General features: G+C 66.0%; 53 protein-coding genes (2 of these 53 running past the window's edge). 32 read left to right on the top strand and 21 right to left on the bottom strand.

Annotated features, from left to right (window positions below; genetic code table 11):
* On the top strand, nt 1-684 hold the 3' portion of the coding sequence (locus ACLB1G_RS24335) for an amino acid ABC transporter ATP-binding protein (protein WP_491629837.1). 42 nt of this gene lie to the left of the window's left edge; 684 of the gene's 726 nt are visible here — the last part of the coding sequence; its start codon lies off the left edge, out of view; the stop codon is at nt 682-684.
* On the opposite strand, the gene ACLB1G_RS24330 is transcribed toward ACLB1G_RS24335, so the two are convergent.
* Genes ACLB1G_RS24330 through ACLB1G_RS24320 form a run of 3 tightly spaced genes read right to left on the bottom strand, consistent with a single transcriptional unit; the run spans nt 681 to nt 1,196 of the window.
* Nucleotides 681-857 (bottom strand): Txe/YoeB family addiction module toxin, encoded by a 177-nt coding sequence (locus ACLB1G_RS24330; RefSeq protein WP_491629852.1) that lies wholly within the window; start codon nt 855-857, stop codon nt 681-683. The genes ACLB1G_RS24335 and ACLB1G_RS24330 overlap by 4 nt on opposite strands.
* Nucleotides 820-957 (bottom strand): hypothetical protein, encoded by a 138-nt coding sequence (locus ACLB1G_RS24325; RefSeq protein WP_491629836.1) that lies wholly within the window; start codon nt 955-957, stop codon nt 820-822. Before ACLB1G_RS24325 ends, ACLB1G_RS24330 begins: the two co-directional genes overlap by 38 nt.
* Nucleotides 954-1,196 carry a type II toxin-antitoxin system Phd/YefM family antitoxin gene (locus ACLB1G_RS24320; RefSeq protein ID WP_491629835.1) on the bottom strand — a complete coding sequence of 81 codons (243 nt, stop codon included), beginning with the start codon at nt 1,194-1,196 and terminating at the stop codon, nt 954-956. The genes ACLB1G_RS24325 and ACLB1G_RS24320 overlap by 4 nt, the downstream gene beginning before the upstream one ends.
* A 133-nt stretch (nt 1,197-1,329) precedes the next feature.
* On the opposite strand from ACLB1G_RS24320, the gene pyrC reads away from it, so the two are divergent.
* Both pyrC and ACLB1G_RS24310 read left to right on the top strand, forming a co-directional pair.
* The gene (pyrC, locus tag ACLB1G_RS24315) at nt 1,330-2,385 is read left to right on the top strand and encodes a dihydroorotase (RefSeq protein ID WP_491629834.1); all 1,056 of its coding nucleotides are present in this window, start codon (nt 1,330-1,332) and stop codon (nt 2,383-2,385) included.
* A 3-nt stretch (nt 2,386-2,388) separates the two neighbouring features.
* Complete coding sequence (locus ACLB1G_RS24310) at nt 2,389-3,192, top strand: DUF3025 domain-containing protein (protein ID WP_491629833.1); 804 nt, start codon at nt 2,389-2,391, stop codon at nt 3,190-3,192.
* On the opposite strand, the gene ACLB1G_RS24305 is transcribed toward ACLB1G_RS24310, so the two are convergent.
* A complete protein-coding gene (locus ACLB1G_RS24305) occupies nt 3,179-4,036 on the bottom strand; it encodes a PEP-CTERM sorting domain-containing protein (protein WP_491629832.1) in 858 nt (285 codons plus the stop codon). The genes ACLB1G_RS24310 and ACLB1G_RS24305 overlap by 14 nt on opposite strands.
* Nucleotides 4,037-4,186: 150 nt before the next feature.
* On the opposite strand from ACLB1G_RS24305, the gene ACLB1G_RS24300 reads away from it, so the two are divergent.
* Both ACLB1G_RS24300 and ACLB1G_RS24295 read left to right on the top strand, forming a co-directional pair.
* Nucleotides 4,187-5,188 (top strand): Gfo/Idh/MocA family protein, encoded by a 1,002-nt coding sequence (locus ACLB1G_RS24300; protein WP_491629831.1) that lies wholly within the window; start codon nt 4,187-4,189, stop codon nt 5,186-5,188.
* A 40-nt stretch (nt 5,189-5,228) separates the two neighbouring features.
* Nucleotides 5,229-6,437: an MFS transporter gene (locus tag ACLB1G_RS24295; protein ID WP_491629830.1), complete on the top strand. Its 1,209-nt coding sequence runs from the start codon at nt 5,229-5,231 to the stop codon at nt 6,435-6,437.
* A gap of 226 nt (nt 6,438-6,663) precedes the next feature.
* On the opposite strand, the gene recG is transcribed toward ACLB1G_RS24295, so the two are convergent.
* A complete protein-coding gene (gene recG / locus ACLB1G_RS24290) occupies nt 6,664-8,742 on the bottom strand; it encodes an ATP-dependent DNA helicase RecG (RefSeq protein WP_491629829.1) in 2,079 nt (692 codons plus the stop codon).
* Between the two features lie 119 nt (nt 8,743-8,861).
* Between recG and queA the strand changes: the two genes are divergently transcribed.
* The 5 genes from queA to secF all read left to right on the top strand — a co-directional run bounded on the left by queA (nt 8,862) and on the right by secF (nt 14,493).
* Nucleotides 8,862-9,884: a tRNA preQ1(34) S-adenosylmethionine ribosyltransferase-isomerase QueA gene (gene queA, locus ACLB1G_RS24285; RefSeq protein WP_491629828.1), complete on the top strand. Its 1,023-nt coding sequence runs from the start codon at nt 8,862-8,864 to the stop codon at nt 9,882-9,884.
* Between the two features lie 27 nt (nt 9,885-9,911).
* Entirely contained in the window at nt 9,912-11,051 is a 1,140-nt protein-coding gene (gene tgt / locus ACLB1G_RS24280) for a tRNA guanosine(34) transglycosylase Tgt (protein ID WP_491629827.1), read from the top strand.
* 126 nt (nt 11,052-11,177) lie between these two features.
* The gene (gene yajC / locus ACLB1G_RS24275) at nt 11,178-11,504 is read left to right on the top strand and encodes a preprotein translocase subunit YajC (protein WP_491629826.1); all 327 of its coding nucleotides are present in this window, start codon (nt 11,178-11,180) and stop codon (nt 11,502-11,504) included.
* A 79-nt stretch (nt 11,505-11,583) separates the two neighbouring features.
* The gene (gene secD / locus ACLB1G_RS24270; protein WP_491629825.1) at nt 11,584-13,455 is read left to right on the top strand and encodes a protein translocase subunit SecD; all 1,872 of its coding nucleotides are present in this window, start codon (nt 11,584-11,586) and stop codon (nt 13,453-13,455) included.
* Between the two features lie 15 nt (nt 13,456-13,470).
* Nucleotides 13,471-14,493: a protein translocase subunit SecF gene (gene secF, locus ACLB1G_RS24265; RefSeq protein ID WP_491629824.1), complete on the top strand. Its 1,023-nt coding sequence runs from the start codon at nt 13,471-13,473 to the stop codon at nt 14,491-14,493.
* Nucleotides 14,494-14,538: 45 nt separating this feature from the next.
* Here secF and ACLB1G_RS24260 read toward each other — a convergent pair whose 3' ends face one another.
* A complete protein-coding gene (locus ACLB1G_RS24260; RefSeq protein ID WP_491629823.1) occupies nt 14,539-15,162 on the bottom strand; it encodes a TetR/AcrR family transcriptional regulator in 624 nt (207 codons plus the stop codon).
* Between the two features lie 88 nt (nt 15,163-15,250).
* On the opposite strand from ACLB1G_RS24260, the gene ACLB1G_RS24255 reads away from it, so the two are divergent.
* Entirely contained in the window at nt 15,251-15,631 is a 381-nt protein-coding gene (locus ACLB1G_RS24255) for a DUF2306 domain-containing protein (RefSeq protein ID WP_491629822.1), read from the top strand.
* Nucleotides 15,632-15,652: 21 nt separating this feature from the next.
* Here ACLB1G_RS24255 and ACLB1G_RS24250 read toward each other — a convergent pair whose 3' ends face one another.
* The gene (locus ACLB1G_RS24250) at nt 15,653-16,633 is read right to left on the bottom strand and encodes a helix-turn-helix domain-containing protein (protein WP_491629821.1); all 981 of its coding nucleotides are present in this window, start codon (nt 16,631-16,633) and stop codon (nt 15,653-15,655) included.
* Nucleotides 16,634-16,736: 103 nt separating this feature from the next.
* Between ACLB1G_RS24250 and eat the strand changes: the two genes are divergently transcribed.
* The 5 genes from eat (at nt 16,737) to ACLB1G_RS24225 (ending at nt 21,946) form a co-directional block, all read left to right on the top strand.
* The gene (eat, locus tag ACLB1G_RS24245) at nt 16,737-18,119 is read left to right on the top strand and encodes an ethanolamine permease (protein WP_491629820.1); all 1,383 of its coding nucleotides are present in this window, start codon (nt 16,737-16,739) and stop codon (nt 18,117-18,119) included.
* Between the two features lie 21 nt (nt 18,120-18,140).
* Nucleotides 18,141-18,941 (top strand): TorF family putative porin, encoded by an 801-nt coding sequence (locus tag ACLB1G_RS24240; protein WP_491629819.1) that lies wholly within the window; start codon nt 18,141-18,143, stop codon nt 18,939-18,941.
* A 21-nt stretch (nt 18,942-18,962) separates the two neighbouring features.
* The gene (locus ACLB1G_RS24235; protein ID WP_491629818.1) at nt 18,963-20,354 is read left to right on the top strand and encodes an ethanolamine ammonia-lyase subunit EutB; all 1,392 of its coding nucleotides are present in this window, start codon (nt 18,963-18,965) and stop codon (nt 20,352-20,354) included.
* 11 nt (nt 20,355-20,365) lie between these two features.
* Nucleotides 20,366-21,163, top strand: a complete 798-nt coding sequence (eutC, locus tag ACLB1G_RS24230; protein WP_491629817.1) for an ethanolamine ammonia-lyase subunit EutC — start codon at nt 20,366-20,368, stop codon at nt 21,161-21,163.
* Nucleotides 21,164-21,250: 87 nt separating this feature from the next.
* The gene (locus ACLB1G_RS24225) at nt 21,251-21,946 is read left to right on the top strand and encodes a helix-turn-helix transcriptional regulator (protein ID WP_491629816.1); all 696 of its coding nucleotides are present in this window, start codon (nt 21,251-21,253) and stop codon (nt 21,944-21,946) included.
* Nucleotides 21,947-22,281: 335 nt separating this feature from the next.
* On the opposite strand, the gene ACLB1G_RS24220 is transcribed toward ACLB1G_RS24225, so the two are convergent.
* Entirely contained in the window at nt 22,282-22,569 is a 288-nt protein-coding gene (locus ACLB1G_RS24220; protein WP_491629815.1) for a hypothetical protein, read from the bottom strand.
* Nucleotides 22,566-23,039: a MarR family winged helix-turn-helix transcriptional regulator gene (locus ACLB1G_RS24215; RefSeq protein ID WP_491629814.1), complete on the bottom strand. Its 474-nt coding sequence runs from the start codon at nt 23,037-23,039 to the stop codon at nt 22,566-22,568. The genes ACLB1G_RS24220 and ACLB1G_RS24215 overlap by 4 nt, the downstream gene beginning before the upstream one ends.
* Before the next feature lie 122 nt (nt 23,040-23,161).
* Here ACLB1G_RS24215 and ACLB1G_RS24210 point away from each other — a divergent pair, with 122 nt between their 5' ends.
* The 11 genes from ACLB1G_RS24210 (at nt 23,162) to ACLB1G_RS24160 (ending at nt 37,759) form a co-directional block, all read left to right on the top strand.
* The gene (locus ACLB1G_RS24210) at nt 23,162-24,106 is read left to right on the top strand and encodes a GlxA family transcriptional regulator (protein ID WP_491629813.1); all 945 of its coding nucleotides are present in this window, start codon (nt 23,162-23,164) and stop codon (nt 24,104-24,106) included.
* A gap of 136 nt (nt 24,107-24,242) precedes the next feature.
* Nucleotides 24,243-25,487 (top strand): acetylornithine/succinyldiaminopimelate transaminase, encoded by a 1,245-nt coding sequence (locus tag ACLB1G_RS24205; protein WP_491629812.1) that lies wholly within the window; start codon nt 24,243-24,245, stop codon nt 25,485-25,487.
* Nucleotides 25,488-25,624: 137 nt separating this feature from the next.
* Nucleotides 25,625-26,662, top strand: a complete 1,038-nt coding sequence (locus tag ACLB1G_RS24200) for an arginine N-succinyltransferase (protein ID WP_491629811.1) — start codon at nt 25,625-25,627, stop codon at nt 26,660-26,662.
* A 14-nt stretch (nt 26,663-26,676) separates the two neighbouring features.
* Nucleotides 26,677-27,735, top strand: coding sequence for an arginine N-succinyltransferase (gene astA / locus ACLB1G_RS24195; protein WP_491629810.1), 1,059 nt, complete (start codon nt 26,677-26,679; stop codon nt 27,733-27,735).
* Nucleotides 27,728-29,203, top strand: coding sequence for a succinylglutamate-semialdehyde dehydrogenase (gene astD / locus ACLB1G_RS24190; RefSeq protein WP_491629809.1), 1,476 nt, complete (start codon nt 27,728-27,730; stop codon nt 29,201-29,203). Before astA ends, astD begins: the two co-directional genes overlap by 8 nt.
* 8 nt (nt 29,204-29,211) lie before the next feature.
* Nucleotides 29,212-30,549 (top strand): N-succinylarginine dihydrolase, encoded by a 1,338-nt coding sequence (gene astB / locus ACLB1G_RS24185; RefSeq protein ID WP_491629808.1) that lies wholly within the window; start codon nt 29,212-29,214, stop codon nt 30,547-30,549.
* Between the two features lie 159 nt (nt 30,550-30,708).
* Nucleotides 30,709-35,430 carry an NAD-glutamate dehydrogenase domain-containing protein gene (locus ACLB1G_RS24180; protein WP_491629807.1) on the top strand — a complete coding sequence of 1,574 codons (4,722 nt, stop codon included), beginning with the start codon at nt 30,709-30,711 and terminating at the stop codon, nt 35,428-35,430.
* Nucleotides 35,431-35,505: 75 nt separating this feature from the next.
* On the top strand, nt 35,506-36,486 hold the full coding sequence (locus ACLB1G_RS24175) for a succinylglutamate desuccinylase (RefSeq protein ID WP_491629851.1): 981 nt from the start codon (nt 35,506-35,508) through the stop codon (nt 36,484-36,486).
* A gap of 75 nt (nt 36,487-36,561) precedes the next feature.
* A complete protein-coding gene (locus ACLB1G_RS24170; protein WP_491629806.1) occupies nt 36,562-36,807 on the top strand; it encodes an AbrB/MazE/SpoVT family DNA-binding domain-containing protein in 246 nt (81 codons plus the stop codon).
* Nucleotides 36,804-37,205 carry a type II toxin-antitoxin system VapC family toxin gene (locus tag ACLB1G_RS24165; protein WP_491629805.1) on the top strand — a complete coding sequence of 134 codons (402 nt, stop codon included), beginning with the start codon at nt 36,804-36,806 and terminating at the stop codon, nt 37,203-37,205. Before ACLB1G_RS24170 ends, ACLB1G_RS24165 begins: the two co-directional genes overlap by 4 nt.
* Before the next feature lie 44 nt (nt 37,206-37,249).
* Nucleotides 37,250-37,759 carry a DUF1993 domain-containing protein gene (locus ACLB1G_RS24160; RefSeq protein ID WP_491629804.1) on the top strand — a complete coding sequence of 170 codons (510 nt, stop codon included), beginning with the start codon at nt 37,250-37,252 and terminating at the stop codon, nt 37,757-37,759.
* A 3-nt stretch (nt 37,760-37,762) separates the two neighbouring features.
* On the opposite strand, the gene ACLB1G_RS24155 is transcribed toward ACLB1G_RS24160, so the two are convergent.
* Together ACLB1G_RS24155 and hmpA are read right to left on the bottom strand one after the other, a co-directional pair.
* Nucleotides 37,763-37,885, bottom strand: coding sequence for a hypothetical protein (locus tag ACLB1G_RS24155; RefSeq protein WP_491629803.1), 123 nt, complete (start codon nt 37,883-37,885; stop codon nt 37,763-37,765).
* A 234-nt stretch (nt 37,886-38,119) separates the two neighbouring features.
* Entirely contained in the window at nt 38,120-39,286 is a 1,167-nt protein-coding gene (hmpA, locus tag ACLB1G_RS24150; protein ID WP_491629802.1) for an NO-inducible flavohemoprotein, read from the bottom strand.
* Nucleotides 39,287-39,511: 225 nt separating this feature from the next.
* Here hmpA and ACLB1G_RS24145 point away from each other — a divergent pair, with 225 nt between their 5' ends.
* Nucleotides 39,512-40,981, top strand: coding sequence for an APC family permease (locus ACLB1G_RS24145; protein ID WP_491629801.1), 1,470 nt, complete (start codon nt 39,512-39,514; stop codon nt 40,979-40,981).
* Between the two features lie 230 nt (nt 40,982-41,211).
* Here ACLB1G_RS24145 and ACLB1G_RS24140 read toward each other — a convergent pair whose 3' ends face one another.
* Entirely contained in the window at nt 41,212-41,448 is a 237-nt protein-coding gene (locus tag ACLB1G_RS24140) for a hypothetical protein (RefSeq protein WP_491629800.1), read from the bottom strand.
* Between the two features lie 176 nt (nt 41,449-41,624).
* Here ACLB1G_RS24140 and ACLB1G_RS24135 point away from each other — a divergent pair, with 176 nt between their 5' ends.
* Nucleotides 41,625-43,037, top strand: a complete 1,413-nt coding sequence (locus ACLB1G_RS24135) for a sensor domain-containing diguanylate cyclase (RefSeq protein ID WP_491629799.1) — start codon at nt 41,625-41,627, stop codon at nt 43,035-43,037.
* Here the strand turns inward: ACLB1G_RS24135 and ACLB1G_RS24130 are convergent, their stop codons facing one another.
* From ACLB1G_RS24130 to ACLB1G_RS24120, 3 genes are all read right to left on the bottom strand, one after another.
* On the bottom strand, nt 43,038-43,970 hold the full coding sequence (locus tag ACLB1G_RS24130; protein WP_491629798.1) for an EamA family transporter: 933 nt from the start codon (nt 43,968-43,970) through the stop codon (nt 43,038-43,040). It abuts the gene before it with no gap.
* 27 nt (nt 43,971-43,997) lie between these two features.
* On the bottom strand, nt 43,998-46,139 hold the full coding sequence (locus ACLB1G_RS24125; protein WP_491629797.1) for an FUSC family protein: 2,142 nt from the start codon (nt 46,137-46,139) through the stop codon (nt 43,998-44,000).
* A gap of 117 nt (nt 46,140-46,256) precedes the next feature.
* Complete coding sequence (locus ACLB1G_RS24120) at nt 46,257-47,945, bottom strand: M14 family zinc carboxypeptidase (protein WP_491629796.1); 1,689 nt, start codon at nt 47,943-47,945, stop codon at nt 46,257-46,259.
* 183 nt (nt 47,946-48,128) lie between these two features.
* On the opposite strand from ACLB1G_RS24120, the gene ACLB1G_RS24115 reads away from it, so the two are divergent.
* On the top strand, nt 48,129-48,878 hold the full coding sequence (locus ACLB1G_RS24115; protein WP_491629795.1) for an MBL fold metallo-hydrolase: 750 nt from the start codon (nt 48,129-48,131) through the stop codon (nt 48,876-48,878).
* 3 nt (nt 48,879-48,881) lie between these two features.
* On the opposite strand, the gene ACLB1G_RS24110 is transcribed toward ACLB1G_RS24115, so the two are convergent.
* Nucleotides 48,882-49,451: an NADPH-dependent FMN reductase gene (locus ACLB1G_RS24110; protein WP_491629794.1), complete on the bottom strand. Its 570-nt coding sequence runs from the start codon at nt 49,449-49,451 to the stop codon at nt 48,882-48,884.
* Between the two features lie 213 nt (nt 49,452-49,664).
* Nucleotides 49,665-51,818 (bottom strand): S46 family peptidase, encoded by a 2,154-nt coding sequence (locus ACLB1G_RS24105; protein ID WP_491629793.1) that lies wholly within the window; start codon nt 51,816-51,818, stop codon nt 49,665-49,667.
* A gap of 188 nt (nt 51,819-52,006) precedes the next feature.
* On the opposite strand from ACLB1G_RS24105, the gene ACLB1G_RS24100 reads away from it, so the two are divergent.
* Together ACLB1G_RS24100 and ACLB1G_RS24095 are read left to right on the top strand one after the other, a co-directional pair.
* Entirely contained in the window at nt 52,007-52,393 is a 387-nt protein-coding gene (locus ACLB1G_RS24100) for a BPSL0067 family protein (RefSeq protein ID WP_491629792.1), read from the top strand.
* Nucleotides 52,394-52,417: 24 nt separating this feature from the next.
* Nucleotides 52,418-52,837, top strand: coding sequence for an STY0301 family protein (locus ACLB1G_RS24095; protein WP_491629791.1), 420 nt, complete (start codon nt 52,418-52,420; stop codon nt 52,835-52,837).
* A gap of 39 nt (nt 52,838-52,876) precedes the next feature.
* On the opposite strand, the gene ACLB1G_RS24090 is transcribed toward ACLB1G_RS24095, so the two are convergent.
* From ACLB1G_RS24090 to purB, 4 genes are all read right to left on the bottom strand, one after another.
* A complete protein-coding gene (locus ACLB1G_RS24090) occupies nt 52,877-53,443 on the bottom strand; it encodes a YceI family protein (protein ID WP_491629790.1) in 567 nt (188 codons plus the stop codon).
* Nucleotides 53,444-53,472: 29 nt separating this feature from the next.
* Nucleotides 53,473-54,024, bottom strand: coding sequence for a YceI family protein (locus tag ACLB1G_RS24085; RefSeq protein WP_491629789.1), 552 nt, complete (start codon nt 54,022-54,024; stop codon nt 53,473-53,475).
* Nucleotides 54,025-54,049: 25 nt separating this feature from the next.
* Nucleotides 54,050-54,574, bottom strand: coding sequence for a cytochrome b (locus ACLB1G_RS24080; protein WP_491629788.1), 525 nt, complete (start codon nt 54,572-54,574; stop codon nt 54,050-54,052).
* A 133-nt stretch (nt 54,575-54,707) separates the two neighbouring features.
* Nucleotides 54,708-55,575, bottom strand: partial view of an adenylosuccinate lyase gene (gene purB / locus ACLB1G_RS24075; protein WP_491629787.1) — the 3' portion only. It continues 509 nt past the right edge of the window; 868 of the gene's 1,377 nt are visible here — the last part of the coding sequence; the start codon falls outside the window, past its right edge; it ends in the stop codon at nt 54,708-54,710.

Raw genomic sequence — 55,575 nt, 5'->3', positions numbered from 1 at the left:
CAGGTACTGGCCGACTGCAGCACCCGGGTCGCGCAGGGCGACGTGATGGTCATATGCGGGCCGTCCGGTTCGGGCAAGTCGACCCTGCTCAAGACCGTCAACGGCCTGGAGCCGTTCCAGCAGGGCGAGGTGGTGGTGGACGAGGTGTCGGTGGGGGCGCGCGGCACCGACCTGGCGCGGCTGCGGTCGCGCATTGGCATGGTGTTCCAGAATTTCGAGCTGTTTCCGCATTTGTCGGTGCGGCAGAATTTGAACCTGGGCCAGCTCAAGGTGCTGGGCCGCAGCGAGGAAGAGGCGACGGCGCGCGGCTTGCAGTACCTGGAGCGGGTCGGCCTGCTGGGCCAGCAGGACAAGTATCCGCACCAGCTGTCCGGCGGCCAGCAGCAGCGCGTGGCAATCGCCCGTGCGCTGGCCATGGACCCTATCGCCATGCTGTTCGATGAACCGACTTCCGCCCTGGACCCGGAGATGATCAACGAGGTGCTGGACGTGATGACGGGGCTGGCGCAGGAAGGCATGACCATGATGGTGGTGACCCACGAAATGGGCTTTGCGCGCCGGGTGGCCAACCGCGTGCTGTTCATGGATGGCGGCCGCATCGTCGAGGACAGTCCCAAGGACGCATTCTTCGCCGCCCCGCGCAGTGTACGGGCGCGCGACTTTTTGGCGCGCATCGTTCACTAGGGTATGCTGTGACTGTAGTGCGTCCACATGCGCAGTATGCGGACGATCTTTTGATCCGGATAAAGCTCGTAGACCAGCCGATGGTGGATGTTGATGCGGCGCGAATAAGCCCCCGCCAAGTCGCCCACCAGTTTTTCAAAAGGCGGCGGCGATGTGTACGGGTTGTTTGCCAGGATGTCCAGCAGGGCTTGCGCCTGTTTCTTTCAGGCCGGCGGCCGCGAGTTTGCTTGCGTCTTTCTGCGCCTGGCGGGTGTAGCGCAGTTGCCAGCTCACCAGTGCAACTCCTTGCTGCTTTCGCCTAGAGGCTCGGCGCGCGCCGCCAGGATGGCGTCCCGCATGCCGGGAATCGAAAGCAAATACAAGGTTTCCTGAATATTATTCCATTCCTCCTGCGAGACCAGGACGGCGGCGTGCCGGCTGCCGGAAATGGTAACGGGGAGCTTTTGCTCGGCAGTTCGATCGATGAGAGCCTCCAGGGAGGCAAGGGCTGCTGTAGCGGAAATGATATCCATGGCTCCTCCGATAGAAGAATAGACCGTAAGCTCAGGGGCTCATTTTGTCAAATCGTATGATCAAGCGGGATGCAGCGGGCGTCAGCAGGTAAAATGGCGGGATACGCCCGACCAGCCTGAGAGTATTTCCGCCATGCCTACCGATTACGAACACCTCCCCTCCAGCATCACCATCACCCGTCCCGACGACTGGCATTTGCACCTGCGCGACGGCGCCACGCTGGCCAGCGTGCTGCCGCACAGCGCGCGCCAGTTCGCGCGCGCCATCGTGATGCCCAACCTGAAGCCGCCGGTGACCACCACCGCCGCCGCCGAAGCCTATCGCGGCCGCATCCTGGCCGCGCTGCCCGAGGGGATGAGCTTCGAGCCGCTGATGACGCTGTACCTGACCAACAACACCAGCCCGGATGAGATCCGCCGCGCCAGCGACAGCGGCTTCGTGCACGCGGTCAAGCTGTACCCGGCCGGCGCCACCACCAATTCCGACGCCGGCGTGACCGACATCGCCAACGTCTACAAGGTGCTGGAAGTGATGCAGGAAGTGGGCATGCCCTTCCTGGTGCACGGCGAGGTGACCGACCAGGATATCGACCTGTTCGACCGCGAAGCCGTCTTCATCGAGCGCATCATGCGCCCGCTGCGGCGCGATTTCCCGGCCCTGAACATCGTGTTCGAGCACATCACCACCAAGGACGCGGCCCAGTACGTGGCCGAGGCCGATGGCCCGATCGCGGCCACCATCACAGCCCACCACCTGCTGTACAACCGCAACGAGATCTTCAAGGGCGGCATCCGCCCTCACTACTACTGCCTGCCGGTGTTGAAGCGCGAGGAACACCGGCTGGCGCTGGTGACGGCCGCCACCAGCGGCGATGAGCGCTTCTTCCTCGGCACCGACTCGGCCCCGCACGCCCAGGGCGCCAAGGAAGCGGCCTGCGGCTGCGCCGGCTGCTACACGGCGCTGCACGCCATGGAGCTGTACACCGAGGCCTTCGCCCGCGCCGGCGCGCTGGACAAGCTGGAAGCTTTCGCCAGCCTGAACGGCCCGGCCTTCTACGGCCTGGAGCCGAATAGCGGCTCCATCACCTTGAAGCGCGAATCGTGGGAGCTGCCGGCCGCGCTGCCGCTGGCCGACCAGCAGGTGATCCCGCTGAACGCGGGCGAAACCATCCCCTGGAAAATGGTTTGACGCGTGTTTAACGAGATAGCCTGGTCGCAGCCCTGGTACGCGTCGGTGGCGGAGGCGGCCGGTCTGCTGGCGCAGGAGGGGGCGGACTTCCGCGCCTCGTTCAGCCGGCGCGCGGCGGCCCTGGGCATCCACAACCACCAGGGCCTGCCGCTATCCTTCATCCCGCAGGACGATTTGCCGCCGGGCGTGGCCTACGAGGCCCATATCGCCGCCACCGGCGGCGTGCCCACCCGCGACAACCTGCATGATTTCTTCAACGGCCTGGTGTGGCTCAGCTTCCCTCGCATCAAGGTGCGCCTGAACGCCCTGCAGGCGGCGCAGATCGCGCGGGACGGCATCGGCAAGTCGCGCGGTCCGGCGCGCGATGCCGCCACCATCTTCGACGAGAACGCGGCCCTGCTGGTGGTGCGCGATGGCGCCGCAGGGCGCGCGCTGGTGGAGGCACTACGCGGCCACCGCTGGCACGAGGCCTTCATCGAGCGCCGCGCCAGCTTTGGGCGTGACGCGGAGGTATGGCTGTTCGGCCACGCGCTGATGGAAAAGCTGGTGGCGCCGCGCAAGGCCATCACGGCGCATACGCGGGTGCTGTGGGTGGACGACGCTTACTGGGAACTGGAACACGCCGCCCGCCGCGCCCATATCGACGCGTCGGTAGCGCAGCAACTGGAGCAGCAGGGCCTGATCACCGCCGATTTCACGCCCATGCAGGCGCTGGGCGTGCCCGGCTGGTGGCCGGGGCAGGACGCGGCCTTTTACGCCGACACCTCGGTGTTCCGGCCGCCGCGCCAGCCGCTTACGACCGCTTGAATGCGTCGTCGCGGCGCGAACGGCGCAGCGCCAGCACGCCCAGGCCGGCCGCCAGCATGGCATAGGTCCCTGGTTCCGGAACCGCCAGCGCAGGGATGGCGCGGGCCGAAAGCAGGGTCGTGACCGTGTCGCTATGGTATTGCACGGTATCCACCACGTCATATCGGCTGCTTCGGAAGTTCAGCGAGAACGCTGACAGGGACACATCATTGCCTGCATATACGGCGCCCTTGAAGTGGATGGTCTCGCCTGCGGCGACGCTGAAGGAATACGCGCTGGTGCCGCTGCTGTAGAAGTCGCCGCTGGTGGAGGTGTTGCCATAAGTGGCCACGGCCAAGGGGTCGGTGCCGGTTGCCATGTAGAAGGTCGGCAGGGCCGGAATGACGACGCCAAAGAAGCCACTGGTCGTCTCGAAGTTCCCGGTTGCGCTCAGCGAGAGCGTGAACACGGTGGCGCTGGCGGAGGTGATAGCGGCCTCCAGCACTATGCCTTTGCCACCGGTGTATTGGCTGCTGTCGGCCATGACGCTGGCGGTCAGGGTTTGAACTTTCCAGGTTTCCTTGTAGTCGTTGTAGCTGGTGGTGACATCCTTGTAGTTGTACTCCAGTCCGGGTGCGCTGGTGGTGGGTGCGGTGATCAGTTGGGTGTACAACGTGGTGACGGGTTGATTATCGACGCGCCAGGTAGTTTGGTAGTCATATATCTCCGGCGTCTTGGATGTGGGCCCGACGGTCACATTGGTGGGCGTGGCGGTGACCGTCGACAGCGACAGCGGCGGCGCCGTGACGGCGTTAGCCTGGGCGCCAGCCACTGCCAGGATAATGCCGGATAGCTTCTTTAACATGGAAATCCCCTTTTTTGCTTGTTGAAAAGACATTTGTATTGTCACGATACCTCCGTATGCTGCGCCGCCGCATCGCCCGTTTGAGTGATCGCTGTTAAAATTATGCTCACATCCAACACTTGGCCGCATGGCGGCAGAAAGCAGGCATTCATGAGCTCAACCATCCGCTGGGGCATCCTGGGCACCGGCAAGATCGCCAAGGCCTTCGCCACCGCACTGCAGGGCACCGAGGGCGCAGAACTGGCCGCGATTGCTTCGCGCACTCAAGATAGCGCTAACATATTTGGCGAGGAGTTTGGCGTGCCGCGCCGCTATGGCAGCTACCAGGCGCTGGCCGACGACCGCGAGGTGGACGCCATCTATATCGCCACCCCGCACCCCATGCACCACGAGAATGCCCTGATGTGCCTGCACGGCGGCAAGGCCATCCTGGTGGAGAAATCGTTCACCATGAACCGCCGCCAGGCCGAGGACATCTTCGCCCTGGCGCGCGAAAAGCAGCTGTTCGTGATGGAGGCGCTGTGGACGCGCTTCATGCCCTCCGTGGTGGAGGCTAAACGCATCGTCGCCAGCGGCGAGATCGGCAAACCGGCCCACATCAGCGCCGACTTTGGCTTCAACGCCGAATTCGGGCCCGAGCACCGGCTGTTCAACCCGGAGCTGGGCGGCGGCGCGCTGCTGGACCTGGGCATCTACCTGGTGTCCATGGCGTCCTTCTTCCTGGGACCGGTCACCGGCGTCAAGGCCCAGGCCGAGATGGGGCCGACCGGAGTCGACCTGCAGACCGCCTTCAGCCTGACGCACGAAGGCGGCGCGGTGTCGTCCTGCGCCTGCAGCCTGCGTTCGCGCACGCCGACCGAGCTGACCATCTCGGGCACGCAGGGCTTTGTGCGCCTGCACGACCGCTTCCACAACACGGAAGACATCAGCGTCACGCTGGTCAATGGCGTGTCGCGCAGCGAGCGCCGGCTGAACCTGCCGCGCAGCGGCAATGGCTACACCCACGAGGCACAGGAAGTGATGCGCTGCCTGCGCGCCGGCCTGATCGAAAGCCCGGTGATGCCGCACGCCGAAACCCTGGCCATCATGGGCGTACTGGACGAGATCCGCGCCCAGATTGGCCTGCGCTACAGCGCCGACCTTGCTGGTTAAAGTAGAATGTGCGGTTCCCTCAGCAGAAACAGGAACCGCCATGCAGCACCACGCTCCCTCGCTCAAGACCGTATTGATCGCCTCCGGCGTGGTGCTCACCCTGGCCATGGGGGTGCGCCACGGCTTCGGCTTCTGGATGCAGCCCATCTCGCAGGCCAACGGCTGGACCCGCGAAACCTATTCGCTGGCGCAGGCCATGCAGAACCTGATGTGGGGCGCCATCGGCCCCTTTGCCGGCATGGCGGCCGACCGCTACGGCACCATGCGCGTGGTGCTGGTGGGCGCCTTCGCCTACATGGTCGGCCTGCTGTGGATGGCCACCGTCACCCAGCCCACCCTGTTCGTGCTGGGCTCCGGCCTGCTGATCGGGCTGGGACTGGCCTGCACCGCGTTTGGCGCGGTGAGCGGCATCATCGGCCGCGCGGCGCCGCCGGAAAAGCGCTCCTGGGCCTTCGGCATTTCCGGCGCGGCCAGCTCCTTCGGCCAGTTCATGATGATGCCGGTCGAGCAGCACCTGATTTCGGCGCTGGGCTGGCAGCACGCCTTCCACCTGCTGGCCGGGCTGGTGGTGCTGGCCATGGTGCCGATGGCCTTCAAGCTGCGCGAACCGGGCGTGGCCCACGTCCACGGCGCACAGCAAAGCGTGGGCGAGGCGCTGTCCGAGGCGCTGCGCAACCCTTCCTTTTTGATGCTGGTGGCCAGCTACTTCGTGTGCGGCTTCCAGCTGGTGTTCATCGGCGTGCACATGCCGGCTTACCTGAAGGATAAAGGCGTGGTGGACCCGCAGGTGGCGGTGATGGCGCTGGCCCTGATCGGCCTGTTCAACATCTTCGGTTCCTACTACGCGGGCAAGTTGGGTGGCCGGCTGCCCAAGCGCTACCTGCTGTCCGTGATTTATGCGACGCGGGCGGTGGCCATTGCGCTGTTCCTGGCGGCGCCCCTGTCCAGCATGACGGTGTATGTGTTCGCGGCCGTGATGGGCTTCCTGTGGCTGTCCACGGTGCCGCTCACCAATGGCATCATTGCCGGCATCTTCGGTGTGCGGCACATGTCCATGCTGGCCGGGATCGTGTTCTTCTCGCACCAGCTGGGCAGCTTCCTGGGCGTGTGGCTGGGTGGCTACCTGTACACCCGCAACGGCAACTACGACCTGGTGTGGCACATCGCCATTGCGCTGGGCGTGTTCGCGGCGCTGGTCAACCTGCCCATCAAGGAGCAGCCGCTGGCGCGCGGCCTGCGGCCCGCATGAAAGCCTGGGCCCTGCGGCTGGCAATCGTGCTGGTGCTGGCGCTGGTGTTCCTGTCTTACCTGCGGCCCGGCTTCATATTTGATCTGGCCAACCGCATCTACCTCTGCTTTTAGATGCCGTTTCAAAATGACCCTGGCGTCGTTGCGGCGCCTCGCCGTGCAGGCGCACTGTCTTCGTCGCCCCGGCCTTGGCCCGCGCCTAGCCAGGCTCATTTTGAACCAGCCTCTTACACCTTGAGGAATTCCTCGCGATTGCCCAGCCAGCGCGCCAGGTGGGCTTCGACGATGGCTTGCTTTTCCGGGGCCTCCGAGTGCAGCAGATCGTGGGCGACGTCGCGCGCCTGGTCCACCAGCCAGCCATCTGTTTCCAGGTCGGCGAAGCGCAGCATGGCCTGGCCGGACTGGCGCGCGCCCAGGAATTCTCCGGGACCGCGTATCTCCAGGTCGCGGCGTGCGATCTCGAAGCCGTCCGTGGTTTCGCGCATGGTCATCAGGCGCTGGCGCGCGACCGGGCCCAGCGGGCTCTGGTACAGCAGCAGGCAGACGCTGGCCGCCGAGCCGCGCCCGACCCGCCCGCGCAGCTGGTGCAGCTGCGACAGGCCGAAGCGCTCGGCGTGCTCGATCACCATCAAGGAAGCGTTCGGCACATCGACCCCGACCTCGATCACGGTGGTGGCCACCAGCACCTGCATTTCATTGGCGCTGAAGGCATCCATCACCACCTGCTTCTCGGCCGGCTTGAGGCGGCCGTGCACCAGGCCCACGTTCAGGTCCGGAAGGGCTTCGGCCAGCAGGGCGTGGGTGTCGGTGGCGGTTTGCAACTGCAGCGCTTCCGATTCCTCGATCAGCGGGCAGACCCAGTAGATCTGGCGGCCTTCCAGCGCCGCCGCGTGCACCCGGGCGATCACTTCGTCGCGCCGGTTCTGGTCGATGGCGCGCGTGACGATGGGGCTGCGGCCGGGCGGCAGCTCGTCGATCACCGACACTTCCAGGTCGGCGTAATAGCTCATGGCCAGGGTGCGCGGTATCGGCGTGGCCGACATCATCAGCTGGTGCGGCACCGCGCCCTCGGCGCCCTTGTTGCGCAGCGTGAGGCGCTGGCCGACGCCGAAGCGGTGCTGCTCGTCGACGATCACCAGGCCCAGGTTGGCGAATTGCACCGTATCCTGTATCAGCGCGTGGGTGCCGATCACCAGCCGCGCCTCGCCCGATTCGACCAGGGCGGTGGCGGCCAGCTTGTCCTTTTTCTTCAGGCTGCCGGTCAGCCAGGCCACTTTCACGCCCAGCGGCTCCATCCAGGCCGCGATCTTGCGGAAGTGCTGGTCGGCCAGGATCTCGGTGGGCGCCATCAGGGCGGCCTGGTAGCCGCTGTCGATGGCCTGGGCCGCGGCCAGCGCCGACACCACGGTCTTGCCGCTGCCGACGTCGCCCTGCAGCAAACGCTGCATGGGGTAGGGCAGGCGCAGGTCGGCGCGGATCTCGTCCAGCACGCGCTGCTGGGCGCCGGTCAGCTGGAAGGGCAGGTCAGCCTGGAAGCGCCGCGACAGCGATCCCATCGTGTCCAGCTTGGGCGAACCCTTGGCGCGGCGCGCGCGCTGGGCCCGTTTGAGCGACAGCTGCTGGGCCAGCAGCTCGTCGAACTTCATGCGGGTCCAGGCCGGGTGCGACTTGTCGGCCAGCGCATGCTCGTCCACGTCCTGCGGCGGATAATGCAGCAGCTTGATGGAGGATTCGAAGGGCGCCAGCTGCAGGCGCTGCACCAGCGCCGGCGGCAGGGTGTCGGTCCAGTCGACCCGCTTGACGGCGTCGCCAATGGCGCGCCGCAGGATGTGCTGGCCCAGGCCTTCGCCGGACGGATATACGGGCGTCAGCGAAGTGGGCAGCGGCGCGCCTTCATTGACCACCTTGTAGGCGGGATGGACCATCTCGGCGCCGAAGAAGCCGTGTTTCAGTTCGCCGCGCGCGCGCACCCGGGTGCCCTCGGCCAGCTGCTTGACCTGGCTGCCATAGAAATTCATGAAGCGCAGCTGCAGGTCGCCGGTCTCGTCGGCGATGTGCACCAGCAGCTGGCGGCGCGGCTTGTAGGCGATCTCGTTCTTCGTCACCACGCCTTCCACTTGCGAGGTTTGGCCGCCGTGCAGGCAGGCTTCTTCTATGCTGACCACCTCGGTCTCATCCTCGTAGCGCATGGGCAGGTGCAGCACCAGGTCCATGTCGGTGTGCAGCCCCAGCCTGGCCAGCTTGGCCTGGATATTGGCGGCCGAATTGGGAGCGGGTTTCGCTGATTTAGGCTTGGAAACGGGCATATTGCAAGGATTAGCGTAAAATAGAGGGTTCGCCCTTGATAAAGCAAGGCCGTATTGTAAGGCTTGCACCGCGCTAGGGCCTACCCGAATTTACGTCAACAGTTTCCAGAAGTCCGCACATGTACTCGCTTTCCGATTTCGATTTCGACCTGCCGCAGGAACGCATCGCGCAATTCCCGCTGCCCAACCGCAGCGCTTCGCGCCTGCTGCACGTGGACGGCGCCACCCTGGCCGACCGCCAGTTCGCCGACATTATCGAGCTGCTGCAGCCCGGCGACCTGCTGGTGATGAACGACACCCGCGTGCTCAAGGCGCGCTTCTTCGGCACCAAGGACAGCGGCGGCAAGGTCGAAGTGCTGGTCGAACGGGTGCTGGACAGCCGCACCGTGCTGGCCCAGGTGCGCGCCTCGCGCTCGCCCGGCGCCGGCGTCAAGCTGCGCCTGGCCGACGCCTTCGAGGTCACGGTGGGCGAGCGCGCCGGCGAATTCTTCACCCTGCACTTCGAGGCCGATGTGTTCGACCTGATCGAAGCCCACGGCCGTCTGCCGCTGCCGCCCTACATCGAGCACGACGCCGACGAGTTTGACGAGAACCGCTACCAGACCGTGTTCAACAAGGTGCCCGGCGCCGTGGCCGCGCCCACCGCCGGCCTGCACTTCGATGAGGCGCTGCTGGAGCGGCTCAAGGCCAAGGGCGTGAACTTCGCCTTCGTCACCCTGCACGTGGGCGCCGGCACCTTCCAGCCGGTGCGGGTGGAGGATTTGTCGGCGCACCAGATGCACACCGAGTGGTACACCATCCCGCAGGAGACGGTGGACGCGGTGCGCGCCGCCCAGGCGGCCGGGCGCGACGTGGTGGCGGTCGGCACCACCAGCCTGCGCGCGCTGGAATCGGCTTCGCAAGGCGGCCAGCTGGAAGCCGGCAGCGCCGACACCGCGCTGTTCATCACGCCCGGCTACCGCTTCAAGACCGTGACCCGGCTGATCACCAATTTCCACCTGCCGAAATCGACCCTGCTGATGCTGGTGTCGGCCTTTGCCGGCTACGACGAGATCCGCGCGGCCTACGCCCACGCCATCGCCAGGGAATACCGCTTCTTCAGCTATGGCGACGCCATGCTGCTGACCACCACCGCGCGCTGAGCCGCCGCGGCACCATAGGATTTTTATATGCTGGAATTCAAGCTACACAAGACCGACACCACCGGCCAGACCAAGGCGCGCCGGGGCGAGGTCAAACTCAACCACGGCGTGGTGCAGACGCCCATTTTCATGCCGGTCGGCACCTATGGCTCGGTCAAGGCCATGTCTCCCCTGGAGCTGAAGGAAATCAATGCCCAGATCATCCTGGGTAACACTTTCCACCTGTGGCTGCGCCCGGGCAACGACGTCATGGCCAAGTTCGGCGGCCTGCACGGCTTCATGGGCTGGGACAAGCCCATCCTGACCGACTCCGGCGGCTTCCAGGTGTTTTCGCTGGGAGACATGCGCAAGATCACCGAGGAGGGCGTGCATTTCGCCTCGCCCATCAATGGCGACAAGCTGTTCCTGTCGCCCGAGATCTCGATGCAGATCCAGCGCGTGCTCAATTCCGACATCGTGATGCAGTTCGACGAGTGCACGCCCTATGAAATCAAGGGCCGCCCGGCCACCGTGGACGAGGCCGCCAAGTCCATGCGCATGTCGCTGCGCTGGGCCCAGCGTTCCTGGGACGAGTTCCAGCGCGGCGAGAACCCGAACGCCCTGTTCGGCATCGTCCAGGGCGGCATGTATGAAACGCTGCGCGACGAATCGCTGGCCAAGCTGGAGGAAATTAACTTCCCTGGCCTGGCCATCGGCGGGCTGTCGGTGGGCGAGCCCAAGGAAGACATGATGCGCATCCTGTCCCACGTCGGCCCCAGGCTGCCGGCCAACAAGCCGCACTACCTGATGGGCGTGGGTACGCCGGAAGACCTGGTGGCCGGCGTGTCCAACGGGGTCGACATGTTCGACTGCGTGATGCCCACCCGCAATGCGCGCAATGGCTGGATCTTCACCCGCTTTGGCGATATCAAGATCAAGAACGCCCGCTACAAGGATGACAAGGAACCTTACGATTCCACCTGCTCCTGCTACGCCTGCCGCAACTTCTCGCGCGCCTACCTGCACCACCTGCACCGCTCGCAGGAAATCCTGGGCGCGCGCCTGAATACCATTCACAACCTGCATTATTACCTGGACATCATGCAGCAGATGCGCGACGCCCTGGATGAAGACCGCTTCCCGGCCTGGGTGGCACAGTTTCACGCCGACCGCGCGCGCGGCGTGTAGACGGATGGACAAGCGCCAGCCACTTGCAAAAAGAATTACACGCCCAACATAGCCGGGACGCTAGACGCGACCCGGCCAGTGCTAGAATACAGCGCTATTTTTTTCAAACTTGATATCGGAGTCACTGTGTTCATTTCCAACGCTTACGCCCAATCCACCGACGCACTCGGCCTGGGCGGCAACCTCACCAGCTTCCTGCCGCTGATCCTGATGTTCGTGGCCATGTATTTCCTCATGATCCGCCCCCAGCAGAAGCGCGCCAAGGAACAGAAAGCGATGATGGACGCCCTGGCCAAGGGCGATGAAGTGGTGACCGCCGGCGGCGTGCTGGGCCGCGTGGCCAAGGTGACCGACCTGTACGTGACCATCGAAGTGGCTTCCGGCGCCGAAATGGTGGTGCAGAAGAACTCCATCACCACCCTGCTGCCGAAAGGCACGCTGAAGGCCCTGTAACAGCCCAGGCGGGCGCGCGGCGCACAGGCGCCGCCGCGTCCTGATGTTGCATGACGCCTAACATAGAACGTTGAATAACATGAATCGCTATCCTGTCTGGAAGTACATCATCATCGTAGTGGCCGTCCTGCTGGGCGCGCTCTACAGCGTGCCCAATTATTTCGGCGATTCGCCGGCGGTTCAAATCACCAGCGGCAAGGCCACCGTCAAGATGAGCGCCGACATGACCGCCAAGGTGGAAGACCTGCTCAAGCGCGAGAACATCGCCGCGCACGGCATTTCCTTTGACGGCACCGGCAACTACGCCTCGGTGCGCGCCCGCTTCGCCGACACCGACAACCAGTTCAAGGCCAAGTCGGTGCTGGAAAAAGGCCTGAACGCCGACCCCACCGATCCCACCTACCAGGTCACCCTGGCCCTGCAGCCCGACACCCCGCAGTGGATGCAAAAGCTGTACGCCCTGCCCATGTACCTGGGCCTGGACTTGCGCGGCGGCGTGCACTTCCTGCTGCAGGTCGACACCAAGGCGGCGCTGGCCAAGCGCATCCAGGGCATACAGGCTTCGGCCCGCAGCGTGCTGCGCGACAAGAACGTGCGCCATGCCGGTATCGAGCGCGTCGGCAACACCATCGAGATCAAGTTCCGCGACGACGCCACCCGCCAGCAGGCCAAGAACGTGCTGGCCGGCCAGATCGCCGACCTCACCTTTGCCGACGCCGGGACCGACAGCGACCTGAAAACCGTGGTCAGCCTGAAGCCGGATGCGCTCAAGCAAACCATCACCGAAGGCGTGAAGCAGAACATCGCCACCCTGTCCAAGCGCGTCAACGAGCTGGGCGTGGCCGAACCCATCATCCAGCAGCAGGGCGCCGACCGCATCGTGGTGCAGCTGCCCGGCGTGCAGGACGTGGCCCGCGCCAAGGCCGTGATCGGCCGCACCGCCACCCTGGAAGTGCGCATGGTGGATGACTCCATCACCCCCGGCACCGAGCTGTCGGCCGCGATTCCATTCAACTCGGAACTGTTCACGGTCGGCAAGGGCGTGCCCGTGGTGCTGACCAAGGACATCGTGCTGTCCGGCGACTACATCTCCAGCGCCACCGCCAGCTTCGACGAGAACCACCAGCCCGCCGTCAGCATCGACCTGAACGGCGACGGCGGCCGCAAGATGCGCGAAGCGACCCGCGACCGCGTCGGCAAGCGCATGGCCATCGTGCTGTTCGAGAAGGGCAAGCCCGAAGTGCTGTCGGTGGCCACCATCCAGAGCGAACTGGGCAGCAGCTTCCGCATCACCGGCATGGGCAGCGCGGAAAACTCCGCCGAGCTGGCCCTGCTGCTGCGCGCCGGCGCCCTGTACGCGCCCATGGAATTCATCGAGGAACGCACCATCGGCCCGCAGCTTGGCGCCGAAAACATCAGCAAGGGCGTGCACGCCACCCTGTACGGCTTTGCCGCCATTGCCGCCTTCATGATCATCTACTACATGGTGTTCGGCGCCTTCAGCGTGCTGGCGCTGGCCGTCAACCTGCTGCTGCTGGTGGCCATCCTGTCGCGCATGCAAGCCACCCTGACCCTGCCCGGCATTGCCGCCATCGCGCTGGCGCTGGGCATGGCCATCGACGCCAACGTGCTGATCAACGAGCGCATCCGCGAGGAGCTGCGTTCCGGCATGTCGCCGCAGCAAGCCATCGCGATCGGCTTCGACCGCGCCTGGGCCACCATCCTGGACTCCAACGTGACCACCCTGATCGTCGGCGTGGCCCTGTGGGTGTTCGGCTCCGGCCCCATCCGCGGCTTTGCCGTGGTGCACACGCTGGGCATCCTGACTTCCATGTTCTCGGCCGTGTTCGTTTCGCGCGGCGTGGTCAACCTCTGGTACGGCCGCAAGAAGAAACTGCAATCGATCGCCATCGGTACCGTGTGGGTGCCGGAAGCGTCGAAAAAAGCTTAACAGTCAGAGGATTCCATGGAATTTTTCCGGATTAAAAAAGACATCCCCTTCATGCGCCACGCGCTGGTGTTCAACGTCATTTCGGCGTTGACCTTCGTCGCGGCCGTGTTCTTCCTGATCACCCGGCCCTTGCACTTCTCCGTGGAGTTCACCGGCGGCACCGTGATGGAGCTGAAGTACACCCAGAACGCCAACCTGGAGCGCATTCGCCATACGCTGGAAAAGGTAGGCTACGAACAGCCCGAGGTCACCAGCTTCGGCACCGCCCACGACGTCATGCTGCGCCTGCCGCCGATCAAGTCGGCCAGCGGCGCCGGCGCCTCGCAGGCCGTGTTCAAGGCCCTGTGCGAGGCCGAGCAGGGCGCCATCAAGCAGATCGACAGCATCAGCGCCAAGGGCGAGGCGATCAGCAAATCCGGCTGCGTGGACGCGGCCGGCGCCGAGACCCTGTCGCTGCAAAAGGTCGAGTTCGTCGGTCCGCAGGTGGGTGAGGAACTGGCCCAGAACGGCCTGAATGCGCTGGTGATGGTGGTGATCGGCGTGATGATCTACCTGGCCGTGCGCTTTGAATGGAAGTTCGCGGTGGCGGCCATCATCGCCAACCTGCACGACGTGGTCATCATCCTGGGCTTCTTCGCCTTCTTCCAGTGGGAATTCTCGCTGACCGTGCTGGCCGGCGTGCTGGCGGTGCTGGGCTACTCGGTCAATGAATCGGTGGTGATCTTTGACCGTATCCGCGAGAACTTCCGCAAGCAGCGCAAGATGAGCGTGCACGAGGTGATCGACAACGCCATCACCGGCACCATCTCGCGTACCATCATCACCCACGGCTGTACCCAGATGATGGTGCTGTCCATGCTGTTCCTGGGCGGCCCCACGCTGCACTACTTCGCCATGGCGCTGACCATCGGTATCTGCTTCGGCATTTATTCGTCGGTGTTCGTCGCCGCCGCCGTCGCCATGTGGCTGGGCGTCAAGCGCGAAGACCTGATCAAGCCGATCAAGGAAAAGGACGAGACCGACGGCGCCGTGGTCTGATTCTTTCCTGTCTCACCAAGAACCCTCCCGCGTGGAGGGTTTTTTTTATGCCTGCGCAGCGCCCAGCAGCAGGTCGGCAAAGTGCTGCGCGACCTGTTCCAGGTGCTGTTCACGCGCCTGCGCGGCCGCCAGGCCGGCGGCCAGGGGACCGTCCATCAGCAGGCAGGCCAGGCCGTGTACATGGGCCCACAGGATGCTGGCGTGCGCCGGGGTGGCCCGCTCGCCATGTACGAGGGTGTTCAGGCGGTCCAGCTCGGCCCGGGCGCGGGCGCCGGCCTCCACCACGCCGGGGAAGCGGGCCGGGTTGCACTCGTCGGGGCGGAACATCAACCGGAATACGCCGGGTTGGTCCAGGGCGTAAGCGACATAGGCCTGCGCCGAGGCCCGCAGCGCGGCGCGCACGCCGGCGCTGGCGGCCAGTTCGTTGGCCGCGCGCAGCTGGCCCGCCAGCCGCCCGAAGCCGTCGGCGGCCAGGGCGGCGAGTATGGTTTCCCGGTCGGCGAAGTAGTGATACGGCGCCTGGTGCGTGCAACCGGCGCGGCGCGCCACTTCGCGCATGCTGAGCGCCGCCACGCCGCCTTCGTTGAGCAGGGCGCGGCTGGTGTCCAGCAGTTCGGTGCGCAGGTCGCGCCCGCTATCCGCCCTGGGGCGGCCTCTTTCCTTGTCCATGGGCGCAGTCTAGAGCAAGGACTTGACAGTGTCTAGCGCTCAGGTAAACTAATTAGACACTGTCTATTAATTGCTGCTGGAGAGCGCCATGACCCCCGCCACCACCTGGACCCCCATGATCATCGCCCACACCGCGTTGGCGCTCTTTGCCATGCTGCTGGGGGCGGCCCTGCTGTGGGGACCCAAGGGGCGCATGGCCCATCGCGTCGGGGGATGGCTGTGGGTGGCGTGCATGGCTGGCGTGGCCGGGGTATCGTTCGCGATCCATGGGCCTGCGGGATATTCGTGGATACACGGGCTGTCGGTGCTGACGCTGGCCAGCCTGGCCGGCGGCGTGCTGCTGGCCCGGAGCCACCGGGTCCGCGCCCATCGCTACACGATGATGTCGCTGTACGCCGGGGCGTTGCTGGTTGCCGGCCTGTTCACACTCTGGCCCAACCGCCTGATAGGCAAAGCCTTGTGGGGATAAACGCCGTGCCCCGGCGCCGGTTCAGGCGCGCTGGCGCACGGTGGCGGACGGCGTCATGCCGAACAGCTTGCGGTAATCGCTGGAGAACTGGCTGAAGTTGCACAGCCCCCACTCGCCGGCTAGTTCGCCGATGGCGCGGCCGCCGGCCAGTTCGCGCCGCACGCCGTTCAGGCGCACCGTGCGCAGATACAGGATGGGGCTGATGCCGAGCACGTCCTCGAAGCAATACTGCAGGGTACGGCGGCTGACGTGCACCTGCTGGCACAGCTCGGGCACGGTGATGCTCTCGGTGCGGTGCGCCAGGATGTAGTCGCGCGCCTGCGCCACCACCTGGCGGCGGCGCTGCAGGCTGGCCGCCATGGCCGGCTCCACGCAGCTGTGGTCCAGCAGCTCCAGCAGCGCGGCCAGCACGGCGTCGCGCCACAGGCTGGACGCGGCCGCGCCGCCTGCGGCGCCACTGGACTGGCCGCCGGCCTGGCCACCATCCGGCAGCAGCTGCGCCAGCAGGCCCACGCAGGCCGCGCGCGCGGCGCTGTCCACGCGCAGCACCTCGGCCGCTTGCACCCGTTCCCAATCGATCTGGCAGCCGAGCCGCAGCGCGCTCTCGGCCAGCAGCTGGCGGCTGGCCACGATGCCGTAGATGCGGTAGGCGCTGGGCGTGACCAGCTCGAACTCGACATTGCCTGGCTGGACCATGATCCAGTCGGCCTCGGCCTGGCGGCCGTTGATACGGGTCAGGGCGCCCCGGTCCGGCAGGCCGAACCAGATGGCGTCCGGCCACACCCGGCAGGACTGGCGCACGGCCTGGTTCAAGCCTTCACGGAAGACCTGCAAACCGGGCAGGCGCAGTTCGGTCAGGGCGCCCTGGAACAGGCCCGAACTGATCTGGTCGTAGCTTTGCTGCCAGTTGGTCAGCTCGCTGGCCAGCTGGTCGGCGTCGTGGGCCAGCACGGTGCGCAATGTTGGCGCAGTGTGCGGCGCGGGTGTGCCAGTGTGGTGCATGGGCCTCTCCTCTTGTTGTTTGCCGATTTCCTATAACGGCGGTGTCAGGGCGTTTCCTATACTCGAATCCAGCAACTTCCATACCCGCTTATAGGAGCACACCATGAAACAACAACCGGCAGCCGGGGGCTCCCCGGCGCTGCAGCAGTCGCTGGGCACCTTCCAGCTGTGGGGCATCGCGGTCGGCCTGGTCATTTCGGGCGAGTATTTCGGCTGGAGCTATGGCTGGGCCTCGGCCGGCACCCTGGGCTTCACCATCACGGCCCTGTTCGTGGCGGCCATGTACACCACCTTCATCTTCAGCTTCACCGAGCTGACCACCTCCATCCCGCATGCGGGCGGGCCGTTCGCCTACAGCAAGCGCGCCTTCGGCCCGCTGGGCGGCTACCTGGCCGGCGCCGCCACCCTGATCGAATTCGTGTTCGCCCCGCCCGCCATCGCGCTGGCCATCGGCGCCTACCTGAACGTGCAATTCCCCACCATCGATCCCAAGCTGGCGGCGGTCGGCGCCTATCTGGTATTCATGACCCTGAACATCGTCGGGGTGCAGGTGGCGGCCAGTTTTGAACTGCTGATGACCCTGCTGGCCATCTTTGAGCTGCTGGTGTTCATGGGCGTGGTCTCGCCCGGCTTCTCGGCCGCCAATTTCCTCAAGGGCGGCTGGGCCGGCGCCGACCACTTCAGCACGCTGGCCATCCCCGGCATGTTTGCCGCCATTCCGTTCGCGATCTGGTTCTTCCTCGCCATCGAGGGCGTGGCCATGGCGGCCGAGGAAGCCAAGGACCCCCGGCGCTCGATCCCGATCGCCTATATCGCCGGCATCATCACCCTGGTGCTGCTGGCCATCGGCGTGATGGTGTTTGCCGGCGGCGCCGGCGACTGGACCAGGCTGGCCAACATCAATGACCCGCTGCCGCAGGCCATGAAGCTGATCGTGGGTGAGCACAGCAACTGGCTGCACATGCTGGTGTGGCTGGGATTGTTCGGCCTGATCGCTTCCTTCCACGGCATCATCCTCGGCTACTCGCGCCAGATCTATGCGCTGGCGCGCGAGGCTTACCTGCCGCGCTACCTGGCCGCCGTGCATCCGCGCTTCAAGACCCCGCACCGCGCCATCCTGGCCGGCGGCGTGGTCGGCATCGCCGCCATCTACAGCGACGAGCTGGTCAAAATAGGCGGGCAGACCCTGACCGCCAACATCGTCACCATGTCGGTATTCGGCGCCATCACCATGTACATCCTGAGCATGCTGAGCCTGTTCAAGCTGCGCCGCGCCGAACCGGGCATGGCGCGCCCGTTCCGCGCGCCGCTCTACCCGCTGTTCCCGGCCATCGCCCTGGCCGGCGCGGTGGTGTGCATGGCCACCATGATTTATTACAACCCGCTGATCTTCGGCCTGTTCGCCGCCTTCCTGGCGCTGGGCTACGGTTTCTTCCTCGCCACCAAGGGCAGCCGCCAGCAGCAGGCCGCCTACGACGCCGTCTGATTCTTACTTAGGAGCATATCGATGTCCGCAACCCGCATTTTCCTGCAAGTCCTGGCCTTGGCCGCCGCCAGCGGCGCCGCCCTGGCCGCCGATCCGGCGCCCGACTGGACCAGCAGCGGCAACCTCAGCCTGGTGTCCGACTACCTGTTCCGGGGCGTGTCGCAAACCCAGGCCAAGCCCACGGCCCAGGCCACCCTGGATTTCACTCACAGCAGCGGCTGGTATGTGGGCCTGTTCGGCTCCGGCGTGTCGCACGCGGCCTATAACAATGGCGGCGGGGCCGAGATCGACCTGTACGGCGGCTACCGCGCCACCTTGAGCGACACCAGCAATCTCGACGCCGGCCTGGTGACCTACTGGTATCCCGGCGCCCATTACGCGGCCGGCGGCAAGGACATCAAGTACCATACCCAGGACGCCAAGCTTGCCTGGAACAGCGGCGCCTTCAACGTCACCGGCTGGGTCACGCTGAGCAAATACTGGTTCGGCTTCACCGTCGATCCCTACAGCGGCAAGCAGGTCGACACGCGCGGCACGCTGTACGGCGAAGTGAACTGGAATCCCGAACTGGCCCCGGGGCTGGTGCTGAACCTGCACGCCGGCCGCCAGCAGGTACGCAAGCTGGGCATGTACAATTTCTATGACGTCAAGGCGGGCCTGACCAAGACCGTGGGCAGCTTCGCCTTCTCGGCGGCGGCGGTGTATAACAGCGGTGATGAAGCGCGCAACGGCACGCCGCTGTGGGTGTTCTACAACGCTGACGGCAGCGGCAAATACGTGGCGCAGAAGCGGCTGCTGCTGACGGCGTCGCGCAATTTCTGAAGGGATGCAAGGAGGCGTGGCATGAGCAGTTATACGCACAGTGTGGGCAGCCGGACCTACCAGTTCCGCGACCTGCGCGACCTGATGGCGAAAGCCACGCCGGCCCGTTCCGGCGACCACCTGGCCGGACTGGCCGCCGCCAGCGCCGAGGAGCGGGTGGCTGCGCAAATGGCGCTGGCCGCGCTGCCCTTGTCGCGCTTCCTGAACGAGGCGCTGATCCCCTACGAGCAGGACGAGGTCACGCGCCTGATCATCGACAGCCACGACCGCGCCGCCTTCGCCCCCATCGCTCATTTGACGGTGGGCGACTTGCGCAACTGGCTGCTGGGCGACGCCGCCGACAGCGCCGCGCTGGCCGCCGCCGCGCCCGGCATCACGCCGGAGATGGCGGCCGCCGTGTCCAAGCTGATGCGGGTGCAGGACCTGGTGCTGGTGGCGCAGAAGTGCCGCGTCACCACGGCATTCCGCAACACCATCGGCCTGCCGGGACGCATGTCGACCCGGCTGCAGCCCAACCATCCGACCGACGACGCCACCGGCATCGCCGCCAGCGTGCTCGATGGCCTGCTGTATGGCAGCGGCGACGCCGTGATTGGCATCAACCCGGCCACCGACAACGTGCCGCAGGTGATCAACATCGTCACCATGCTGGACGAGATCATCAACCGCTACGGCATCCCGACCCAGTCCTGCGTGCTGACCCACGTCACCAACACCATAGCCGCCATCGAGCGCGGCGCGCCGGTGGACCTGGTGTTCCAGTCCATTGCCGGCACCGAGGCCGCCAACGCCGGCTTCGGCATCAACCTGGCGCTGCTGGACGAGGCGCGCCAGGCCGCGCTGTCGCTGCGGCGCGGCAGCGTGGGCCAGAACGTCATGTATTTTGAAACGGGGCAGGGCAGCGCGCTGTCGGCCAACGCCCACCACGGGGTGGACCAGCAAACCTGCGAGGCGCGCGCCTACGCCGTGGCGCGCGCCTATGCGCCGCTGCTGGTCAATTCCGTGGTCGGCTTCATCGGCCCGGAATACCTGTACGATGGCAAGCAGATCGTGCGCGCCGGGCTGGAGGACCATTTCTGCGCCAAGCTGCTGGGCCTGCCCATGGGCTGCGACGTGTGCTACACCAACCACGCCGAGGCCGACCAGGACGACATGGATGTGTTGCTGACCCTGCTGGGCACGGCCGGCTGCACCTTCGTCATGGGCATCCCCGGCTCGGATGACATCATGCTCAACTACCAGACCACGTCCTTCCACGACGCCCTGTACGCGCGCCGCGTGCTGGGCCTGAAACCGGCGCCGGAATTCGAGCAGTGGCTGCGAGACATGGAGATTGTCACCGGCGACGGCGCCGCAGACCTGGGCCGGGCGCTGCCGCCGGCCTTCCAGCGCGCTCTGCTGCGGCTGGCGTGACAGGAGCAGCCATGAACGACGACCTGGTCATCCCCAATCCCTGGCGCACCTTGCGCCGCTACACCAATGCCCGCATCGGCCTGGGCCGCAGCGGCGTCAGCCAGCCCACCGCCGAGCAGCTGGCCTTCCAGCTCGACCATGCGCGCGCCCGCGACGCGGTTCATACGCCGCTGGACGTGGAGGCACTGGAGCGCGCGCTGCAGGCCGGCCCCTGCCTGCGCCTGCACAGCGCAGCGCAGGACCGCGCCGTCTACCTGCAGCGGCCGGACCTGGGACGCAAGCTGGATGCGGACTCGCGCGCACGCCTGCAGGCCCTGCCGCGCCAGGATGGCGGCTACGACCTCGCTTTCGTGCTGGCCGATGGCCTGTCCGCGCTGGCCCTGGCGCAGAACGCGGCGCCGCTGCTGGCTGCCGTGCGCGAGCGGCTGGCCGGCGAGGATTGGAGCGTGGCGCCACTGTGCATCGTCCGCCAGGGCCGGGTGGCGGTGGGCGATGAAGTAGGGGAGTTGCTCGGCGCGCGCATGGTGGTGGTGCTGATCGGCGAACGTCCCGGCCTCAGTTCGCCGGACAGCATGGGGCTGTACCTGACCTGGGCCCCGCGCACGGGATTGACGGACGCCAGCCGTAACTGCATCTCGAATGTCCGCCCGCAGGGGCTGGGCTACGGCGAGGCGGCCTACAAGCTGCACTATCTGCTGGGCCAGGCGCGGACGCGCCAGCTGTCCGGCGTGGCGCTGAAGGATGAAACGGCCGCCGCGCCCCTGCTGGCCGGCCAGCCCTCGCGCAATTTCCTGCTGGCCCCCGACTGAAGCCGGGGGGCTGGAAGCGGCGGCGGTCTGGTGCGACAATGGCGCCCGCATGGAACACCACACCACCACCCACCCTAGGAAACACCGATGAGCCGCACCGGCCGCCTCTTCATACTGATGGATGCGCTGCGCGGCTACCGCCGCCCGGTGACGGCGGCGCGCCTGGCCGGGCAGCTGGGCGTATCCGAACGCACCATCTACCGCGACATCCAGACCCTGGCCGGCCTGGGCGCGCCGCTGCAGGGCGAGGCCGGGGTAGGCTACATGCTGAAATCCGGCTTCTTCCTGCCGCCGCTGATGTTTGGCGCCGACGAGCTGGAAGCCCTGGTGCTGGGTGCGCGCTGGGTGCGGCGCCAGGGGGATGAGGGGCTGGCGCAGGCCGCCAACAGCGCGCTGGCCAAGATTGCCGCGGCCACGCCCAAGGATTTGCGCGATGACATGGCCGATACCAGCCTGTGGGTGCCGCTGGGCCTGGACCAGGACACGCCCAGCGACGCCTTCGTGCGCCCGGTGCGCGAAGCCATCCGCTACCAGCACCGGCTGCGCATGGGCTATTGCGACGAACAGGGGCGCGCCACCGAGCGTCTGGTATGGCCGTTTGCCCTGGCCTTCATGGAGGGCAAGCGGCTGCTGGCGGCCTGGTGCGAGATGCGCTCGGCCTACCGCCATTTCCGCATCGACCGTATTTCCTCTGTGCAATCAACCGGCGAACGCTATCCGGCCCGGCGTCATGAGCTGCTCAAGACCTGGCGGGCCGAAAACAAGATACGCGAGGAGGACTGATGCGTAGGGAAGCGCTGATTTATTTACGAGGGCGCGCTTGACCGCGAAAATAGGCCTCCTGCGGCGTTGCAAAATCTTGCAATAGCTCGCTATTGCTTCGATTTCGCGCCTTGCAGGCCGCCTTTTTCGCTGGTCAATCACAACCCTCAAAATAAATCAGCGCTTCCCTGGTGCAATAAAATAAAGATGGTCGATTTGCTAAAAATCGGCCTCTTATGTGAACTGGCGCACAGAACGCGTGCGCCGCAGGGAGTATTCTGGACCCGTCTCTTTCAGGAGATCCCTAGTTTTGGACTTTGCCCGCTCCCCAGCGGGCTTTTTTTTGGCGCTTTCGTTTAGTCATCCTGCTCGCTGAAGATGGCGTCGCAGCCGTCCACCGGGCCTTCGCTGTCCTTCAGCTCATCCACCAGGCCCAGGTCGAATAATTCCTCGACCGCGTTCATGAAGCTGTTGTGCTTGGTGGCGCCGATCAGGCGGTAGATTTCGCCTTCCTCGTTGCGCACGCCGATCAGCAGCTTTTCCTGGCGTACATCCTCCGGGGTGCTGACGTCCAGCAGCAGGTTGCCGATGATGTGCTTGTCGAATTTGGCAGGTTTTTTGCCTGCGAGCAGAGTGGTCTTCACGAGATTTCCTTGGTGGTTGCGGATTCCGGCGCGGCGTGGCCGCCGCAGCCGGTAATCACGGTTTTAAGTTCGGACAGGGTGTTTTCCAGCGCCGTGAAATCGGCATCCGTATAGTGGGCGAACACCGCGCTGCCATGCGAGACCACGCGCGGGAACACGTCCTCGAACAGGCGCTCGCCGGCAGGCGTCAGGCGCACGAAGTAGGAGCGCTTGTCGTCCGCGTTGCGTTCGCGCTCGACCAGTCCCTTGGCTTCCATGCGTTCGATCACCCCGGTCAGCGTGCCCTTGGTGATCAGGGTTTTCTCGCCCAATTCCTTGTACGTCATGCCGGGCGTGTTGCCCAGGGTGGCGATGATGTCGAACTGGGCATGGGTCAGCCCGCAGCGGCGCACGTGTTCGCCCGACAGGCGTTCGAAGCCCTGCATGCACTCGGCCAGCAGCCGGATACTTTTCAAATAGCGTACACCCATGGCCGTCATTATAGCCGTCCGCCCCGGCGCACGCGCCGCGCCGCCGTTCTCCGGTATGATGATGGGCCACAGCGCAGCACGCCATACAACAACAATGCCGCCGAGACCGTTCCTGCCGCCCCATGCCCTACGCTAAGCTATCCCGCGACCTGCAGGAGCGGCCGCTGCGCCTGTTGCTGATCCATGCAGGCGAGACGGACAGCCTGACCTGGGCCGGCCTGTTGCAGCCGCTGCGCCAGGCCGCCGCCCTGCTGGGCCCGGAACAGCTGGTGCTGGAGCCGTGCACGCCGGCGCAGGCGCTGGCCGCGCCGCCCGGCCATCACATCGCCCTGCTCGTGGCCGACGAGGGCCAGTCCCGCCCTGCGCCCGAGCTGGGCCGGGCCCTGATTGAATGCTGCCGTTCGGCCGCCTACTGGGGCGGGGTGGGCGCGGCCGTGCTGTGGCTGGCCGAATCCGGGCTGATGGAGGGCGTGCGCATCGCCCTGCCATGGGCCTTGTACGCCGAGGCCGGCGACGTGGCCGACCGCGCCATCCTGACCCCGCACCTGTACGACCTGGACGGCCGCCACCTGAGCTGCTGCGGCGGCGCCGCCAGCATCGACTTTGCCCTGACCCTGGTCGAGGCCCTGTACGGCGCCACGGTGCAGGCGGCCATCAAGGAAGCCCTGTGCGTGGAGCGCGTGCGCGGGCCGGAGGAGCGACAGCGGGTGGCGCTGCAGGCCCGTTTCGGCGCGCTGCAGCCCAAGCTGTCCGAAGCCGTGACCCTGATGGAAACCAATATCGAGGAACCGCTGTCCACCGACGATATCGCCAACCTGGTGGGCCTGTCGCGGCGCCAGCTGGAGCGCCTGTTCAAGCAATACCTGGGCAGCCTGCCGTCGCGCTACTACCTCGAGCTGCGCCTGCGCCGGGCGCGCCAGCTGCTGCTGGAAACCAATCATTCCATCGTGCAGGTGGGGCTGATGTGCGGCTTTTCCTCGGGTTCGCATTTTTCCACGGCCTTTGGCAGCCTGTTCGGCAACACTCCGCGCGAGGAACGCCAGCGCAAGCTGGCGCCGCCGGCGTGATCATTCTGTCCAGATTGAGGCAAGGTCAAAAATGAAAATCCTTGTCGCCAATAGAAAAGAGTTTTAGCATCCCGGTTTTTATAATGGGTCCCAGGCGGCGCCTTGCCGCCCTGACCCAACATTGATAGGGAATGCCATGAACGACCAGCTCGACACCACCGCCGCCACCCGCCCCGTCACCCGTCAGACGTACGACGAGGTGCTGGTGCCCACCTACGCCCCCGCTGCGATGGTGCCGGTGCGAGCTTCGGGCCTGGACCTGTGGGACCAGGATGGCAAGCATTACCTCGATTTCACCTCCGGCATCGCGGTGGCCGCCCTGGGCCACTGCCATCCGAAAATCGTCGAGGCCCTGACCAAACAGGCCAACACCCTGTGGCACGTCGGTAACGGCTACACCAACGAGCCGGTGCTGCGCCTGGGCCTGGCCCTGACCGAGGCCACCTTCGCCGACCGCGCCTTCTTCGCCAACTCCGGCGCCGAGGCCAACGAGGCAGCCCTGAAGCTGGCCCGCAAATACATCCACGGCAAGTTCGGCCCGCACAAGTCGCGCATCGTGTCGTGCTATCAGTCCTTCCACGGCCGCACCCTGTTTACCGTGTCGGTGGGCGGCCAGTCCAAGTACACCGAAGGCTTCGAGCCGCTGCCGCCCTCGATCGACCACATCGTCTACAACGACATTGAGAGCGCCCGCGCCGCCATCACCGACGACGTATGCGCCGTGATCGTCGAGCCGCTGCAGGGCGAGGGCGGCGTGGTGCCCGGCACCCAGGCCTTCCTGCAGGAGCTGCGCGACCTGTGCGACAAGACCGGCGCCCTGCTGATCTTCGACGAAGTCCAGTGCGGCATGGGCCGTACCGGTGAGCTGTTCGCCTACATGGGCTATGGCATCGTGCCGGACATCCTGACCTCGGCCAAGGCGCTGGGCAACGGCTACCCGATAGGCGCCATGCTGACCACCCACGAACTGGCGGCCGCCCTGGGCGTCGGCTCACACGGCACCACCTACGGCGGCAATCCGCTGGCCACGGCGGTGGCGCTGGCGGTGCTGGAAATCGTCAAGCAGCCGGCCTTCCTGGCGCGCGTGAAAGAGGCGGGCGCCAAGTTGCGCGCCACCATGGACAAGCTGATCGCCGACTATCCGCAAGTGTTCTCGCAGGTACGCGGCGATGGCCTGCTGCTGGGCCTGGTGGTCAGCGATGCCTGGAAAGGCCGTTCGGCCGAAATCCAGAAGGCGGCCCTGGTCAACGGCATGATGGTGCTGATTGCCGGCTACGACGTGGTGCGCCTGGCCCCGGCCCTGATCGTCTCCGACCAGCAGATTGCCGAAGCGGACCGCATCCTGCGCGTGGCGCTGGATAGCCTGCTGAACGCGGCGTAAGCAGCTCTACACTGGCCGAACCACCACGGTGTCGCTCCCGCGAACGCGGGAGCCCATGCTGGGCTGACCGGCCCGCTCAGCATGGACTGCCGCTTTCGCGGCAGTGACGCGCAGGCGCCAACGCACCAGGAGTTGATATGTACGTAGTCCGGCCCGTTGAACTCGCGGATATCCCCGCCCTGGAAGCGCTGGCCGCCGTGCGCATGCCGGGCGTCCACACGCTGCCCAAGACGCGCGAGCAGATCGCCGCCATGGTGGAGCGCTCGATCGCCTCGTTCGCGGCCCAGGTGGACATCGCCAGCGAGGAATCCTATGTGCTGGTGCTGCAGTCGCCGCACACCGGCGCCATCGTCGGCACCGCCGCCATCTTCGCGGCGGCCGGTTCCAATGGTACCTATTTCTCGTTCCGCAACGACGTCATCCAGCAAGTCTCGCGCGACCTCAACATCAGCCACAGCGTGCACGCGCTGACCCTGTGTTCGGAGCTGACCGGCTATTCCCAGCTGTCCAGCTTTTATGTGGGCGAACGCGAACATGGCGCCGCCGAGGCGGCCCTGTTGTCGCGCAGCCGGCTGATGTTCGCGGTGCTGGCGCCGCACCGCTTCGCCGACCGCTTCTTCGTGCCGCTGGCCGGCGTGACCGACAGCGCCGGCGGCTCGCCGTTCTGGGATGCGCTGGGCCGCAAGTTCTTCCAGATGGATTTCCTGGACGCCGAACGCGTTATCGGCGGGGCCCGCAACCGCACCCTGATCCTGGAGCTGATGCCGCACTACCCGGTGTACGTGCCGCTGCTGCCGGGCGACGCCCAGGCCGCCATGGGCCAGATCCACCCGTCCGGCGAACTGGCCTTCAACCTGCTGACGGCCGAAGGCTTCGAGGCCGACGACTACATCGACATTTTCGACGGCGGCCCCATCCTGCAGGCCCACAAGAACAGCCTGCGCACCTTCACCCACGCGCTGCAGCGCCGCGTCACCACCGCCACGGCGGAGCCGGACCGCGGCCGCGAGCCGCAGCTGCGCTACGCGGTGGCGGCCGGCGACGGCGCCGGCTTCCGCGCCGTGCTGGCCCACAGCCCGGCCATCGACGCCCAGCTCCATATCGGCCTGGCTCCCGAGGTGCAGGAAGCGCTCAAGGTGGCGCCGGGCGACACCGTCATCTGCGTCCGAATCTGAGGAGACTGGAACCCATGCTAGTGGTACGCGCAATCCAGCAAGGCGACCTGCATGCCCTGTACGACCTGGCCACCCAGGTCGGCAGCGGCATGACCACGCTCAAGCCCGACATGGCCATGATGGGCGAGCGCGTGCGCATCGCCGTGGCCTCCTTTGCCGAAACCATCGCGCCGGAAAAGCGCGACTACATGTTCGTGATGGAGGATACCGCCAACGGCCGCCTTGCCGGGGTGTGCGCCATCAAGGGCGCGGTCGGCCTGACCGAACCGTTCTACAACTACCGCATCGGCACCCTGGTGCACTCCAGCCGCGAGCTGGACGTGTTCACCCGCATGGAGACGCTGTACCTGTCCAACGACCTGACCGGCAGCACCGAACTGTGCTCGCTGTTCCTGCACCCGGACTACCGCAGCGGCAACAACGGCAAGCTGCTGTCCAAGAGCCGCTTCCTGTTCATCGCCCAGTTCCCGCAGCTGTTCACGGAAAAGCTGATTGCCGAGATGCGCGGCTACCAGGAGGAGAGCGGCCGTTCGCCGTTCTACGAAGGCCTGGGCCGGCATTTCTTCAAGATGGAATTCGACCACGTCGACGCGCTGACGGCGGTCGGCAAGAAATCCTTCATTGCCGAGCTGATGCCGCGCCAGCCGCTGTACGTGGCCTACCTGCCCACGGACGCGCAGCAAGTGATCGGCAAGGTGCACACCTCCACGGCGCCGGCGCGCCGCTTGCTGGAGCAGGAGGGCATGTACTTCGAAGGCTATGTCGATATCTTCGACGCCGGCCCGGTGCTGCAGGCGCGCGTATCCGAGCTGCGCGCCATGCGCGAGAGCCAGCTGGCCGCCATCGGCCCGGCCACGGACTGGGAATCGGCCTGCGCGCCGGAGGCGGCGCCGGCCGAGCCCATGCTGGTGTCCAACACCGATCTGCGGGACTTCCGCATGATCCTGTCGCAATCGGTGCCGGTCAACGGCACGCTGGCGCTGCCGGAAGCGGAGCAGCTGCTGCTGCGCTGCCATACCGGCGGCACCGTGCGCACCCTGCCACTCAATGTGAGGAAGAACCCCCATGTCTGACACCGCCCTGAGCAATTTCATTAGCGGCGCCTGGCTGCCCGGCAGCGGCGCCGAACTGCACACCACCGATCCCGCCACCGGCCGCCGCAGCTGGACCAGCCGCGAGGCCAGCGCCGAAGACGTGGCGCGCGCCACCGCCGCCGCCCGCGCCGCCTTCGAGCCGTGGGCAATGTCGCCGCTGGAGCAGCGCATCGCCGTCAGCACCCGCTTCCGCGACCTGCTCAAGGAAAACGCCGAGGAGCTGGCGCGGCTGATCTCGGCCGAGGTGGGCAAGCCGCTGTGGGAGTCGCGCACGGAAGTGGCGACCATGGCCAACAAGATCGATATTTCGGTACAGGCCTACGGCGCCCGCACCGGCGAGAGCCATAACCAGGTGGCCGATGGCGAGGCCGTGCTGCGCCACCGCCCGCACGGCGTATTCGGCGTGTTCGGGCCGTACAACTTCCCCGGCCACCTGCCCAACGGCCACATCGTGCCGGCCCTGATCGCCGGGAACACCGTGGTGTTCAAGCCCAGCGAATACGCGCCGCGCACCGCCATCAAGACGGTGGAACTGTGGCAGCGCGCCGGCCTGCCGGATGGGGTGATCAACTTGGTCAATGGCGGGCGCGACACCGGCATCGCCCTGGGCCGCGACACGCAACTCGATGGCGTGCTGTTTACCGGCAGCTGCCAGACCGGCACCGCGCTGCACCGCCAGTTCGGCGGCCAGCCGGGCAAGATGCTGGCGCTGGAAATGGGCGGCAACAATCCGCTGGTGGTGTGGGACGTCCAGGATACCGACGCCGCCGTCTACATGGCGGTGTCCTCGGCCTTCATCTCGGCCGGGCAGCGCTGCACCTGCGCGCGCCGGTTGATCGTGCAGGACGGCCCCCAGGCCGATGCTTTCCTGGCGCGGCTGGTGGATGTCGCCAGCCGCCTGACCATAGGGGCACCGGACGCCGATCCGCCGCCCTACATGGGGCCCGTGGTATCGGCCGCCGTGGCGGCGCGCCTGGTGCAGGCCCAGGCCGACATGGTGGCGCGCGGCGGCAAGCTGCTGCTGGAAATGCGCCATCTGCAGGCCGACAGCGGCTTTGTCTCGGCCGGCATCGTGGATGTCACCGATGCCCAGGGCATCCCGGACGAGGAATGGTTCGGCCCCCTGCTGCAGGTGATACGTGTGCCGGATTTCGACAGCGCCATCCGCGCCGCCAACGCCACTGCCTTCGGCCTGGCCGCCGCGCTGCTGTCCGACGACGCCGCCCTGTGGCACAGCTTCCAGCTGCGCGCCCGCGCCGGCATCGTCAACTGGAACCGCCCCACCACGGGCGCGGCCAGCACGGCGCCGTTCGGCGGCGTCGGCCAGTCCGGCAACCACCGCCCCAGCGCCTATTATGCGGCCGACTATTGCGCCTACCCGGTCGCCTCCATCGAAAACAGCGCGCTGGCACTGCCGGCCAAGCTGTCGCCCGGCATGCACTTCTGAGGTATCCCATGGCTGCACGCGAATTCAACTTTGATGGCCTGGTCGGGCCGTCGCACAACTACGCCGGACTCTCGTTCGGCAACGTGGCTTCCTTCAACAACGTCAAGAGCGCCTCCAATCCGCGCCAGGCCGCGCTGCAGGGACTGGAAAAAATGCGCGCCCTGGCCGCGCGCGGCTTTGCCCAGGCCCTGCTGCCGCCGCAGGACCGGCCCAACTTCGCCATGCTGCGCAGCGTGGGCTTTGGCGGCAGCGACGCCGAGGTGCTGTCCAGGGCGGCGAAGGAAGCGCCGGTGCTGCTGGCCTGCGCCTATTCGGCCTCGCCCATGTGGACCGCCAACGCCGCCACCGTCAGCCCATCGGCCGACACCGTCGATGGCCGCGTGCACTTCACCGCCGCCAACCTGAACAACAAGCTGCACCGCGCCTTCGAGCACACCCAGGCCGCGCGCAGCCTGCGCGCCATCTTCCGCGACGAGCGCCACTTCGCCGTGCATGATGCGCTGCCCGGCACCCCGGCCTTCGGCGACGAGGGCGCGGCCAACCACACCCGCCTGTGCCGCGAGCATGGCGCGGCCGGCGTGGAACTGTTCGTGTATGGCCGCAGCGAGTTCGATACGGCCGCTCCGGCCCCGCGCCGCTACCCGGCGCGCCAGACCCTGGAAGCCTCGCAGGCCGTGGCGCGCCTGCATGGCTTGTCCGCCGCGCGCACCGTGTACGTGCAGCAGAATCCGGACGTGATCGACCAGGGCGTGTTCCACAACGATGTGATCGCGGTCGGCAACGGCAATGTGCTGTTCCATCACGAACAAGCCTTTGCCGACGAGGCGCGCAGCATCGATATGCTGCGGCGCGCCATGGACGGCGTGGGCGCGCAGCTGCACACGGTGCGCGTGCCCACCTCCGCCGTGCCGGTGGCAGACGCCGTGGCCAGCTACCTGTTCAACAGCCAGCTGTTGTCCAAGGACGACGGCAGGATGGCGCTGGTGATCCCGCACGAATGCCAGGAAAACGCCGCCGTGGCGCGCTATCTGGAGGGTCTGGTGGCCAGCGGCGGCCCGGTCGATGAACTGATCCATTTCGACCTGCGCCAGAGCATGCGCAATGGCGGCGGGCCCGCCTGCCTGCGCCTGCGCGTGGCGCTGACCGGCGCCGAAGCGGCGGCCATGCACCAGGGCGTGCTGATGACGGAAGACCTGTACCGCACGCTGGCGGCCTGGGTGGAGAAGCACTACCGCGACCGCCTGGAACCGGCCGACCTGGCCGATCCGGCGCTGGCGCTGGAGATCCACGCGGCGCTGGAGGAATTGAGCCGCATGCTCGGCCTGCCGGACCTGTACGCATGGTAGTGGACGGCGGGCCTTGAAAGGCGTTTAATGGCGACATAGAAATTCGTTCATCACAGAACAAACGGACCGGGCGACCCCCGGTCCTTTTTTACAGTCCCCGACGCACCGCCACAAGCCACGCGGCCCGGACCATACCTATAACGTATTGGAGAAAAAACGATGAAACAAATGCCACACGATCTGCGCACGCAAACGCTGGATCTGGTCAACGCCGTCAAGCCGGCCGGCGGCAGCGCCCCGGTGGGCGCCCTGATCAGCGCCTGGCTGGGCTCCCTCGATGAAGAAGACCTGGCAGGCGTCGAACCCGGCAGCCTCGCGCCCATCCTGTGGGACGGTTTCACCCAACTCTCCAAACGCAGCGAAGGCTGCCAGATCGCGCGCCTGCGCTACGCCGACGGGCGCGGCGGCAACGCCACCGCGCTGCTGGTACTGAACGACGACATGCCCTACCTGGTCGACTCCATCGTGATGGCCATGCGCAAGCTGCACGTGACGGCCAACGGCGTGCTGAACTCCGTGCTGTCCGTCACGCGCGGCGCGGACGGCGTGGTCACTGCGGTGGGCGAGGCCGGCGCCAGGCTGGAATCCTATGTCCTGTGCCTGCTGACGGAAGAACTGGCGCCGGCGGAACTGGAAGCGCTGACGGCGCGGCTGGAACTGGTGGCGCGCGACGCCGCCGTGGTGCGGCGCGACCGCCCGGCCATGCTGGAGCGCCTGGCCGCCGTCGGCGCCGAGGCGGCGGCGCATGGAGAGGAAGGCCAGGAAGTGGCGGCCTTCCTGGACTGGGCCCGCACCGAAGGCTACGAGCCCTTCGGCTACGCCTACTACCAGGTCAAGCCGGGCGTGCGTGAACTGGAGCGCGACATCCCCAGCCGCATCGGCGTGCTGCAGGATACGACCCATCCGGTGTACGGCACCTGCCTGGCCAATATCCCGGGCGACTTCGATACCCTGTCCAAGCGCGGCCATACCCTGTCCATCGTCAAGGCCGACGTGGAAGGCACGCTGCACCGCGATGCGCAGCTGGACTTCATCGGCGTGCGCCACACCAACGACCAGGGCGCCATCCTGGGCGAGCACTGCTTCGTCGGCCTGTTCACGCGCGCCGCCACCTCCACCCCGCTGAACCGCCTGCCGTTCGCGCGCGGCCGCATCGCCCAGGTGCTCAACATCGCCGGCGTGCGCCAGGAAGGCTTCCGCGCCGAGAAATTCATCGAGATCCTGGAATCGCTGCCGCGCACCGAGGCGCTGGAAGCCGATCCCGCATGGCTGGCCGAGGTGTGCGGCGCCGTGGTGTCGCTGTACAAGCAGCCGCGCACCAAGGTGTTCGCGCGGCGCGACGTGTATGCGCGCCACCTGAACGTGCTGGTCTACCTGCCGCGCGAGCGTTACAGCGCCAGTGTCGCCAACGCCCTGGCGCGCGCCCTGCAGGCCAGCGCCGGCGCCACCCACGTCAGTTCGCAGACCCTGGTGGCGGACGGCCCGCTGGCGCGCCTGTACCTGATCGCCCACGCGGCCCGCTATCCGCTCGACCTGGCCACCGACATCCAGCAGCCGCTGCTGTCGGTGCTGGACGGCTGGCACGACAACTTCTCCACCCTGGCTGACGCCGTGCCCGACGTGCCGCTGCGCGCCAGCCTGCGCCGCCTGTGCGCCACCCTGCCGACCGACTACGTGGCGGCCACCGCACCGGCCGTGGCCTTCCACGACCTGGACGCCATCCTGCGCAGCACCGATCCCTCGCGCATCGACGTGCGGGTCGATACCTCGGCCGACGCCACCAGCATCCGTTTGTACTCGGTGGACAAGGTGCCCGCACTGTCCACCATCCTGCCCGCGCTGCACAACGCCGGCGTCACCATAGACCGCGAACACGCGCACTCGATCCGCGTGGACGGCCAGCGCCACTACGTCACCAGCCTGTCGGTGGTGGGCGCCAGCGCCGCCCAGCTGTCGCAGCCGCACATCGTGCCGGTGGCGGAGGAATTGTTTGCGGCCCTGTTCAACAACGAGGCGGAAGACGGCCGCCTGAACGGCCTGGTGGTCGAAGGCGGCCTCAGTGTGCGCCAGGTGCAGCTGGTGCGCGCCTACATGAGCTACTGGCGCCAGACCGGCACCCAGTTCCAGGTGCGCTACATGGCCGAGACCCTGCGCAAGCAGCCGGTGCTGGTCAAGGAACTGGTGGACGCATTCGAGCAGCGCTTCAATCCGGCCAATGGCGAGGCCGAGCGCGCCGCCGCATCGGACCAGCTGCACGAGATCAAGGCGCGCCTGCCGGCCATCAACCATGCCGACAGCGAGCTGGTACTGGGCGCCATGGCCGACCTGATGCTGGCCACCCTGCGCACCAGCTACTTCCAGAACCAGCAGAAGGGCGACAAGATCATCTTCAAGTTCGACACCAGCAATCTGTCGCTGGTGCCGGAACCGCGTCCGTTCCGCGAGATCTTCGTGTTCTCGCGCCGTTTCGAGGGCGTGCACCTGCGCGGCGGCCCGGTGGCGCGCGGCGGCCTGCGCTGGTCGGACCGCATGGAGGATTACCGCACCGAGGTGCTGGGCCTGGTGAAGGCGCAGATGGTGAAGAACGCGGTGATCGTGCCGGCCGGCGCCAAGGGCGGTTTCGTCTGCAAGCAGATGCCCAAGGACGCCACCCGCGACGTGATCGCGGCCGAGGGTGAAGCCGTGTACCGCCTGTTCATCTCCAGCCTGCTGGAAGTGACCGACAACCGCGTGCTGGGCAAGATCGTGCCGCCAGCGGATACCGTCTGCTACGACAGCGCCGACCCCTACCTGGTGGTGGCGGCCGACAAGGGCACCGCGACCTTCTCGGACATCGCCAACAGCATCGCCGTGCAGCGCGGCTTCTGGCTGGGCGACGCCTTCGCCTCGGGCGGCTCGAACGGCTATGACCACAAGAAGATGGGCATCACGGCCAAGGGCGCGTTCGAAGCCGTCAAGCGCCACTTCTACGAGATGGACCTGGACATGGACACCACCCCGTTCACCATGGTGGGCGTGGGCGACATGTCGGGCGACGTGTTCGGCAACGGCGCGCTGCTGTCGCGCCAGATCCGCCTGCTGGCGGCCTTCGATCACCGCCACATCTTCCTCGATCCGGATCCCGACACCGCCGTCTCGTTTGCCGAGCGCCAGCGCCTGTTCGCGCTGCCGCGTTCCTCGTGGGACGACTACAACAAGGAACTGATCTCGGCCGGCGGCGGCGTCTATCCACGCAGCGCGCGCAGCATCGAGCTGTCGCCGCAGGTGTGCGCCGCGCTGGATATAGCGGAAACCGCGCTGTCGCCGGAGGAGCTGATGCACCGCATCCTGCTGGCGCCGGTGGACCTGTTCTACAATGGCGGCATAGGCACCTACATCAAGGCCTCGACCGAGAGCCACGCCCAGGTCAAGGACCGCGCCAACGACAACATCCGCGTCAACGGCAATGAGTTGCGCTGCAAGGTGGTGACCGAGGGCGGCAACCTGGGCGCGACCCAGGCCGGCCGCATCGAGTTCGCCCTCAACGGCGGGCGCATCTTCACCGACGCCATCGACAACTCGGCCGGCGTGGATTGCTCCGACCACGAGGTCAACGCCAAGATGTGGCTGGACGTGGAAGTGAATGCCGGCCAGCTCAGCGAGGAAGAGCGCAACCGCGTGCTGAACGTGATGACCGATGACATCGAACGCCTGGTCCTGCGCGACAACACGCTGCAAACCCATTTGCTGGTGCGCGAAGCCCAGGCCCAGTCCGAGCCTGCGGTGCAGGAGGCCTACGCCGCGCTGATCGCCAGCCTGGAGGAGGAGGGCGTGCTGTCGCGCGACCTGGAGCAGCTGCCCACGGTGGCCGAGCTGGCGCGCCGCAAGGACAATGGCCGCGGCCTGACCACGCCGGAGCTGGCGGTGGTGATCGCCAACGTCAAGAACCGCTACAAGCGCCTGCTGTCGGCCCTGCCGCTGACCGACTACAACTGGGCAGAGAAAGTGCTCAAGCCCTACTTCCCGGCGCTGCTGGTGGAGACGCGCAGTGCGCTGGCGCATCCGCTGGCCAACGCCATCCTGGCCACGGTGCTGGCCAACGAGGCCGTCAACCGCTGCGGCCCGCTGATGCTGCGCGAGCTGGCCGGCGTGCATGGCGTGGACGAGACTGACGTGATCCTGGCCTGGGGCCAGGCCTGGGCCGCGCTCAACCTGGCGCCCATCTTCGATGCGCTGGACGCCGATGCGCTCAACGTGCCGCGCCCGGTCTCGGTGAAGGTCGACGTGCGCACCCGCAGCCTGCAGAAGGCCGTGATCGAGGGCGTGCTGGCGGTGCCGTCCGAGCAGCTGCGCAGCGGCGAGGGCTTGCGCGAGCTGGCCCGCTTGTTCTCGCAGTCGGAACTGGTGCCGCAGCTGGCGCCGGCCGAGGCCCAGCCGGAAGAGCAGACTATCGCGCTGCGCCCGGAATTCGTGCAGGCGTGGCAAGCGGTGGACGCCATCGAGGGCGTGGCGGCCTTCGTGTTTGCCGCGCTGACGGTGGCGCGTCCGGCCGGGATGGATTTGCCGGCCTTCCTGCGCATGGGCATGGCGCTGCGCACGCAGGCCGGTATCGATACGCTGGAACGCGGCCTCAAGCTGCCGGCGACGTCGCGTTCGCAGGAACAGCTGCGCAGCTACGCGCAGCAAGCCTTGCGCCGCACCCAGCAGCGTTTGCTGACCCAGGTGCTGCAGCGTGCCTCGGACGGCCATGCGCCGGAGGAGGCGGTGGAGGTGGTGGTCAATTCGCTGGGCCTGTCCGGTTTCGCGCCAGCCACCGACCTGGAGCAGGCCATGCTGGATGTGTGGGCGCTGTCCGAGGCCAGTAACGCGGCCAACACCGGCGCCGCCATCGTGGTGGCGTAAGTGGCGGCCGGCCCGCAGTCCACGGGGGGCGCGCTGCCGGAAGCGGCGACCGCCAGCACGGCGCCGAGCGGCACCCTGCCGGAAGCGGTGCGGGCGCTGGCCGAGGCCGATTTCAGCGTGGTGGCGCGCCGCTTTGCCGATGCCGGCTACGCGGTGGCGCTGCCGGCCGACGGCATCCTCAGCGTGAAGGGCGGGCCGTCATCCTTGCCGGATCGCAGCAGCGTGCTGGTCTCGGTCGGGGTGCACGGCGACGAGACCGGCCCCATTGAAATGCTGGCCTGGCTGCTGGACGCCATCTCGCGCGAACCGGGCGCGCTGGCGGTGGACCTGATGGTCTGCGTCGGCAACGTGGCGGCCATCCGCGCCGGCCGGCGTTTCATCGATGCCGACCTGAACCGCATGTTCCGCGCCGAGCGCGGTGCGCTGGCAGGCACGGCGGAAGCGGCGCGCGCCGACGCCATGATTGCCGCCACGCGCGCTTTCTTCGACGGTGCCGGGCCGTCGCGCTGGCACCTGGACCTGCACACGGCGATACGGCCATCGGTGTATCCCACCTTCGCCATCGTTCCCGAGCTGATCGCACGGGAAGCGCGCGAACGTCTGATCGGCTGGCTGGGACATGCGGGCATAGGCGCCGTCATCATGAATCCGGCGTCGGTGGGCACCTACAGCTACCACTCGGCCGAACACCATGGCGCGGCCGGGACCACGGTGGAACTGGGCCGCATCGGGGTGCTGGGCCAGAACGACATCGCCCAGTTCGCGGCCGCCTCGCGCGCCCTGGATGAACTGCTGCGCGGCCGGCCGCAGCCGGCCGATGCGCCTCGCCCGCACATCTTTCACACGGCGCGCCAGATCATCAAGCTCAGCGACGACTTCCGCATGGTGTTCGGGCGCGACACCCACAACTTCACGGCCCTGCCGCAAGGCGCCGAAATCGCCCGCGACGGCGACACCGTCTACACCGTCGAGCACCCCGAGGAATTCGTGGTCTTCCCCAATCCCGACGTGCGCATCGGCCTGCGCGCCGGCATGATGGTGGTGCGCGTGGCCTGATCTGGCGCACATCCCGGTATCTTGTAGTTCATTTGAATTCGGCTAGAGTGAAAGTTCTTTCGAGAGGATTTCATCATGGCTGAAGCGCAGGTGTCGCCGCACGGCGAGGTTGTGATCCCGCCGGAAATCCTGCAGGCCCTCGGCCTGCAGGAAGGCGGCCGGGTCGAGTTTGTTTGGTATCCTGACGGTCGCCTCGGCATGGTCGCTCGCGGCCCGGTCTTACCGCATCTGAAAGGCATACTGCCGAAGCCGCAATGCGATTTGACCGTTGAGGAAATGTGCGACCTCGCTGCGATACGGGCTGCCAGGGACAACGCATGATAGGCCTGGACACGAATGTTCTTGCCAGGTTCCTACTTCAGGATGACGCGGTGCAGACCCGGCAAGCCAAGGCCATCATGGACAAGCTGAGCGACCGGCATCCAGGGTTCATTAGCCATATCGTCCTGGTCGAGTTGGCGTGGATGCTGAAGTACGTTTTTCAGCTGTCCAAGGATGATGTGCTCGACTTGTTCGGCAAGCTTGGTGGTTCCAGCGCACTTCGGCTGGAGAACCACGTGGTGGTCCTGAACGCCATGCAGCTGTGGTCGGGATCGACGGCGGAGTTCAGCGACTGCCTGATTGCCTGTGTCGCCAGGCAAGCGGGCTGTTCGGTTACGCTGACGTTTGACCGCAAGGCCGCAAAGGTCCCCGGAATGAAGCTTGCGGCACGCCGTTAGCGCGGCTGCGCTACACTGCCTGCTCCATCAACGCAGGAGGGAATATGGCGATTTCCATGTATCAGGCATCGGCGCCCGTGTTCGTACGGGCGCTGAAGATATTGGGGACCTTGCTGGAGAAGGGAGAACAGCACGCGGAACAGCACGGCATCGTGCCCGATGTGCTGCTGGGCGCGCGCCTGTTCGAGGACATGCTGCCGCTGACGGCCCAGGTGCAGCGCGCCAGCGATACGTCCAAGCTGGCCGTGCAGCGCCTGTCCGGCGTCGAGGCGCCCAGGTTCGAAGATAATGAGGCGACTTTCCAGCAGCTGCAGGAACGCATCGCCAGCACTATCGCCTACCTGGAAAGCGTGGCGCCGCAACAACTCGAGGACAGCGCCAGCCGCGTGGTGAAGCTGGCCGCCGGCGCCTTCGAGCAGCAATTCCAGGGCGACGCCTACCTGCTCAGCTTTGCCATCCCCAACTTCTTCTTTCACGTGGTGACGGCCTACGACATCCTGCGCCAGCAGGGCGTCCCGCTGGGCAAGCGCGATTACCTGGGCAGTTTCAGTTGAAGTTCAGGATACGGTGACGCGGTAGATGATGGCCGCCGCCACCGTCAGCAGCGCCAGCGATACGGCGGCGCCGGCCAGCACGGGATGGACGCGGCGGCTTACGGTAGGGATTTTCTTGATCGGCATATCAACCTCTCTACATTGTCATGTTGTAATGTGACAAGGCTACCGGCCTCCTACCCGCCAAGCTATACACCGCGCTGTATCAAAAGTAAGCAACTGTAACTTCGAGATCGTCCAAAGAGCTACAACGACGCCACGGTCGTTGCCAAAACGGGCGTGGCGAGGCGCGGCGACGAAGGCATTGCACCTGCACGGCAAGGAGCTGCAACGACGCCACGGTCGTTTTTTGAACGATCTCTAGAAATTCAGCAGTTCCGGACCAAACACTTCGCGGTGCAGGCGCTGCACCGGCACACCCGCTTCCAGCAAGCCATGCCACTGGGCCTGCATGAAGCCGACCGGTCCGCACAGGTAGACATCGGCCTGGTCGCGCTGCCACTCAGGCAGGCGGGCAGCATCCATGCGGCCATCCACATCCTCATAGAAAGTCGCGGTGCGCAGCTTGGGCATGACGGCCTGGGCCGCCGCCAGGTCTTCCTGGTGCGCATGGTGGTCGGCATTGCGCGCGGCGTGGGCAAACACCACCTCACGCTGCGGGTTGCTGCGGGCGATCTCGTTCAGCACCGAGACCATGGGCGTGATGCCGACCCCTGCCGACAGCAGCACGATGGGCTGCGAGGAGGCCGTGTCCGGCGTGAAGTCGCCAAACGGATGGCTGACCTGCAGCACCGCGCCCACCTTCACGTTATCGTGTATCCAGTTCGACACCTCGCCGGCCGGGTTGGCCGCGCCGGCCGGCTCGCGCTTGACCGAGATGCGCAGCTGCCTGCCGTTGGGCGCGTCGGACAGGCTGTATTGGCGCAGCTGGCGGCGGCCGTCGGCGAAATCCACGGCCACGCTCACATACTGGCCGGGCTTGAAGGCGGGGATGGCGGCGCCGTCGCCGGCTTCCAGGGTGATGGCCAGCACGTCGGCGCTCTGGCGCTTGACCTGCACTACTTTCATGGGGCGGGTATCGCCCGGCTTGACGCCAGCCTGCTCGTACATGGCTTGCTCGGCCTCGATCAGCAGCTTGGCCAGCGAACCGTAGGCCTCGGCCCAGGCGTCCAGCAGGGCCGGGGTGGCGGCCTCGCCCAGCACCTGCTGGATGGCGCCCAGCAAATGGCGGCCGACGATGGGATAGTGCTCGGCCGTGATGCCCACCGATACGTGCTTGTGCACGATGCGGCTCACCACCGGGCCCAGCGCGGCGGCGTTGTCGATGTTGGCCGCATAAGCGAACACGGCGGCCGCCAGCGATTGCTGCTGCACCCCGCTGGCCTGGTTGCCCATGTTGAACAAGCGGGTCAGCTCCGGATGTTCCGCGAACATGTTGGCATAGAACGTGCGTGTGATGGCAAGGCCATGCTCTTTCAGGACCGGGACGCTGGCGGCGATGTACGGGCGGGCTTGGACGGAGATCATTGCTGTTTTCCTTGTAATGGGGCGCCGGCGCGGCGCACGGTTGCGGGGTTCGCTGCCGCCATATGATTCAGCGGCGCAGCAATTGTACAATAAGATGCATTCAAAATGCATCTTTAATTTCGGCATAGGGACGAGCTGGCAAGCCCTATAATCGCTAGGTTTTTTTGACCCCACACACGAGCAGGCGCGCTACCCGCGCGCACGCCGCCACTGACAAGGACTACTGTGAACCAAACTCTGGTGCAGAAATTGACCCGTACCAAGCCGGTCGATGCCAAGGTCGAACACGCAGCATCGGGACATGGCCACGGCCTGGCCCGCTCCATCGGCCTGTTCCCGCTGACCATGATAGGCGTGGGCGCCACCATCGGCACCGGGATCTTCTTCACCATGGTCGAGGCCGTGCCCAAGGCGGGGCCGTCGGTGATTTTGTCCTTCCTCATGGCCGCCATCACGGCCGGGCTGACGGCGCTGTGCTATGCCGAGCTGTCGTTCCGCATCCCGGCCTCGGGGTCCTCGTATTCGTTTGCCTACGCCACCGTAGGCGAGTTCCTGGCCTTCATCATGGCGGCCTGTTTGCTGCTGGAGTATGGATTGGCGGCCAGTGCCACCGCCATTGGCTGGTCCGATTACCTGAACAGCTTCCTGGTCAACGCCTTCAGCCTGCACATACCGGATGCGCTGCGCTCGCCCAGCGTGGTGTCGGGCGCCAATGGCATCGAGTTCCATGCCGGCCACGTCAACCTGCCGCCCATGGTGCTGGTGGCGCTGTGCTGCTTCCTGCTGGTGCGCGGCGCCAAGGAGTCGGCCACCACCAACGCCATCATGGTGCTGGTCAAGCTGGCCATCCTGGTGTTCTTCGTGGTGATCGCCTTCAGCGGCTTCGACGCTAGGAACTTCCATCCCTTTTTCAGCCCGGACAATGGCAAGACCTTTGCCGGCCTGGGCGGCGTGACGGCGGCGGCCGGCACCGTGTTCTTCTCCTTCATCGGCCTGGACACGGTGGCCACGGCCGGCGAGGAGGTGCGCAATCCCAAGCGCAACGTGCCGGTGGGCATACTGGCCGCGCTGGTGATCGTGACCGTGTTCTACCTGCTGGTGGCGGTGGCGGCGCTGGGCGCCCAGCCGGCGTACATGTTTGCCGGGCAGGAAGCGGGCCTGGCCGTGATCCTGCAGAATGTGACGGGCCAGGCCTGGCCGGCCCTGGTGCTGGCGGCCGGCGCCGTGATCTCGGTGTTCAGCGTGACCCTGGTGACGATTTATGGCCAGACGCGCATCCTGTACGCCATCTCGCGCGACGGCCTGATCTCGAAAACATTCCAGAGCGTGAATCCGCGCACCCATGCGCCGGTCAGCAATACGCTGATCGTGTGCATCGTGGTCGGCATCGTGGCCGGCTTCGTGGACGCCACCTTCCTGTGGGACATGGTCAGCATGGGTACGCTGACGGCCTTCATCGTGGTGTCGCTGGCGGTGCCGGTGATGCGCGCCAAGGACCATGGCAAGCAGGTGGAGCAGGGCTTCCGCGTGCCCTTCGGTCCCTACGTGGTGCCAGGCCTGAGCATTGCGGCCTGCCTCTACCTGATGTTCGGCTTGTCCAAGACCACCTACACCGTGTTCGTGGTGTGGATGGCGGCGGCCATCGCCACCTATTTCCTGTATGGCGTGCGCAATTCAAAGCTGAACCAGGCTTGAGAGCGCGCCAACCAATAAAAAAGACCCGGTCCGCTGGCGCGGCCGGGTCTTTTTACCATTTTGACTGGTGAGGCTGGCGGCTTATTCCGCGTCGGCCTTGGTTTCGGTCGGCTTGCTGCCCAGGTACAGGCGCAGGACCAGGCCGGACAGGGCGATAGCGGCGGGCAGGTTTTCGATAATGGTCAGCATGATGTTACTCCAGTAGGTAAGCGGTTAGATAAGCGGTTCGATTAGTCGCGGTTGGCCAGGTATTGCAGTTCAGCGGCCATGCTGGGTGCGTGGCTGACGTAGTCGGCGGCCATGCGTTGCAGGAAGGAGCGGGTCGCGGCCTTTTCCTTGGCCGACACCTCGGCAGCCTGTTTCGGCTGCACTGCGAACACGGCGGCCAGCAGGTTGCGGGCAGCGCGGGCGACATTGCCGGCGTAGTTGTTGCTCGTGTAGTGGAAGCTGGTATTGGCTGCGTTCATGATGTTCACTCCTGTTTGTTCGTCTGTTGCAGTGCAGTATAGGCCTGTCCGAGTAATAAAAAAAATTTTCATTTGTGATGCTCGCCATAAAAAAGCGGCATAACTCATGCTTGCGCAGTTGCAATACTTTCATGTATTGTTGGTGTCTTTCAGGCAAGCATATTCATGGAGCGCATATGTCGCTGCGAGTGAAACTGATGTTGGCATTGCTGGCCACCGGGCTGGCAGCGGTAGCCCTGGTGGGCGGGCTGGCCTACATCAGCGTGGGCAAGAAGGTTGACATGCTGCGGCGCGAGCACGCCGTTGAGCATTTCCAGCGCATGCTGGGCGGTTATCTGGAACAGTACGGCAGCTGGGAGGCTGGCCACGCGGTCGAGACCTTTGATCGTTACCAGCAGCGCATGCGCCGGACCGGACAGGGGGCGGACGACGCGCCGCGCGCCGCTGCTTCCGGACCGGACGATGGCCCACCGCTGGGGGCCGGCCACGGCGAGCGGCAAGGGCCGCCGCGCGGGGCGCTGCGCGAACGTCCTCCGGGACCGCCCGGCGTCGATCCCGGGCCAGGTCCGGACGGCGCACCGCCGGGGCCTGAACGCGCCGGCGGGCCGCGCGACAATCCGCCCTACCGCTTCATCGCGGCCGACCATGCTTACCGGGTGCTGCTGGGCGGTGGCGCCTACCATCCCGGCGAGCTGCTGCCCGAGGAGGCGCGCCGCGACGCCCGCCCGGTGATGGCGCGCGGCCGCGTGGCGGCGTATATCTCGCCCGAAGGCGTGTTCACGCCCAGCCGCGAGGAGCAGCAATATCTGAACACGGTGCGCGAAGCCCTGCTGGCCGGGGGCGCGGCGGCTGCCGCGCTGGCCGTGCTGCTGGGCATCCTGCTCAGCAAGGGCTTGAGCCGCCAGCTCAGCCAGCTGACGGCCGCCGTGCGCGCCATCCAGGGCGGATCGCTGCTGCAGCGGGTGCCGGTGGAGGGCAAGGGCGAGATCGCCGTCCTGGCTGCGGCCTTCAACGACATGAGCGCCCAGCTGGCCCGCAGCCACGAGGAATTGAGGGAGTCGCACCACACCATCCTGGCCCAGTCCGAACAACTGCGCGAACTGAGCGTGCGCGACGCGCTGACCAAGCTGCACAACCGGCGCCACTTCGACGAGCATGCCAGCGGCCTGTTCGAACGCGCCGTGCGCGGCCAGCATCCCTTGAGCCTGGTGATCTGCGACATCGACCACTTCAAGAAGATCAACGACCGCTATTCGCACGCGGTGGGCGACGCCGTGCTGCGCCAGGTGGGCGAGATCCTGCGCGGCCAGTTGCGCGTCACCGACCTGGTGGCCCGTTACGGCGGCGAGGAATTCGTGATCGCGCTGCCGGACACCGACCTGCCACAGGCCGCCGCCCTGTGCGACAAGCTGCGTGCCGCCATCGCCGCCTTCCCGTGGTCCGAGCTGCAGCCCGGCCTGGAAGTCACCATGAGCATGGGCCTGCACGGCGACTTGAAAGCCGGCACGGCGGAAGCCATGCTGCGCAAGGCCGACGACCAGCTATACCGGGCCAAGGAAAGCGGCCGCAACCGGGTCTGCTACGCCTGATCAGGCGCGGGACTGCAGCCAGCGGCCGCCGAACATCACGCACACCAGCGCCGCCACGGTGAGGGCGATGCCGGACCACTGCCACAGCGTGACCTGTTCATCAAGGAGCAGCATGCCGGAGGCGATGCCGACCACCGGCACGCCCAGGCTGAAGGGGGCCACCCGGTTGGCCGGATAGCGCTTGAGCAGCGCGGTCCAGGTGCCGTAGCCGATGATGGTGGCCATCCAGCCCAGGTAGGCCAGCGCGGCCCAAGTGCTCCAGCCCATGCGGCCCCAGTTGGCGCTGGCGCCGGCGTCGTCGAACAGCAGCGACAGGGCGAAAAAAGGCAAAATCGGCACCAGGCTGCACCAGGCCAGGAAGGCCAGCGCGTCGAAGGCCGGCGCAGCCTGCTGGGCATAGCGCACCACGATATTCGAGGAAGCCCACATGGCGGCCGCGCACAGCACCAGCGCGAAGCCGGCCGCCGTGGTGCCGCCGGCGTGGCCGGGCGTGAGGTAGTTGGCGCCAAAGCACAGCAGTCCGGCCGCCGCCAGCAGCAGGCCGCCCACCAGTTGGCGGCTGATGCGCTCGCGCAGCAGGAAGGCGCTCATCAGCGCGGTAAAGAAGACCTGGGTCTGCAGCACGGTGGAGGCCAGCGAGGCCGACATGCCGACCTTGAGCGACAGGAACAGCAGGCCGAACTGGCCCACGCCCTGGCTCAGCCCGTACAGCAGCAGCCACTTCCACGGCAACGCCGGCTTGCGCACGAACAGCACCAGCGGCAGCACGGCAAACAGGTAGCGGCCCGCGCCCAGCTGGAACGGGGTCAGGGTGCGCAGGCCGACTTTCATGGCGACGAAGTTGGTGCCCCAGATCAGCACCACCAGCAGGGCGGCGAGCAGGTCGCGCGGGGCGAACGAGGAGGAAGGGGCGGAGGCGGGAGGCTGGTTCATGCCGCCCATGCTATCAGCTTTCGAGCGTCAAACCTTGATCCCGATATCGCGCATTACCGCTTCGCTGTGCACGATGATCTTGGCGGCGTCAGCGCGCAGCAGGCGGATGCGGCGCAGCACCACCGGCCAGCCGGACCACGGCACCTGCGGCGTTTCCGGTCCGGCCGGCAGCGGCGGCATGGCATGGCCTTCAAGGGCCTGGTTCAGGATCTGGAACACTTCGTCGTGGCTGCGCGCCAGCATGGCGTTGAGCGCTTCCACCGGCAGCTCCTGCACGTGGCGCCGCACGATGGCGCGCAGCGCCGCCACGTGAGCCACCAGCAGGTAGTTCTGCACGATGAACAGGTTGATGTCCTCCACCGCGCGCTGCACCCGGGCCGGCTCGTCCAGCATGCGCACCAGCGCCGAACTCAATCCCGCCAGGCTGTCCATCAGGCGCTTGCGTTCGATACGGTAGGCGAAATCGTCCTTGCCCTTGCCCTGCAGGAGGTCGAAGCTGGCTTCCATGTAGCGCAGGTTCTGCTCCAGCACCGCGCGCAGCAAACGCGGCACGCTTTGGTATTCCCAGCTGGCCAGCACGAAGCTAAAGGCGGTGGCGACGGCGGCGCCGATGAAGGTGTCGACCAGGCGCTCCATCACCAGGTCGCCATTGCCGGGCGCGATCAGGTGCATCTGCAAGAGGATCATGATGCTGACCGCGATGGCGGCGTAGCGGTAGCGCAGGTAGATGAAGGTGGGCGTGGCCACCGTGGCCAGCACCAGCACGGTGAGGATGACGGCCAGGCTGTCGGTGAAGTGCAGCAGCAGCGCCGTGATGGAACAGCCGATGATGGTGCCGACGATGCGGTCGCCGCGGCGCTGCTTGGTCATGCTGAAGCTGGGCTTGAGGATGATAACGATGGTCAGCACGATCCAGTAGCTGTGCGCCGCATACGGCAGCCAGCTGGCCACCAGCAGGCCGGCCGAGATGGCCAGCGCCACCCGCACCGAGAAGCGGAAGATGGGCGAATCCAGGCGCAGGTGCGACAGTATCATGCGCAGCTCGTACTTTTGCTGCGACAGGAAGGGGCCCATGTCGGCGTCGGCCCAGAACGGCGTGCTGTCGTAGGCCTTCTGGCTGGCCACGTGCAGTTCTCCTATCATGCGGATGATGGCGCGGATCTTGTTGCGCTGGGCACGCAGCACGGCCAGCGCTTCCTGCACCGGCTGGCCTTCGTCCACGCGCGCCTGCAGCGCCTTCAGTTCGGCCTCGATGGCGGCCAGCTCCGGGTCGTAGCTGAGCTCGGGGTAGGACACGCGCTTGCGGGTCAGGTCGTAGGCCACCGATTCGATGTCGCGCGCGGCCTTGTGCGCCAGGTCGCGCAGCGTGAGCAGCACCGGCGAGTCGGCCAGGTGGGCGCGCAGCTGGGCGTAGTCGGTGTGGGTGGACAGGATTTGCTCGTACAGGTCCAGCATGCAGACATGCACCTGCACCACGATGGCGTCCTTGGCGTTCAGGTGGCTGCGCAGTATCAGGTCGCGCGAGGCTTGCTGGCGGTCGGCCAGCAGGCTTTGGTGGCGTATCAGCTTGTTGAACTGTTCGCTGAGGTTGTAGCGCGTGTCGTAGAAATCGGCCTTGATGTCGATGTAGGCGGCCAGCTCGAACAGGGCCTCGGCCAGCACCTGCTGCTTGATGCGGTGGCGCAGCACCCAGGACACCGCCATGGCATACGCCAGGTAGGCCACGGCGCCCAGGGTGAACAGGCCGGTGTGGATGAAGGATTCGCGCGCCGTCATGTCGTGTTCCATCGACATGGTCATGATGAACAGGGTGGCCAGCTGCAGCGGCATGGACTTCTTCCCATACACGACCATCATGCAGGCCAGGAAGCTGATCGCCACCAGCATGGACATCAGCAGCCAGTGCAGCGGCGCGCACAGGCTGATCAGCAGGGTGACGGCGCTGCACAGCAGCACCGAGGCGCTCATCTCGTTGAACTTGTGGCGCAGTGGGCTGGGCATGTCCATCAGGGCGGTGCACAGCGCGCCTATGCAGACCGTCATGGCGGTGGCCATGCCGGCGAACTGCAGGGTGATCAGCGTGACGCCGACCAGGCCGGCAGCGAAGCGCAGGCCGAGATAAAAGTAATGGCTATAGAAAAACGTGCGCAGGTTGAGTGCGTAGTGCATGGCTGAGACCTTGTATGGCGCAGGGATGGCGCGCCGTTGAAGCATGCGGGCCGTGGGATCGCCACGGCGCGCAGGGGTTGCAGCAGGCTGCTGTATTACAGCTTGAGTGTTAAAGCGTCAGAAGATGGCCAGCACCGGATAGCGGCGCCATTCCGGCTCGGCGTGGCGCCGGCCATTGGTGAAAATGAAGTCCAGCACCGCTTCCTGGCTGGACAGCAGCGCTGGGTTGGCGGCCTTCCACGCTTCGAACCGGGCTTTCAGTTCCGGTTCGGTTTCCAGCATTTCCAGCGCCAGGTCTTCGAACACGTAGTCCGAATAGGCTTCCTTCTTTTCCAGCACGCTGTTGAAGAAGCCCCAGCGGAAGTAGCTGTCGTGGGCCTGCGGTTCCAGCGTTTCGACGGCGTAGCGGGCCTGGTCCTGGTCCAGCGGGATATACCAGTCGCCCGGCTGCAGCGTGAAGCTGGCGCTGCGTTCTTCCAGCACCACCTCGTCGTGGTACATATGGCCTTCGTAGGCGTTGGGGCGCGGGCGCGCGCTCACGATGTGGTAGTAGCGGGCCTGCACCGTCTCGGCCGCTTCGATGCGGCGCATCTGCACGCCGTTCCATTGCAGGCGCTCGGCGGCCTCGCGCCAGGCTTGCGGCAGCACATAGGCCTTGGGCGCGCGCACCACGGCGTCCGGCAGGAAGCGGTTGTAGTAGGCGATGTCCTTTTCCCAGGGCTGGCTGCGGTCATAGGACAGGCGGATGTAGTCGCCGATCTTGCTGGGCGTGCGTTTGGCCTCGTAACCCTTGAAGCGGAAGGTGGAGGGATTCGCCTCGTCCACCTTCCAGCTCACGGTCCATTCCTTGGTGCTGGCGGCCTGCTGGCGCGCTTCGGCGCGCAGCTGCCGGATGCGGGCGCCGTGTTCCACCGTGAAGGCCAGGGTCACTTCCACCAGCGCCTTCATGGACTCGTAGCGGTCGGCGAAAGGCTTGAGCATGTGGGTCTCGGGCATGAAGCCGATCACATGGTGCAGGGCGGCGTAGCCGGTGGAGAAGCGCGGCACTTCCAGGAATTCGGCGATGCCGTCGTCCGGCGTGTCCTTGACCGGGTTGACGTAGGGGCAGGTCGGCCAGCCGCGCGCATCCATGCCGGCGTAGATGGCGGGCAGCATGGTCTCGCGCAGGAAGGGGCCGAGGCCGTAGCCCAGCTTGTCCGCCTGGGTGTGTATCAGCGTCATGGTGTAGCTGTAGTCGGCGCCGTTGGAGGTGTGGGTATCGACCATCACGTCCGGGTCCCAGCTGGTGAGCAGCTGGTTGAACAGGCGCGCGTTCAGGGTGTCGCACTTGATGAAGTCGCGGTTCAGGTCCAGGTGGCGGCTGTTGCCGCGGAAGCCGAATTGTTCAGGGCCGTCCTGGTTCACGCGCGAGGTGTTGGCGCGGTTCAGGGCGCCGTCCACGTTGTACACCGGGACGAACAGGAACACGGTGCGGCTCAGCGCGGCCAGTTTGGCCGGATCGACGCAGAAGTCGCGCACCATGGCCATGCAGCTGTCTATGCCTTCCGGCTCGCCCGGGTGGATGCCGTTGTTGTTGAAGAACACCGGGCGGCCCTCGCGCTTGATGGTGGCGCGGTCGAACACGCCGTCGGCGCTGACCACGCCCGCGTGCACCGGGATGCCGGCGTCGGACAGGCCGATCTGCTCGAAGCGCAGCACCTGCGGGAACTGGCGCGCCAGCTCCTGGTAGTAGGCGATGCACTCGCTCCACAGGGTGGTCTGGTTCTTGTTGCCTTTTTCGTAAGGCGTCAGCAGGTCTGCGCGCATAGTGGTCTGGATCTCAGAGGGAAATAGTGGAGGTGGCGCGGCGCCGGATAGGCGCTGGCCGAAGGGCAGCATTGTAGCATCCGTGCCCGCTTTTTGAGCGCTCTGGACCGGCATTGTTTTTCCTCAAAGAAATGAAATGCGGGCCATGGTATTGGTGGCATATGGGCTGAACGGGAGGATGCCATGGGAGGACGGGATGGATGGCGGGGGCTGGTGGTGGTGCTGCTGGCGCTGGTGTGCCGGCTGGGCATGGCGCAGGCCGGGCCGCGTCATGCGCTGGAGTTGCCGGCGGCCGCGCATGGCGCTGGGCCGGGGACTGCGGCGGGGCAGCTGCGGCTGCCGGGCCAGGGTCTGGCGCTGATCGAATACCAGGGCTTGCGCATCCTGGCGCTGGCGGCCGATGCCGAGGCCTACGGCGCGGACGCGGTGCGCGAGTGGCCCGAGGCCGACGCCGTGCTGCTGACGCCGCCGGCGCCTGGCCGGTATGGCGGCCTGATGCCGCTGGCGGGCTGGGCGGGACTGGTGACGCTGCCGGTGATCGTTTCGGAAAGTGCGCTGCGCCAGGCCGGCGCCGTGCTGCCGTCAGGCGCGCGGGCCCGGCTCTATCCGCTGCAGCTGTGGGATGCGCTGCAGCTGCGCAAGGGCAAGGCCCGGTTGCGCGTGACGGCCATGGCGGGCGCACCCGGCAGCGTGGAGCCGGGCGGCTTCCTGCTCGATTTCGGGAGCGGGCGCGGCGCCTACCGCATCTATGTGGGCTGCGCGCCGCTGGAGGCCGGCGAGCAGGCGGCGCTGGCGGCCCGTTTGCCAGGCGCCGACCTGGCCCTGCTGCCCAATGGCGATACCCCACGCGTGCTGGCGCTGGCGCGCGGCGGCCCGGCGCGGCCGCTGCCTGCCGGGGCCGATGGCTACCGGCTGACGCCGCCGCGCCGCTGAATCCTAGCTGGCCTTGGCGTTGGTCTCCACCCACTGGGCGTAGGCGTTGATGAACTTGGTGAGGAAGCCATTGGTGTCCTCGTTGGCCAGCTTGCCGTCGGCGTCGAACAGCTTGGCGGCGTTGCCGACATAGGCTTCCGGCTGCTGCAGCATGGGCACGTCCAGGAACACCATGCTCTGGCGCAGGTGGTGGTTGGCGCCGAAGCCGCCCATGGCGCCCGGGGACACGCTGACGATGGCGCCCGGCTTGCCGGCCCATACGCTGGCGCCATAGGGGCGCGAACCGACATCGACCGCGTTCTTGAGGGCGGCCGTGGTGGAGCGGTTGTATTCGGGGGTGAAGAACAGCACGCCGTCGGCTTCCTTGACGCGCTCGCGGAACTGGGTCCAGGCCTGCGGCGCGGTGGCGCCGTTTTCTTCCAGGTCCTGGTTATAGATGGGCAGTTCGCCGATCTCGACGATTTCCAGCTGCAGCGATTCCGGCGCCAGGCCGATCACGGCCTGGGCCACCTTGCGGTTCAGCGAATCCTTGCGCAGGCTGCCGATGATGACGGCAATTTTCTTTGCGGGCATGACATCTCCTTGGACGAGGGTAGTTGGAACCTTACTCTACCCCATCCAAGAAGAATTCCCCGCTCCGATAAGAGTGTCCAACAGCAGTGTCCAACAGCTGTGTCATGTCCAACAGCGGTGTCAGGTCTGCCAAAAGTACATGAGCTCGCCTTCTTGGCGACCTCATGTACCAATGGCAGATCTGACACCGGGGTGGTGGACACTGGATCGGGCTTACTCGGCGCCCATTTCCTTCAGCAGGTTGTCGGCGTGGTCGACGTGCTTCATGTTCCACAGGATGTAGCGCAGGTCGACCTGGATGTCGCGCGTGTTGGCCTTGTTGAAGTCCCAGTCGGAAATGATGGAGTCCAGGGTGCCGTCAAACGCCAGGCCTATCCATTCGCCCTTGGCGTTCAGCGCGGCCGAGCCGGAGTTGCCGCCGGTGATGTCCAGCGTGGCCAGGTAGGCAACAGGCACCGTGCCCAGCTTGGGATCCACGTACTTGCCGAAGTCCTTGGCCTTGATGGCCGCCAGCTGCCTGGCCGGGGCGTTGAACTCGCCCTGGCCGGTAGCCTTGGCCAGCACGCCGTTGACGGTGGTGAAGGCGGTCCAGGTGGTGCCGTCGGCGCCGTGGTCGCGGCCGGCGATCTTGCCGAAGGTGACGCGCAGGGTGCTGTTGGCGTCCGGGTAGACGGCCTGGCCCTTGCTTTGCATGAAGGCGATCTTGGCCTTCATGTAGCTGGCGTAGGCTTGCTGCAGCTTGCCGGCCAGTTCCTCGTCCTCCGCCTCTTCCTTCAGGCCCGGTTCATACAGGGCCACGGCGGCCTTGATGAAGCTGTCGTTACTGGCTTTGAAGTCGGCCGGGCTGCGGCCTATCCATGCGCTGCGCTCGGCTGCGTCGCCCAGCTTGCTGCCGTCGTACAGCTTGTCCAGTGCTGCCTTCAGCTCGGCTGAGCCCATGTTGTCCGTGACGCCGATGGCGGCGTCGAAGGCGGCGTTGCGCTGCGCGGCCGGCTGCTTGGCGTACTGGGCCAGGGCGTGCGCCACCAGTGCCTGGTCCACCTTGCGGTCGTAGTTGCGCACCAGGGCGGCCACGCTGGACTTGATGCGCGGCTGGTCGCGTTCCTGGTAGCCGCTCTTGCGCTCGGCGTCCGGCTTGGCGTTCTCGTTGGCCAGGCGGTACAGGGTGCGGGCCGTGCTCAGCAGGCGCGGCTGGCCGTAGTTGAGGAAGAAGTCGCGCTTGACGTTGGCGTCGCGCTGGGCGATCAGCTGTTCCACTTCGGCGATGTCGGCCGCGTACTCGGCCTTGCGCGCCGGGTTGGCGTTGACCCAGGCTTTCAGCTCTTCATGTTCCTTGGTCTTGCGGGCCAGGAAGTCGCTGCCGGCGTAGGAGTCCAGCATGCCCTGGCGGTTCTTGTAGTAGTTGTTGATGCTGGCCACCTGGGAAGCGTATTTCAGCGCGGTGTCCTTGTTGTCCTTCGTTTCGGCCGCGATGATGGCCAGGTTCTCGCCCGAGATCTTCACATAGGCCGGGTAGTTCCAGTCGAAGGTGAAGGCCACTTCGGACGGCAGGCGGTGGCGGTTGGTGCGGCCGGGGTAGCCCAGCGCCATGATGAAGTCGCCTTCCTTGACGCCTTCCTTGGCCAGCTTGAGGTAGTGCTGCGGCACGTAGGGCACGTTGTCCTTGCTGTAGTCGGCGGCCTTGCCATCCTTGCTGACGTAGGCGCGGTAGAAGCCGTAGTCGCCCGTGTGGCGCGGCCACATCCAGTTGTCGGTGTCGCCGCCGAACTTGCCCACGCCTTCGGGCGGGGCGTGCACCAGGCGCACGTCGCGGATTTCCAGCTGCTTGATCAGGTAGTACTCCAGGCCGCCGTAGAAGGAGGACACGGTGCAACGGTGGCCGGCGTCCTTTTCGCACTCGGCCACCAGGGTTTTCTGGTTCTTCTCGATGGCGTCGCTGCGCTGCTTGCCGGCCAGCTTGGCCACGGCCGGCGTCACCACCTGCTTGCTGACGTTGGTGACGGCCTTGGTCACGTAGATGCGGCTGCCGGGGGCGGCGGGCAACTCTTCTCCCAGGTTATGCGCCAGGAAGCCGTCGGCCAGAAGGTTGCGCTGCGGGGTCGAGTTGTGCGCCACGCTGCCGTACACGCAGTGGTGGTTGGTGGCGACCAGGCCTTGCGGCGACACGAAGGAAGCCGAGCAGCCGCCCAGGCTGACGATGGCGCCCATGGGGAACTCGGTCAGCTTGGTCAGGGTGGCGGGATCGAGCTTCAGGCCGGCGGCTTTCAGTTGCTTGGCTACTTGTGGCAGCTGCTGGGGCATCCACATGCCTTCGTCGGCATGGGCGGCGGCGCTCAGGATGGCGAGCGCGAGGAGGGATTTTTTCATGTCTTTCCTGAGAGTGATGAAGAATGCGGGGGCAAGTATCCGCAGGCTTTACGTGCACGTCAACCAGAATTTAATGCCAAAGTCTGCAGCCTGGACGGTGGGCAAACTGATAAGACATTTGCTCTGCCTTAAATTCTGATTTTTCGTCCGTTCTACAGTGAAGGCTTTCTCACTCGGAGGGACGAAAAATGTCATATATTTATTCGAAGGTCGAGGAACTTGAAGACCAGCCTGTCGTCGGCTCGCATCAGTGCGTGGCGCTGGTGCAGAGGTATGCCGGCGCGCCGGTGACCACCGCGTGGCGCCAGGGTGGTGCGGTGCTGGGCAACGCTATACTGAAGAGGGGGACCGCCATTGCGACCTTTGTCGAAGGCCGTTATCCGAACCGCAGCCATGGCAATCATGCCGCCTTGTTCGTGCGGGCAGTTGGGAACGGCATCTGGATCATGGACCAATGGAAGAACAAAAATAAAACGCGCATATCCCTGCGCCTGATCACCTCGCGTGGCAAGGACAAGCAGGGGCGCTATATCCGGCCCAGCGAGAACGCCGATGCATATTCCGTCATCGAGTGAGGCTGGTCCATGGATAGGAAAATCATGTTGACGATGGGCTGGCTGCTGGCGATGGCCGGCCCTCACGCTAATGGTAAGCCTCAGTCCATCGAATGTCCCGCGGCTATCAAGGCAGATTCCATACTGGTGGCGGGCGCGCCTCAGCCCTGGCGGCCGTTTGTCGCTGCACCGCTATACTTGCATGCGGCCGCGCCCATTTACGGTCCCCCCGAGCAGCGCGGCGATATCGCGGATTTCATCACTCGCCCAGGCAAGGCGGAGTGGTCCTACACCTACCGTCTGGAGGGACAGTTCGAGGATGGCAAATGGATGCAGTGCGCTTACGGCGCCAATAACGAGATCACGCTGTCGCAGCCCATCCCCAATGACACCGAGGAATGCACCATCACCTACCGCAAGGGCAGCAAGGTCGCGCAGCACTTGATACGCATCCGCTGCAAATGATAGCGGCGCGGGCAGGCGCCCGCGCCGCCGGCATGCAGGTCAGTCGGCCTTGATGGCTTCCACCTGTATCGCCAGCTTCACTTCCGGCGAGAAGTTGGGCAGGCCGTAGTTGAGGCCATAGTCGCTGCGCTTGAATTCGGCCGTGGCGTTGGCGCCGCAGACTTCACGTTTCAGGCGCGGGTGCATGATGCACTTGAACTTGTCCACCTTCAGCGTGAGCGGCTTGGTCACGCCCAGCAGGGTCAGCTCGCCATCCACCGCCACCAGCTGCTCGCCCTCGAACTTGAACGACTTGCCCTTGTAGACGGCGGTCGGGAACTTGGCCACGTTGAACATGTCCTCGCCCTTGGCGTGCGAGTTCATCTTGTCCAGGCCGAAGTCGATCGAGGCCGCGTCGATGGTGATTTCCATCGAGCCGGTCTTGGCCGCGCGGTCCATCTGTATGGTGCCGCTGGTCTTGTCGAACTTGCCGCGCCAGACCGAGATGCCCATGTGGTCGGCCTCGAAGCTCGGATAGGTGTGGGTGGGGTCGATGTTGTAGCTGGCGGCCATCGCCGAGGTGGCGGACACGGCCATCAGGCCGGCAAGCAGGAACTGCAGTTTCATGCGCAAAGTCTCCTCTGTGGGTGTGTGAATTATAGTCCGGCGACCACGTGGAACTTGATGGTCACATCATCGGCCACCATGCTGGTGTCTTTCCATTCGCCTTCGCCGATATTGTAGGTCAGGCGCTTGATTGGCAGCACGCCGTCGAACACCTGCTTGCCGCCGTCGGCCTTGACCGTCACCGGGAAGCTCACGTCGCTGGCCTTGCCCTTGATGGTCAGCTTGCCGGTGACGTTGAGCTTGCCGGCGCCGGCGCTCTTGATGCCGGTCGAGACGAAGGTCGCCTTGGGGAACTGGGCCGTGTTGAACCATTCTTTCTTGCCCACCTCCTTGTTGTACTCGGCGTCGCCGATGTCCAGGCTGGCGGTATCGACTTCGATGCTGGCCTTGGCGGCGTCCGGCTTGGCGGCGTCGTAGTCGATGGCGGCCGTGAATTTCTTGAACTTGGCGTCCACCGGCACGTTCATCTGCTTGAAGGTGGCCGACACGGTGCTCTTGGCCGGATCGGTCTTCAGGGCGGCGGCGCTGGCGGCCAGAGACAGGCCCAGCAGGGAGACGAGGGCGATGCGTTGGATGGTCATGGCGAAAACTCCTGAGTTGGTATGGTTAGGGCAGCATGCGGCGCAGGGTGGCGTCGCGGTCGATGAAGTGGTGCTTGAGGGCGGCCAGCGCATGGGCCACCACCGAGGCTGCCATTGTCATGGTCAGAACATAATGAACGGTCTTTAAGACGGCCTTAAGCTCGGGGTCCGGGCCGATCAGGGTGGGCAGCGGCACCAGGCCGAGGTAGACCACGGGCACGCCGGCCGCGCTGCTGTACAGGTAGCCGGACACCGGCACCGCGAAGATCAGCGCATACAGCAGCCAGTGCATCAGCTCGGCCACCTTGTGCTGCCACGGCGGGATGCTGGCCAGGGCCGGCGGCGGCCGGTTGGCGCCGCGCCACAGCACGCGCAGCACGGCCACCAGCAGCACGGTCACGCCCAGCCATTTGTGCCAGGAGAAGTATTTGAGCTTGGTGGGGGTAAGGCCAGGGATGTCCACCATGGTCAGCCCGAGGAAGAAGGCTGCGATGATGAGCACGGCCGTCAGCCAGTGCAGCAACATGGCGGGATAGGTATAGCGTTGCATGGTCGATCTCCGGAAAATAGTACGCATTCGAACTAATATACCAAAGAAATACCGCACGTGCTGGCGGCCCCCGCTTTTGGGGGAACACCGGGTATAAAAAAAAGCCCCGCTGGAGCAGCGGGGCTTTGTTGGATCAGATGGCCTTGGCCAGCTGGGCGGCGATACCGGTGTAGTTGGCCGGGGTCATGGCCAGCAGCAGGTCCTTGGCCTCCTGCGGGATGGCCAGGCCGGTGATGAACTCGCGCAGCGCATCCTTGGAGATGCCCTTGCCGCGGGTCAGTTCCTTGAGCTGCTCGTAGGGGTTGGCGATGCCGTAGCGGCGCATGACGGTCTGCACCGGCTCGGCCAGCACTTCCCAGTTGGCGTCCAGGTCGGCTTCCAGGCGGGCCGGGTTCACTTCCAGCTTGTTCAGGCCGCGCAGGCAGCTGTCATAGGCCAGCAGGGCGTAGCCCAGTCCGACGCCGATGTTGCGCAGCACGGTGGAGTCGGTCAGGTCGCGCTGCATGCGCGACACCGGCAGCTTTTCGGACAGGTGCTTGAGCACGGCGTTGGCCAGGCCCAGGTTGCCTTCCGAATTCTCGAAGTCGATCGGGTTGACCTTGTGCGGCATGGTGGACGAGCCGATTTCGCCGGCCTTGAGCTTTTGCTTGAAGTAGCCCAGCGAGACATAGCTCCAGATGTCGCGGTTCAGGTCCAGCAGGATGGTGTTGGCGCGCGCCACGGCGTCGAACAGCTCGGCCATGTAGTCGTGCGGTTCGATCTGGATGGTGTAGGGATTGAACACCAGGCCCAGGCGCTGTTCGATCACGGCCTGGGAGAAGGCCGGCCAGTCGAACCCAGGGTAGGCCGACAGGTGGGCATTGTAGTTGCCCACGGCGCCGTTCATCTTGCCCAGGATTTCCACCGCCTCGATACGGGCGATGGCGCGTTTCAAACGCGCCACCACGTTGGCGAATTCCTTGCCCAGGGTGGTCGGGCTGGCGGTCTGGCCGTGGGTGCGC

The sequence above is a fragment of the Duganella kummerowiae genome, from assembly GCF_053572355.1.
This window is presented reverse-complemented; position numbering and strand designations above follow the sequence as displayed.

What these genes read in the sequence shown, in the direction of transcription:
- ACLB1G_RS24205 (WP_491629812.1), top strand. Translation starts at nt 24,243, where the DNA reads ATGAACGACCAGCTCGACACCACCGCCGCCACCCGCCCCGTCACCCGT.
- ACLB1G_RS24110 (WP_491629794.1), bottom strand. Translation starts at nt 49,451, where the DNA reads ATGCCCGCAAAGAAAATTGCCGTCATCATCGGCAGCCTGCGCAAGGAT.
- ACLB1G_RS24120 (WP_491629796.1), bottom strand. Translation starts at nt 47,945, where the DNA reads ATGCGCGCAGACCTGCTGACGCCTTACGAAAAAGGCAACAAGAACCAG.
- pyrC (WP_491629834.1), top strand. Translation starts at nt 1,330, where the DNA reads ATGCCTACCGATTACGAACACCTCCCCTCCAGCATCACCATCACCCGT.
- ACLB1G_RS24115 (WP_491629795.1), top strand. Translation starts at nt 48,129, where the DNA reads ATGGGAGGACGGGATGGATGGCGGGGGCTGGTGGTGGTGCTGCTGGCG.
- ACLB1G_RS24135 (WP_491629799.1), top strand. Translation starts at nt 41,625, where the DNA reads ATGTCGCTGCGAGTGAAACTGATGTTGGCATTGCTGGCCACCGGGCTG.
- ACLB1G_RS24125 (WP_491629797.1), bottom strand. Translation starts at nt 46,139, where the DNA reads ATGCACTACGCACTCAACCTGCGCACGTTTTTCTATAGCCATTACTTT.
- ACLB1G_RS24295 (WP_491629830.1), top strand. Translation starts at nt 5,229, where the DNA reads ATGCAGCACCACGCTCCCTCGCTCAAGACCGTATTGATCGCCTCCGGC.
- ACLB1G_RS24090 (WP_491629790.1), bottom strand. Translation starts at nt 53,443, where the DNA reads ATGAAACTGCAGTTCCTGCTTGCCGGCCTGATGGCCGTGTCCGCCACC.
- ACLB1G_RS24255 (WP_491629822.1), top strand. Translation starts at nt 15,251, where the DNA reads ATGACCCCCGCCACCACCTGGACCCCCATGATCATCGCCCACACCGCG.
- ACLB1G_RS24305 (WP_491629832.1), bottom strand. Translation starts at nt 4,036, where the DNA reads ATGTTAAAGAAGCTATCCGGCATTATCCTGGCAGTGGCTGGCGCCCAG.
- queA (WP_491629828.1), top strand. Translation starts at nt 8,862, where the DNA reads ATGTACTCGCTTTCCGATTTCGATTTCGACCTGCCGCAGGAACGCATC.
- ACLB1G_RS24240 (WP_491629819.1), top strand. Translation starts at nt 18,141, where the DNA reads ATGTCCGCAACCCGCATTTTCCTGCAAGTCCTGGCCTTGGCCGCCGCC.
- ACLB1G_RS24225 (WP_491629816.1), top strand. Translation starts at nt 21,251, where the DNA reads ATGAGCCGCACCGGCCGCCTCTTCATACTGATGGATGCGCTGCGCGGC.
- ACLB1G_RS24165 (WP_491629805.1), top strand. Translation starts at nt 36,804, where the DNA reads ATGATAGGCCTGGACACGAATGTTCTTGCCAGGTTCCTACTTCAGGAT.
- ACLB1G_RS24200 (WP_491629811.1), top strand. Translation starts at nt 25,625, where the DNA reads ATGTACGTAGTCCGGCCCGTTGAACTCGCGGATATCCCCGCCCTGGAA.
- ACLB1G_RS24210 (WP_491629813.1), top strand. Translation starts at nt 23,162, where the DNA reads ATGCCCTACGCTAAGCTATCCCGCGACCTGCAGGAGCGGCCGCTGCGC.
- eutC (WP_491629817.1), top strand. Translation starts at nt 20,366, where the DNA reads ATGAACGACGACCTGGTCATCCCCAATCCCTGGCGCACCTTGCGCCGC.
- ACLB1G_RS24215 (WP_491629814.1), bottom strand. Translation starts at nt 23,039, where the DNA reads ATGGGTGTACGCTATTTGAAAAGTATCCGGCTGCTGGCCGAGTGCATG.
- ACLB1G_RS24085 (WP_491629789.1), bottom strand. Translation starts at nt 54,024, where the DNA reads ATGACCATCCAACGCATCGCCCTCGTCTCCCTGCTGGGCCTGTCTCTG.
- ACLB1G_RS24260 (WP_491629823.1), bottom strand. Translation starts at nt 15,162, where the DNA reads ATGGACAAGGAAAGAGGCCGCCCCAGGGCGGATAGCGGGCGCGACCTG.
- ACLB1G_RS24100 (WP_491629792.1), top strand. Translation starts at nt 52,007, where the DNA reads ATGTCATATATTTATTCGAAGGTCGAGGAACTTGAAGACCAGCCTGTC.
- tgt (WP_491629827.1), top strand. Translation starts at nt 9,912, where the DNA reads ATGCTGGAATTCAAGCTACACAAGACCGACACCACCGGCCAGACCAAG.
- ACLB1G_RS24155 (WP_491629803.1), bottom strand. Translation starts at nt 37,885, where the DNA reads ATGCCGATCAAGAAAATCCCTACCGTAAGCCGCCGCGTCCATCCCGTG.
- ACLB1G_RS24140 (WP_491629800.1), bottom strand. Translation starts at nt 41,448, where the DNA reads ATGAACGCAGCCAATACCAGCTTCCACTACACGAGCAACAACTACGCC.
- ACLB1G_RS24320 (WP_491629835.1), bottom strand. Translation starts at nt 1,196, where the DNA reads ATGGATATCATTTCCGCTACAGCAGCCCTTGCCTCCCTGGAGGCTCTC.
- astA (WP_491629810.1), top strand. Translation starts at nt 26,677, where the DNA reads ATGCTAGTGGTACGCGCAATCCAGCAAGGCGACCTGCATGCCCTGTAC.
- ACLB1G_RS24300 (WP_491629831.1), top strand. Translation starts at nt 4,187, where the DNA reads ATGAGCTCAACCATCCGCTGGGGCATCCTGGGCACCGGCAAGATCGCC.
- eat (WP_491629820.1), top strand. Translation starts at nt 16,737, where the DNA reads ATGAAACAACAACCGGCAGCCGGGGGCTCCCCGGCGCTGCAGCAGTCG.
- ACLB1G_RS24080 (WP_491629788.1), bottom strand. Translation starts at nt 54,574, where the DNA reads ATGCAACGCTATACCTATCCCGCCATGTTGCTGCACTGGCTGACGGCC.
- ACLB1G_RS24180 (WP_491629807.1), top strand. Translation starts at nt 30,709, where the DNA reads ATGAAACAAATGCCACACGATCTGCGCACGCAAACGCTGGATCTGGTC.
- astB (WP_491629808.1), top strand. Translation starts at nt 29,212, where the DNA reads ATGGCTGCACGCGAATTCAACTTTGATGGCCTGGTCGGGCCGTCGCAC.
- secD (WP_491629825.1), top strand. Translation starts at nt 11,584, where the DNA reads ATGAATCGCTATCCTGTCTGGAAGTACATCATCATCGTAGTGGCCGTC.
- hmpA (WP_491629802.1), bottom strand. Translation starts at nt 39,286, where the DNA reads ATGATCTCCGTCCAAGCCCGCCCGTACATCGCCGCCAGCGTCCCGGTC.
- astD (WP_491629809.1), top strand. Translation starts at nt 27,728, where the DNA reads ATGTCTGACACCGCCCTGAGCAATTTCATTAGCGGCGCCTGGCTGCCC.
- recG (WP_491629829.1), bottom strand. Translation starts at nt 8,742, where the DNA reads ATGCCCGTTTCCAAGCCTAAATCAGCGAAACCCGCTCCCAATTCGGCC.
- ACLB1G_RS24235 (WP_491629818.1), top strand. Translation starts at nt 18,963, where the DNA reads ATGAGCAGTTATACGCACAGTGTGGGCAGCCGGACCTACCAGTTCCGC.
- ACLB1G_RS24250 (WP_491629821.1), bottom strand. Translation starts at nt 16,633, where the DNA reads ATGCACCACACTGGCACACCCGCGCCGCACACTGCGCCAACATTGCGC.
- ACLB1G_RS24105 (WP_491629793.1), bottom strand. Translation starts at nt 51,818, where the DNA reads ATGAAAAAATCCCTCCTCGCGCTCGCCATCCTGAGCGCCGCCGCCCAT.
- secF (WP_491629824.1), top strand. Translation starts at nt 13,471, where the DNA reads ATGGAATTTTTCCGGATTAAAAAAGACATCCCCTTCATGCGCCACGCG.
- ACLB1G_RS24170 (WP_491629806.1), top strand. Translation starts at nt 36,562, where the DNA reads ATGGCTGAAGCGCAGGTGTCGCCGCACGGCGAGGTTGTGATCCCGCCG.
- ACLB1G_RS24095 (WP_491629791.1), top strand. Translation starts at nt 52,418, where the DNA reads ATGTTGACGATGGGCTGGCTGCTGGCGATGGCCGGCCCTCACGCTAAT.
- ACLB1G_RS24130 (WP_491629798.1), bottom strand. Translation starts at nt 43,970, where the DNA reads ATGAACCAGCCTCCCGCCTCCGCCCCTTCCTCCTCGTTCGCCCCGCGC.
- ACLB1G_RS24160 (WP_491629804.1), top strand. Translation starts at nt 37,250, where the DNA reads ATGGCGATTTCCATGTATCAGGCATCGGCGCCCGTGTTCGTACGGGCG.